Annotated in this window: 62 protein-coding genes, 9 tRNA genes, 5 rRNA genes, 1 pseudogene and 2 other annotated features (2 of these 79 cut by a window edge); all 77 genes and pseudogenes read left to right on the top strand. The window is 43.9% G+C overall.

The window, feature by feature from the left end:
* Positions 1-1950 (top strand): 23S ribosomal RNA (locus MHH79_RS00490); it begins 978 nt to the left of the window's first position.
* Between the two features lie 55 nt (positions 1951-2005).
* Positions 2006-2121, top strand: a 5S ribosomal RNA gene (rrf, locus tag MHH79_RS00495).
* 22 nt (positions 2122-2143) lie between these two features.
* Positions 2144-2219, top strand: a tRNA-Val gene (locus MHH79_RS00500).
* A 4-nt stretch (positions 2220-2223) separates the two neighbouring features.
* Positions 2224-2299: transfer RNA gene (locus MHH79_RS00505), tRNA-Thr, on the top strand.
* Between the two features lie 36 nt (positions 2300-2335).
* Positions 2336-2411 (top strand) — tRNA-Lys (locus MHH79_RS00510).
* Positions 2412-2417: 6 nt separating this feature from the next.
* A tRNA-Leu gene (locus tag MHH79_RS00515) sits at positions 2418-2500 on the top strand.
* Between the two features lie 40 nt (positions 2501-2540).
* A tRNA-Gly gene (locus MHH79_RS00520) sits at positions 2541-2615 on the top strand.
* A 14-nt stretch (positions 2616-2629) separates the two neighbouring features.
* Positions 2630-2715 (top strand) — tRNA-Leu (locus tag MHH79_RS00525).
* Between the two features lie 9 nt (positions 2716-2724).
* A tRNA-Arg gene (locus MHH79_RS00530) sits at positions 2725-2801 on the top strand.
* Between the two features lie 27 nt (positions 2802-2828).
* Positions 2829-2905 (top strand) — tRNA-Pro (locus MHH79_RS00535).
* Positions 2906-2913: 8 nt separating this feature from the next.
* Positions 2914-2989, top strand: a tRNA-Ala gene (locus tag MHH79_RS00540).
* Positions 2990-3170: 181 nt separating this feature from the next.
* Positions 3171-4720 (top strand): 16S ribosomal RNA (locus MHH79_RS00545).
* A gap of 170 nt (positions 4721-4890) precedes the next feature.
* Positions 4891-7818: ribosomal RNA gene (locus tag MHH79_RS00550) — 23S ribosomal RNA — on the top strand.
* 55 nt (positions 7819-7873) lie between these two features.
* Positions 7874-7989: ribosomal RNA gene (gene rrf / locus MHH79_RS00555) — 5S ribosomal RNA — on the top strand.
* Together the 16S, 23S and 5S rRNA genes with 9 tRNA genes alongside form the textbook arrangement of a ribosomal RNA operon.
* A gap of 240 nt (positions 7990-8229) precedes the next feature.
* Positions 8230-8694, top strand: a complete 465-nt coding sequence (gene ctsR / locus MHH79_RS00560) for a transcriptional regulator CtsR (protein ID WP_003225724.1) — start codon at positions 8230-8232, stop codon at positions 8692-8694.
* Positions 8695-8707: 13 nt separating this feature from the next.
* Positions 8708-9265: a protein-arginine kinase activator protein McsA gene (mcsA, locus tag MHH79_RS00565; protein WP_015252993.1), complete on the top strand. Its 558-nt coding sequence runs from the start codon at positions 8708-8710 to the stop codon at positions 9263-9265.
* The gene (locus tag MHH79_RS00570; protein WP_003235007.1) at positions 9265-10356 is read left to right on the top strand and encodes a protein arginine kinase; all 1092 of its coding nucleotides are present in this window, start codon (positions 9265-9267) and stop codon (positions 10354-10356) included. The genes mcsA and MHH79_RS00570 overlap by 1 nt, the downstream gene beginning before the upstream one ends.
* Positions 10353-12785, top strand: a complete 2433-nt coding sequence (clpC, locus tag MHH79_RS00575; RefSeq protein WP_014475592.1) for an ATP-dependent protease ATP-binding subunit ClpC — start codon at positions 10353-10355, stop codon at positions 12783-12785. The genes MHH79_RS00570 and clpC overlap by 4 nt, the downstream gene beginning before the upstream one ends.
* A gap of 91 nt (positions 12786-12876) precedes the next feature.
* Positions 12877-14253, top strand: coding sequence for a DNA repair protein RadA (radA, locus tag MHH79_RS00580; protein ID WP_014475593.1), 1377 nt, complete (start codon positions 12877-12879; stop codon positions 14251-14253).
* A gap of 3 nt (positions 14254-14256) precedes the next feature.
* Positions 14257-15339: a DNA integrity scanning diadenylate cyclase DisA gene (gene disA, locus MHH79_RS00585; RefSeq protein WP_003225736.1), complete on the top strand. Its 1083-nt coding sequence runs from the start codon at positions 14257-14259 to the stop codon at positions 15337-15339.
* 115 nt (positions 15340-15454) lie between these two features.
* Positions 15455-16555: a PIN/TRAM domain-containing protein gene (locus MHH79_RS00590; RefSeq protein ID WP_003235014.1), complete on the top strand. Its 1101-nt coding sequence runs from the start codon at positions 15455-15457 to the stop codon at positions 16553-16555.
* A gap of 14 nt (positions 16556-16569) precedes the next feature.
* Complete coding sequence (ispD, locus tag MHH79_RS00595; protein ID WP_015252991.1) at positions 16570-17268, top strand: 2-C-methyl-D-erythritol 4-phosphate cytidylyltransferase; 699 nt, start codon at positions 16570-16572, stop codon at positions 17266-17268.
* Complete coding sequence (ispF, locus tag MHH79_RS00600; protein ID WP_003225745.1) at positions 17261-17737, top strand: 2-C-methyl-D-erythritol 2,4-cyclodiphosphate synthase; 477 nt, start codon at positions 17261-17263, stop codon at positions 17735-17737. The genes ispD and ispF overlap by 8 nt, the downstream gene beginning before the upstream one ends.
* A 90-nt stretch (positions 17738-17827) precedes the next feature.
* Positions 17828-19279 (top strand): glutamate--tRNA ligase, encoded by a 1452-nt coding sequence (gene gltX, locus MHH79_RS00605; RefSeq protein WP_014478617.1) that lies wholly within the window; start codon positions 17828-17830, stop codon positions 19277-19279.
* Between the two features lie 2 nt (positions 19280-19281).
* Positions 19282-19512, top strand: a binding site (T-box leader).
* 68 nt (positions 19513-19580) lie between these two features.
* Entirely contained in the window at positions 19581-20234 is a 654-nt protein-coding gene (gene cysE, locus MHH79_RS00610) for a serine O-acetyltransferase (RefSeq protein WP_003225749.1), read from the top strand.
* Positions 20231-21631 (top strand): cysteine--tRNA ligase, encoded by a 1401-nt coding sequence (gene cysS / locus MHH79_RS00615; protein WP_015482703.1) that lies wholly within the window; start codon positions 20231-20233, stop codon positions 21629-21631. The genes cysE and cysS overlap by 4 nt, the downstream gene beginning before the upstream one ends.
* A gap of 3 nt (positions 21632-21634) precedes the next feature.
* Positions 21635-22066, top strand: coding sequence for a mini-ribonuclease 3 (locus tag MHH79_RS00620; protein ID WP_004399685.1), 432 nt, complete (start codon positions 21635-21637; stop codon positions 22064-22066).
* Positions 22050-22799 (top strand): 23S rRNA (guanosine(2251)-2'-O)-methyltransferase RlmB, encoded by a 750-nt coding sequence (gene rlmB / locus MHH79_RS00625; RefSeq protein WP_014475598.1) that lies wholly within the window; start codon positions 22050-22052, stop codon positions 22797-22799. The genes MHH79_RS00620 and rlmB overlap by 17 nt, the downstream gene beginning before the upstream one ends.
* Before the next feature lie 6 nt (positions 22800-22805).
* Positions 22806-23318: a ribosome-dependent mRNA decay endonuclease Rae1/YacP gene (rae1, locus tag MHH79_RS00630; RefSeq protein WP_003235032.1), complete on the top strand. Its 513-nt coding sequence runs from the start codon at positions 22806-22808 to the stop codon at positions 23316-23318.
* A gap of 62 nt (positions 23319-23380) precedes the next feature.
* On the top strand, positions 23381-24037 hold the full coding sequence (gene sigH, locus MHH79_RS00635; RefSeq protein ID WP_003225758.1) for an RNA polymerase sporulation sigma factor SigH: 657 nt from the start codon (positions 23381-23383) through the stop codon (positions 24035-24037).
* A gap of 92 nt (positions 24038-24129) precedes the next feature.
* Entirely contained in the window at positions 24130-24279 is a 150-nt protein-coding gene (gene rpmG, locus MHH79_RS00640) for a 50S ribosomal protein L33 (protein ID WP_003156421.1), read from the top strand.
* A gap of 33 nt (positions 24280-24312) precedes the next feature.
* Positions 24313-24492, top strand: coding sequence for a preprotein translocase subunit SecE (secE, locus tag MHH79_RS00645; protein WP_004399676.1), 180 nt, complete (start codon positions 24313-24315; stop codon positions 24490-24492).
* A gap of 178 nt (positions 24493-24670) precedes the next feature.
* Positions 24671-25204 carry a transcription termination/antitermination protein NusG gene (gene nusG / locus MHH79_RS00650; RefSeq protein ID WP_003225764.1) on the top strand — a complete coding sequence of 178 codons (534 nt, stop codon included), beginning with the start codon at positions 24671-24673 and terminating at the stop codon, positions 25202-25204.
* Positions 25205-25372: 168 nt separating this feature from the next.
* On the top strand, positions 25373-25798 hold the full coding sequence (rplK, locus tag MHH79_RS00655) for a 50S ribosomal protein L11 (protein WP_003156430.1): 426 nt from the start codon (positions 25373-25375) through the stop codon (positions 25796-25798).
* Between the two features lie 94 nt (positions 25799-25892).
* Positions 25893-26591 carry a 50S ribosomal protein L1 gene (gene rplA / locus MHH79_RS00660; RefSeq protein ID WP_003235040.1) on the top strand — a complete coding sequence of 233 codons (699 nt, stop codon included), beginning with the start codon at positions 25893-25895 and terminating at the stop codon, positions 26589-26591.
* A gap of 45 nt (positions 26592-26636) precedes the next feature.
* Positions 26637-26777, top strand: a sequence feature (ribosomal protein L10 leader region).
* Positions 26778-26842: 65 nt separating this feature from the next.
* Complete coding sequence (gene rplJ, locus MHH79_RS00665) at positions 26843-27343, top strand: 50S ribosomal protein L10 (protein WP_003235042.1); 501 nt, start codon at positions 26843-26845, stop codon at positions 27341-27343.
* 45 nt (positions 27344-27388) lie between these two features.
* On the top strand, positions 27389-27760 hold the full coding sequence (rplL, locus tag MHH79_RS00670; RefSeq protein WP_003156436.1) for a 50S ribosomal protein L7/L12: 372 nt from the start codon (positions 27389-27391) through the stop codon (positions 27758-27760).
* 89 nt (positions 27761-27849) lie between these two features.
* On the top strand, positions 27850-28455 hold the full coding sequence (locus MHH79_RS00675; protein ID WP_003235045.1) for a class I SAM-dependent methyltransferase: 606 nt from the start codon (positions 27850-27852) through the stop codon (positions 28453-28455).
* 245 nt (positions 28456-28700) lie between these two features.
* Positions 28701-32282: a DNA-directed RNA polymerase subunit beta gene (gene rpoB, locus MHH79_RS00680; protein WP_009966326.1), complete on the top strand. Its 3582-nt coding sequence runs from the start codon at positions 28701-28703 to the stop codon at positions 32280-32282.
* A gap of 61 nt (positions 32283-32343) precedes the next feature.
* Entirely contained in the window at positions 32344-35943 is a 3600-nt protein-coding gene (gene rpoC / locus MHH79_RS00685) for a DNA-directed RNA polymerase subunit beta' (protein WP_004399688.1), read from the top strand.
* A 178-nt stretch (positions 35944-36121) separates the two neighbouring features.
* Positions 36122-36370 (top strand): 50S ribosomal protein L7ae-like protein, encoded by a 249-nt coding sequence (locus MHH79_RS00690; protein ID WP_003225778.1) that lies wholly within the window; start codon positions 36122-36124, stop codon positions 36368-36370.
* Positions 36371-36483: 113 nt separating this feature from the next.
* A complete protein-coding gene (rpsL, locus tag MHH79_RS00695; protein WP_003225781.1) occupies positions 36484-36900 on the top strand; it encodes a 30S ribosomal protein S12 in 417 nt (138 codons plus the stop codon).
* A 41-nt stretch (positions 36901-36941) separates the two neighbouring features.
* Positions 36942-37412 carry a 30S ribosomal protein S7 gene (gene rpsG, locus MHH79_RS00700; RefSeq protein WP_003225784.1) on the top strand — a complete coding sequence of 157 codons (471 nt, stop codon included), beginning with the start codon at positions 36942-36944 and terminating at the stop codon, positions 37410-37412.
* A 53-nt stretch (positions 37413-37465) separates the two neighbouring features.
* Complete coding sequence (gene fusA / locus MHH79_RS00705) at positions 37466-39544, top strand: elongation factor G (RefSeq protein ID WP_003235056.1); 2079 nt, start codon at positions 37466-37468, stop codon at positions 39542-39544.
* A gap of 119 nt (positions 39545-39663) precedes the next feature.
* Positions 39664-40854: an elongation factor Tu gene (tuf, locus tag MHH79_RS00710; protein WP_003235058.1), complete on the top strand. Its 1191-nt coding sequence runs from the start codon at positions 39664-39666 to the stop codon at positions 40852-40854.
* A 98-nt stretch (positions 40855-40952) separates the two neighbouring features.
* Positions 40953-41909, top strand: coding sequence for an alpha/beta hydrolase (locus MHH79_RS00715; protein ID WP_063336200.1), 957 nt, complete (start codon positions 40953-40955; stop codon positions 41907-41909).
* 236 nt (positions 41910-42145) lie between these two features.
* Positions 42146-42454 carry a 30S ribosomal protein S10 gene (rpsJ, locus tag MHH79_RS00720; protein WP_003156464.1) on the top strand — a complete coding sequence of 103 codons (309 nt, stop codon included), beginning with the start codon at positions 42146-42148 and terminating at the stop codon, positions 42452-42454.
* 39 nt (positions 42455-42493) lie between these two features.
* Positions 42494-43123 (top strand): 50S ribosomal protein L3, encoded by a 630-nt coding sequence (gene rplC, locus MHH79_RS00725; RefSeq protein WP_004399671.1) that lies wholly within the window; start codon positions 42494-42496, stop codon positions 43121-43123.
* Between the two features lie 27 nt (positions 43124-43150).
* Positions 43151-43774 carry a 50S ribosomal protein L4 gene (gene rplD, locus MHH79_RS00730; protein ID WP_004399658.1) on the top strand — a complete coding sequence of 208 codons (624 nt, stop codon included), beginning with the start codon at positions 43151-43153 and terminating at the stop codon, positions 43772-43774.
* A complete protein-coding gene (gene rplW, locus MHH79_RS00735) occupies positions 43774-44061 on the top strand; it encodes a 50S ribosomal protein L23 (RefSeq protein ID WP_003156467.1) in 288 nt (95 codons plus the stop codon). Before rplD ends, rplW begins: the two co-directional genes overlap by 1 nt.
* 31 nt (positions 44062-44092) lie before the next feature.
* Positions 44093-44926, top strand: coding sequence for a 50S ribosomal protein L2 (rplB, locus tag MHH79_RS00740; protein ID WP_003225795.1), 834 nt, complete (start codon positions 44093-44095; stop codon positions 44924-44926).
* 57 nt (positions 44927-44983) lie between these two features.
* The gene (rpsS, locus tag MHH79_RS00745; protein ID WP_003156472.1) at positions 44984-45262 is read left to right on the top strand and encodes a 30S ribosomal protein S19; all 279 of its coding nucleotides are present in this window, start codon (positions 44984-44986) and stop codon (positions 45260-45262) included.
* A gap of 16 nt (positions 45263-45278) precedes the next feature.
* A complete protein-coding gene (gene rplV, locus MHH79_RS00750) occupies positions 45279-45620 on the top strand; it encodes a 50S ribosomal protein L22 (RefSeq protein ID WP_003156475.1) in 342 nt (113 codons plus the stop codon).
* Between the two features lie 3 nt (positions 45621-45623).
* Entirely contained in the window at positions 45624-46280 is a 657-nt protein-coding gene (gene rpsC / locus MHH79_RS00755) for a 30S ribosomal protein S3 (protein ID WP_003242001.1), read from the top strand.
* A 1-nt stretch (position 46281) separates the two neighbouring features.
* Positions 46282-46716 (top strand): 50S ribosomal protein L16, encoded by a 435-nt coding sequence (gene rplP, locus MHH79_RS00760; RefSeq protein WP_003225801.1) that lies wholly within the window; start codon positions 46282-46284, stop codon positions 46714-46716.
* Complete coding sequence (gene rpmC, locus MHH79_RS00765; protein WP_003156482.1) at positions 46706-46906, top strand: 50S ribosomal protein L29; 201 nt, start codon at positions 46706-46708, stop codon at positions 46904-46906. The genes rplP and rpmC overlap by 11 nt, the downstream gene beginning before the upstream one ends.
* A gap of 22 nt (positions 46907-46928) precedes the next feature.
* On the top strand, positions 46929-47192 hold the full coding sequence (gene rpsQ / locus MHH79_RS00770; protein ID WP_003225804.1) for a 30S ribosomal protein S17: 264 nt from the start codon (positions 46929-46931) through the stop codon (positions 47190-47192).
* Between the two features lie 40 nt (positions 47193-47232).
* A complete protein-coding gene (gene rplN / locus MHH79_RS00775) occupies positions 47233-47601 on the top strand; it encodes a 50S ribosomal protein L14 (protein ID WP_003225805.1) in 369 nt (122 codons plus the stop codon).
* A 36-nt stretch (positions 47602-47637) separates the two neighbouring features.
* On the top strand, positions 47638-47949 hold the full coding sequence (gene rplX / locus MHH79_RS00780; RefSeq protein ID WP_003156486.1) for a 50S ribosomal protein L24: 312 nt from the start codon (positions 47638-47640) through the stop codon (positions 47947-47949).
* A gap of 26 nt (positions 47950-47975) precedes the next feature.
* A complete protein-coding gene (rplE, locus tag MHH79_RS00785) occupies positions 47976-48515 on the top strand; it encodes a 50S ribosomal protein L5 (protein ID WP_003225809.1) in 540 nt (179 codons plus the stop codon).
* A 22-nt stretch (positions 48516-48537) separates the two neighbouring features.
* Positions 48538-48723: a 30S ribosomal protein S14 gene (gene rpsN, locus MHH79_RS00790; RefSeq protein WP_003156488.1), complete on the top strand. Its 186-nt coding sequence runs from the start codon at positions 48538-48540 to the stop codon at positions 48721-48723.
* A gap of 31 nt (positions 48724-48754) precedes the next feature.
* A complete protein-coding gene (gene rpsH / locus MHH79_RS00795; protein WP_003241998.1) occupies positions 48755-49153 on the top strand; it encodes a 30S ribosomal protein S8 in 399 nt (132 codons plus the stop codon).
* 29 nt (positions 49154-49182) lie between these two features.
* A complete protein-coding gene (gene rplF, locus MHH79_RS00800; protein WP_004399690.1) occupies positions 49183-49722 on the top strand; it encodes a 50S ribosomal protein L6 in 540 nt (179 codons plus the stop codon).
* Positions 49723-49754: 32 nt separating this feature from the next.
* Positions 49755-50117, top strand: coding sequence for a 50S ribosomal protein L18 (gene rplR / locus MHH79_RS00805; RefSeq protein ID WP_003225816.1), 363 nt, complete (start codon positions 49755-49757; stop codon positions 50115-50117).
* Between the two features lie 24 nt (positions 50118-50141).
* On the top strand, positions 50142-50642 hold the full coding sequence (gene rpsE, locus MHH79_RS00810; RefSeq protein WP_003328273.1) for a 30S ribosomal protein S5: 501 nt from the start codon (positions 50142-50144) through the stop codon (positions 50640-50642).
* A 13-nt stretch (positions 50643-50655) separates the two neighbouring features.
* Positions 50656-50835 carry a 50S ribosomal protein L30 gene (gene rpmD, locus MHH79_RS00815; RefSeq protein ID WP_003156497.1) on the top strand — a complete coding sequence of 60 codons (180 nt, stop codon included), beginning with the start codon at positions 50656-50658 and terminating at the stop codon, positions 50833-50835.
* A 30-nt stretch (positions 50836-50865) separates the two neighbouring features.
* Positions 50866-51306 carry a 50S ribosomal protein L15 gene (gene rplO / locus MHH79_RS00820; protein ID WP_003225819.1) on the top strand — a complete coding sequence of 147 codons (441 nt, stop codon included), beginning with the start codon at positions 50866-50868 and terminating at the stop codon, positions 51304-51306.
* Between the two features lies 1 nt (position 51307).
* Positions 51308-52603: a preprotein translocase subunit SecY gene (secY, locus tag MHH79_RS00825; RefSeq protein WP_024571501.1), complete on the top strand. Its 1296-nt coding sequence runs from the start codon at positions 51308-51310 to the stop codon at positions 52601-52603.
* 54 nt (positions 52604-52657) lie between these two features.
* Positions 52658-53311, top strand: a complete 654-nt coding sequence (locus tag MHH79_RS00830; RefSeq protein WP_003241987.1) for an adenylate kinase — start codon at positions 52658-52660, stop codon at positions 53309-53311.
* Positions 53308-54054, top strand: a complete 747-nt coding sequence (gene map, locus MHH79_RS00835; RefSeq protein ID WP_015482707.1) for a type I methionyl aminopeptidase — start codon at positions 53308-53310, stop codon at positions 54052-54054. Before MHH79_RS00830 ends, map begins: the two co-directional genes overlap by 4 nt.
* A 92-nt stretch (positions 54055-54146) precedes the next feature.
* A pseudogene (locus tag MHH79_RS00840) lies at positions 54147-54388 on the top strand (RNA-binding protein); the annotation flags it as partial.
* Positions 54366-54584: a translation initiation factor IF-1 gene (infA, locus tag MHH79_RS00845; protein ID WP_003156508.1), complete on the top strand. Its 219-nt coding sequence runs from the start codon at positions 54366-54368 to the stop codon at positions 54582-54584. The pseudogene MHH79_RS00840 and the gene infA, both read left to right, overlap by 23 nt.
* A gap of 33 nt (positions 54585-54617) precedes the next feature.
* Positions 54618-54731 (top strand): 50S ribosomal protein L36, encoded by a 114-nt coding sequence (rpmJ, locus tag MHH79_RS00850; protein WP_003156543.1) that lies wholly within the window; start codon positions 54618-54620, stop codon positions 54729-54731.
* Between the two features lie 22 nt (positions 54732-54753).
* A complete protein-coding gene (gene rpsM, locus MHH79_RS00855; protein WP_003235095.1) occupies positions 54754-55119 on the top strand; it encodes a 30S ribosomal protein S13 in 366 nt (121 codons plus the stop codon).
* A 20-nt stretch (positions 55120-55139) separates the two neighbouring features.
* A complete protein-coding gene (gene rpsK, locus MHH79_RS00860) occupies positions 55140-55535 on the top strand; it encodes a 30S ribosomal protein S11 (RefSeq protein ID WP_009966385.1) in 396 nt (131 codons plus the stop codon).
* Positions 55536-55711: 176 nt separating this feature from the next.
* Positions 55712-56656 (top strand): DNA-directed RNA polymerase subunit alpha, encoded by a 945-nt coding sequence (locus MHH79_RS00865; RefSeq protein ID WP_003225835.1) that lies wholly within the window; start codon positions 55712-55714, stop codon positions 56654-56656.
* Between the two features lie 77 nt (positions 56657-56733).
* Positions 56734-57070, top strand: the 5' portion of a protein-coding gene (rplQ, locus tag MHH79_RS00870) for a 50S ribosomal protein L17 (RefSeq protein WP_003225836.1). It continues 26 nt past the right edge of the window; 337 of the gene's 363 nt are visible here — the first part of the coding sequence; its start codon is at positions 56734-56736; its stop codon lies off the right edge, out of view.

Genomic DNA, 57070 nt, shown 5'->3' on the forward strand with positions numbered 1-57070 from the left:
TCCTTGGGAGTCAGACTGCGAGTGATAAGATCCGTAGTCGAAAGGGAAACAGCCCAGACCGCCAGCTAAGGTCCCAAAGTATACGTTAAGTGGAAAAGGATGTGGAGTTGCTTAGACAACCAGGATGTTGGCTTAGAAGCAGCCACCATTTAAAGAGTGCGTAATAGCTCACTGGTCGAGTGACTCTGCGCCGAAAATGTACCGGGGCTAAACGTATCACCGAAGCTGCGGACTGTTCTTCGAACAGTGGTAGGAGAGCGTTCTAAGGGCTGTGAAGCCAGACCGGAAGGACTGGTGGAGCGCTTAGAAGTGAGAATGCCGGTATGAGTAGCGAAAGAGGGGTGAGAATCCCCTCCACCGAATGCCTAAGGTTTCCTGAGGAAGGCTCGTCCGCTCAGGGTTAGTCGGGACCTAAGCCGAGGCCGAAAGGCGTAGGCGATGGACAACAGGTTGATATTCCTGTACCACCTCCTCACCATTTGAGCAATGGGGGGACGCAGGAGGATAGGGTAAGCGCGGTATTGGATATCCGCGTCCAAGCAGTTAGGCTGGGAAATAGGCAAATCCGTTTCCCATAAGGCTGAGCTGTGATGGCGAGCGAAATATAGTAGCGAAGTTCCTGATTCCACACTGCCAAGAAAAGCCTCTAGCGAGGTGAGAGGTGCCCGTACCGCAAACCGACACAGGTAGGCGAGGAGAGAATCCTAAGGTGATCGAGAGAACTCTCGTTAAGGAACTCGGCAAAATGACCCCGTAACTTCGGGAGAAGGGGTGCTCTGTTAGGGTGCAAGCCCGAGAGAGCCGCAGTGAATAGGCCCAGGCGACTGTTTAGCAAAAACACAGGTCTCTGCGAAGCCGTAAGGCGAAGTATAGGGGCTGACGCCTGCCCGGTGCTGGAAGGTTAAGAGGAGCGCTTAGCGTAAGCGAAGGTGCGAATTGAAGCCCCAGTAAACGGCGGCCGTAACTATAACGGTCCTAAGGTAGCGAAATTCCTTGTCGGGTAAGTTCCGACCCGCACGAAAGGCGCAACGATCTGGGCACTGTCTCAACGAGAGACTCGGTGAAATTATAGTACCTGTGAAGATGCAGGTTACCCGCGACAGGACGGAAAGACCCCGTGGAGCTTTACTGCAGCCTGATATTGAATGTTGGTACAGCTTGTACAGGATAGGTAGGAGCCTTGGAAACCGGAGCGCCAGCTTCGGTGGAGGCATCGGTGGGATACTACCCTGGCTGTATTGACCTTCTAACCCGCCGCCCTTATCGGGCGGGGAGACAGTGTCAGGTGGGCAGTTTGACTGGGGCGGTCGCCTCCTAAAAGGTAACGGAGGCGCCCAAAGGTTCCCTCAGAATGGTTGGAAATCATTCGCAGAGTGTAAAGGCACAAGGGAGCTTGACTGCGAGACCTACAAGTCGAGCAGGGACGAAAGTCGGGCTTAGTGATCCGGTGGTTCCGCATGGAAGGGCCATCGCTCAACGGATAAAAGCTACCCCGGGGATAACAGGCTTATCTCCCCCAAGAGTCCACATCGACGGGGAGGTTTGGCACCTCGATGTCGGCTCATCGCATCCTGGGGCTGTAGTCGGTCCCAAGGGTTGGGCTGTTCGCCCATTAAAGCGGTACGCGAGCTGGGTTCAGAACGTCGTGAGACAGTTCGGTCCCTATCCGTCGCGGGCGCAGGAAATTTGAGAGGAGCTGTCCTTAGTACGAGAGGACCGGGATGGACGCACCGCTGGTGTACCAGTTGTTCTGCCAAGGGCATCGCTGGGTAGCTATGTGCGGACGGGATAAGTGCTGAAAGCATCTAAGCATGAAGCCCCCCTCAAGATGAGATTTCCCATTCCGCAAGGAAGTAAGATCCCTGAAAGATGATCAGGTTGATAGGTCTGAGGTGGAAGTGTGGCGACACATGGAGCTGACAGATACTAATCGATCGAGGACTTAACCATATTTTTGAATGATGTCACACCTGTTATCTAGTTTTGAGAGAACACTCTCAATTTGTTTGGTGGCGATAGCGAAGAGGTCACACCCGTTCCCATGCCGAACACGGAAGTTAAGCTCTTCAGCGCCGATGGTAGTCGGGGGGTTCCCCCTGTGAGAGTAGGACGCCGCCAAGCAATTGCACGTTAGTGCAATTATGGAGGATTAGCTCAGCTGGGAGAGCATCTGCCTTACAAGCAGAGGGTCGGCGGTTCGAGCCCGTCATCCTCCACCATTATGCCGGTGTAGCTCAATTGGTAGAGCAACTGACTTGTAATCAGTAGGTTGGGGGTTCAAGTCCTCTTGCCGGCACCACTTTTATATGATATAATACTCAAGTCTCTTGTAGAAGAGCCATTAGCTCAGTTGGTAGAGCATCTGACTTTTAATCAGAGGGTCGAAGGTTCGAGTCCTTCATGGCTCACCATTTTACGCGGGTGTGGCGGAATTGGCAGACGCGCTAGACTTAGGATCTAGTGTCTTTATGACGTGGGGGTTCAAGTCCCTTCACCCGCATTATATAGGATAACAGTTAGAAAAACTGGACATCCTGTCTGCGGAAGTAGTTCAGTGGTAGAACACCACCTTGCCAAGGTGGGGGTCGCGGGTTCGAATCCCGTCTTCCGCTCCAACTATACCATCCACGCCGGGGTGGTGGAATTGGCAGACACACAGGACTTAAAATCCTGCGGTAGGTGACTACCGTGCCGGTTCAAGTCCGGCCCTCGGCATTATGCTTTGCGCCCGTAGCTCAATTGGATAGAGCGTTTGACTACGGATCAAAAGGTTAGGGGTTCGACTCCTCTCGGGCGCGCCATATCTTTTAATAGAATAGATAGGAAATCGGGAAGTAGCTCAGCTTGGTAGAGCACATGGTTTGGGACCATGGGGTCGCAGGTTCGAATCCTGTCTTCCCGACCATTTTTTATGGGGCCTTAGCTCAGCTGGGAGAGCGCCTGCTTTGCACGCAGGAGGTCAGCGGTTCGATCCCGCTAGGCTCCACCAAAAGTTTTTTAAAAAATGTTGTTGACTTTGAAGAAGTGACGTTGTATAATAATAAAGCTGCTTTAACAAAGCAAGCAAACAAACAAACAAAATGATCTTTGAAAACTAAACAAGACAAAACGTACCTGTTAATTCAGTTTTTAAAAATCGCACAGCGATGTGCGTAGTCAGTCAAACTACTTTATCGGAGAGTTTGATCCTGGCTCAGGACGAACGCTGGCGGCGTGCCTAATACATGCAAGTCGAGCGGACAGATGGGAGCTTGCTCCCTGATGTTAGCGGCGGACGGGTGAGTAACACGTGGGTAACCTGCCTGTAAGACTGGGATAACTCCGGGAAACCGGGGCTAATACCGGATGGTTGTTTGAACCGCATGGTTCAAACATAAAAGGTGGCTTCGGCTACCACTTACAGATGGACCCGCGGCGCATTAGCTAGTTGGTGAGGTAATGGCTCACCAAGGCAACGATGCGTAGCCGACCTGAGAGGGTGATCGGCCACACTGGGACTGAGACACGGCCCAGACTCCTACGGGAGGCAGCAGTAGGGAATCTTCCGCAATGGACGAAAGTCTGACGGAGCAACGCCGCGTGAGTGATGAAGGTTTTCGGATCGTAAAGCTCTGTTGTTAGGGAAGAACAAGTACCGTTCGAATAGGGCGGTACCTTGACGGTACCTAACCAGAAAGCCACGGCTAACTACGTGCCAGCAGCCGCGGTAATACGTAGGTGGCAAGCGTTGTCCGGAATTATTGGGCGTAAAGGGCTCGCAGGCGGTTTCTTAAGTCTGATGTGAAAGCCCCCGGCTCAACCGGGGAGGGTCATTGGAAACTGGGGAACTTGAGTGCAGAAGAGGAGAGTGGAATTCCACGTGTAGCGGTGAAATGCGTAGAGATGTGGAGGAACACCAGTGGCGAAGGCGACTCTCTGGTCTGTAACTGACGCTGAGGAGCGAAAGCGTGGGGAGCGAACAGGATTAGATACCCTGGTAGTCCACGCCGTAAACGATGAGTGCTAAGTGTTAGGGGGTTTCCGCCCCTTAGTGCTGCAGCTAACGCATTAAGCACTCCGCCTGGGGAGTACGGTCGCAAGACTGAAACTCAAAGGAATTGACGGGGGCCCGCACAAGCGGTGGAGCATGTGGTTTAATTCGAAGCAACGCGAAGAACCTTACCAGGTCTTGACATCCTCTGACAATCCTAGAGATAGGACGTCCCCTTCGGGGGCAGAGTGACAGGTGGTGCATGGTTGTCGTCAGCTCGTGTCGTGAGATGTTGGGTTAAGTCCCGCAACGAGCGCAACCCTTGATCTTAGTTGCCAGCATTCAGTTGGGCACTCTAAGGTGACTGCCGGTGACAAACCGGAGGAAGGTGGGGATGACGTCAAATCATCATGCCCCTTATGACCTGGGCTACACACGTGCTACAATGGACAGAACAAAGGGCAGCGAAACCGCGAGGTTAAGCCAATCCCACAAATCTGTTCTCAGTTCGGATCGCAGTCTGCAACTCGACTGCGTGAAGCTGGAATCGCTAGTAATCGCGGATCAGCATGCCGCGGTGAATACGTTCCCGGGCCTTGTACACACCGCCCGTCACACCACGAGAGTTTGTAACACCCGAAGTCGGTGAGGTAACCTTTTAGGAGCCAGCCGCCGAAGGTGGGACAGATGATTGGGGTGAAGTCGTAACAAGGTAGCCGTATCGGAAGGTGCGGCTGGATCACCTCCTTTCTAAGGATATTATACGGAATATAAGACCTTGGGTCTTATAAACAGAACGTTCCCTGTCTTGTTTAGTTTTGAAGGATCATTCCTTCGAAACGTGTTCTTTGAAAACTAGATAACAGTAGACATCACATTCAATTAGTAACACAAGATATCACATAGTGATTCTTTTTAACGGTTAAGTTAGAAAGGGCGCACGGTGGATGCCTTGGCACTAGGAGCCGATGAAGGACGGGACGAACACCGATATGCTTCGGGGAGCTGTAAGCAAGCTTTGATCCGGAGATTTCCGAATGGGGAAACCCACCACTCGTAATGGAGTGGTATCCATATCTGAATTCATAGGATATGAGAAGGCAGACCCGGGGAACTGAAACATCTAAGTACCCGGAGGAAGAGAAAGCAAATGCGATTCCCTGAGTAGCGGCGAGCGAAACGGGATTAGCCCAAACCAAGAGGCTTGCCTCTTGGGGTTGTAGGACACTCTGTACGGAGTTACAAAAGAACGAGGTAGATGAAGAGGTCTGGAAAGGCCCGCCATAGGAGGTAACAGCCCTGTAGTCAAAACTTCGTTCTCTCCTGAGTGGATCCTGAGTACGGCGGAACACGTGAAATTCCGTCGGAATCCGGGAGGACCATCTCCCAAGGCTAAATACTCCCTAGTGACCGATAGTGAACCAGTACCGTGAGGGAAAGGTGAAAAGCACCCCGGAAGGGGAGTGAAAGAGATCCTGAAACCGTGTGCCTACAAGTAGTCAGAGCCCGTTAACGGGTGATGGCGTGCCTTTTGTAGAATGAACCGGCGAGTTACGATCCCGTGCAAGGTTAAGCAGAAGATGCGGAGCCGCAGCGAAAGCGAGTCTGAATAGGGCGCATGAGTACGTGGTCGTAGACCCGAAACCAGGTGATCTACCCATGTCCAGGGTGAAGTTCAGGTAACACTGAATGGAGGCCCGAACCCACGCACGTTGAAAAGTGCGGGGATGAGGTGTGGGTAGGGGTGAAATGCCAATCGAACCTGGAGATAGCTGGTTCTCTCCGAAATAGCTTTAGGGCTAGCCTCAAGGTAAGAGTCTTGGAGGTAGAGCACTGATTGGACTAGGGGCCCCTACCGGGTTACCGAATTCAGTCAAACTCCGAATGCCAATGACTTATCCTTGGGAGTCAGACTGCGAGTGATAAGATCCGTAGTCGAAAGGGAAACAGCCCAGACCGCCAGCTAAGGTCCCAAAGTATACGTTAAGTGGAAAAGGATGTGGAGTTGCTTAGACAACCAGGATGTTGGCTTAGAAGCAGCCACCATTTAAAGAGTGCGTAATAGCTCACTGGTCGAGTGACTCTGCGCCGAAAATGTACCGGGGCTAAACGTATCACCGAAGCTGCGGACTGTTCTTCGAACAGTGGTAGGAGAGCGTTCTAAGGGCTGTGAAGCCAGACCGGAAGGACTGGTGGAGCGCTTAGAAGTGAGAATGCCGGTATGAGTAGCGAAAGAGGGGTGAGAATCCCCTCCACCGAATGCCTAAGGTTTCCTGAGGAAGGCTCGTCCGCTCAGGGTTAGTCGGGACCTAAGCCGAGGCCGAAAGGCGTAGGCGATGGACAACAGGTTGATATTCCTGTACCACCTCCTCACCATTTGAGCAATGGGGGGACGCAGGAGGATAGGGTAAGCGCGGTATTGGATATCCGCGTCCAAGCAGTTAGGCTGGGAAATAGGCAAATCCGTTTCCCATAAGGCTGAGCTGTGATGGCGAGCGAAATATAGTAGCGAAGTTCCTGATTCCACACTGCCAAGAAAAGCCTCTAGCGAGGTGAGAGGTGCCCGTACCGCAAACCGACACAGGTAGGCGAGGAGAGAATCCTAAGGTGATCGAGAGAACTCTCGTTAAGGAACTCGGCAAAATGACCCCGTAACTTCGGGAGAAGGGGTGCTCTGTTAGGGTGCAAGCCCGAGAGAGCCGCAGTGAATAGGCCCAGGCGACTGTTTAGCAAAAACACAGGTCTCTGCGAAGCCGTAAGGCGAAGTATAGGGGCTGACGCCTGCCCGGTGCTGGAAGGTTAAGAGGAGCGCTTAGCGTAAGCGAAGGTGCGAATTGAAGCCCCAGTAAACGGCGGCCGTAACTATAACGGTCCTAAGGTAGCGAAATTCCTTGTCGGGTAAGTTCCGACCCGCACGAAAGGCGCAACGATCTGGGCACTGTCTCAACGAGAGACTCGGTGAAATTATAGTACCTGTGAAGATGCAGGTTACCCGCGACAGGACGGAAAGACCCCGTGGAGCTTTACTGCAGCCTGATATTGAATGTTGGTACAGCTTGTACAGGATAGGTAGGAGCCTTGGAAACCGGAGCGCCAGCTTCGGTGGAGGCATCGGTGGGATACTACCCTGGCTGTATTGACCTTCTAACCCGCCGCCCTTATCGGGCGGGGAGACAGTGTCAGGTGGGCAGTTTGACTGGGGCGGTCGCCTCCTAAAAGGTAACGGAGGCGCCCAAAGGTTCCCTCAGAATGGTTGGAAATCATTCGCAGAGTGTAAAGGCACAAGGGAGCTTGACTGCGAGACCTACAAGTCGAGCAGGGACGAAAGTCGGGCTTAGTGATCCGGTGGTTCCGCATGGAAGGGCCATCGCTCAACGGATAAAAGCTACCCCGGGGATAACAGGCTTATCTCCCCCAAGAGTCCACATCGACGGGGAGGTTTGGCACCTCGATGTCGGCTCATCGCATCCTGGGGCTGTAGTCGGTCCCAAGGGTTGGGCTGTTCGCCCATTAAAGCGGTACGCGAGCTGGGTTCAGAACGTCGTGAGACAGTTCGGTCCCTATCCGTCGCGGGCGCAGGAAATTTGAGAGGAGCTGTCCTTAGTACGAGAGGACCGGGATGGACGCACCGCTGGTGTACCAGTTGTTCTGCCAAGGGCATCGCTGGGTAGCTATGTGCGGACGGGATAAGTGCTGAAAGCATCTAAGCATGAAGCCCCCCTCAAGATGAGATTTCCCATTCCGCAAGGAAGTAAGATCCCTGAAAGATGATCAGGTTGATAGGTCTGAGGTGGAAGTGTGGCGACACATGGAGCTGACAGATACTAATCGATCGAGGACTTAACCATATTTTTGAATGATGTCACACCTGTTATCTAGTTTTGAGAGAACACTCTCAATTTGTTTGGTGGCGATAGCGAAGAGGTCACACCCGTTCCCATGCCGAACACGGAAGTTAAGCTCTTCAGCGCCGATGGTAGTCGGGGGTTTCCCCCTGTGAGAGTAGGACGCCGCCAAGCAAGCTTAAACCCAGCTCATTGAGCTGGGTTTTTTGTATTTTGGTTTATTGGTATCATAAAATTCCACTTAACTGTATAATATAATAACTTTATACCGAATTTTAAATCAGCAATCAGGTTTTGTGGACCGGGAAAATGGAAATAATAAAGGATAGAGCGAGAAAGTTGAAAATTCTCGAGAAACGGCTTATAGTAAGATTAAAGTCAAATATAGTCAAAGTCAGTAAAGGAGGGGGTTGAGTGGGACATAATATTTCTGACATCATTGAACAATATTTAAAACGAGTGTTAGATCAAAATGGCAAGGAAATTTTAGAGATTAAACGAAGTGAAATTGCAGATAAATTTCAATGCGTTCCTTCCCAAATAAATTATGTCATCAACACCAGATTTACAAGCGAAAGAGGATATATTGTTGAGAGCAAACGCGGGGGCGGCGGTTACATCAGAATCATTAAAATTAAAATGAACAATGAAGTTGTCCTGATCAATAATATTATTTCTCAAATTAATACCCATTTGTCTCAAGCAGCCTCTGATGACATTATTTTAAGGCTATTAGAAGACAAGGTAATTTCAGAAAGAGAAGCAAAAATGATGGTCAGCGTAATGGACCGCTCAGTTTTACACATTGACTTGCCTGAACGTGATGAATTAAGAGCGAGAATGATGAAGGCAATGCTGACTTCTTTAAAATTAAAATAAGCGGGTGAAAAGATTGATTTGTCAAGAGTGCCACGAGAGACCAGCCACTTTTCACTTTACAAAGGTTGTTAACGGAGAAAAAATAGAAGTTCATATTTGTGAACAATGTGCCAAAGAAAATAGTGATTCATATGGTATAAGTGCAAATCAGGGTTTCTCTATTCATAATTTACTTTCGGGTTTACTGAACATGGATTCTTCATTTCAAAATGCAGGAACTCAAATGTTCAGTCACTCGGAGCAAATATCTGCTTGTCCGAAATGCGGAATGACTTTTCAGCAATTCAGAAAAATTGGCCGTTTTGGATGTTCTGAATGTTACAAAACATTTCATAGCAACATTACACCAATCCTACGTAAAGTGCACAGCGGAAACACTGTGCATGCAGGTAAGATACCTAAACGAATAGGCGGCAATCTTCATGTCAGACGGCAGATTGATATGCTAAAAAAGGAATTAGAATCCTTAATCCATCAAGAAGAATTTGAAAATGCAGCTCATGTAAGAGATCAAATTCGTTCATTAGAACAATCACTCAAAAGTACAGATAGTGAGGAGGAACAGGAGTAATGTCGCTAAAGCATTTTATTCAGGACGCACTAAGCAGTTGGATGAAGCAGAAAGGACCTGAAAGTGACATTGTACTCAGCAGCCGCATACGTTTAGCAAGGAACTTTGAGCATATTCGGTTCCCTACGCGGTATTCCAATGAAGAAGCCTCATCCATCATACAGCAATTTGAAGATCAGTTTTCAGAGCAAGAAATTCCCGGAATCGGCAAATTTGTTTTGATTAGAATGAATGATGCACAGCCTTTAGAGAAGCGTGTACTTGTTGAAAAACATCTAATCAGCCCGAATCTGACAGAGTCTCCTTTTGGCGGCTGTTTGCTTTCTGAAAATGAGGAAGTAAGCGTCATGCTAAATGAAGAGGACCATATTAGAATTCAATGTCTTTTCCCTGGATTTCAGCTTTTAGAAGCAATGAAAGCCGCAAACCAGGTCGACGACTGGATTGAAGAAAAAGTTGATTATGCATTCAATGAGCAAAGAGGATACTTAACTAGCTGTCCTACAAACGTAGGTACAGGTTTAAGGGCTTCGGTCATGATGCATCTGCCGGCACTGGTTTTAACTAGGCAAATAAATCGAATTATACCGGCAATTAATCAATTAGGCTTAGTTGTTAGAGGAATTTATGGGGAAGGCAGCGAAGCAGTAGGGAATATCTTTCAAATTTCAAATCAGATCACGCTTGGTAAGTCGGAGCAGGATATTGTAGAGGATCTTAACAGTGTTGCTGCTCAGTTGATTGAACAAGAACGATCCGCCCGAGAAGCGATTTATCAAACTTCTAAAATCGAACTTGAGGATCGGGTATATCGGTCTTATGGGGTCTTGTCTAATTGCCGGATGATAGAATCGAAAGAAACTGCAAAGTGCCTTTCAGATGTTCGGTTAGGCATAGACCTAGGCATTATAAAAGGACTTTCAAGCAACATACTTAACGAACTTATGATTTTGACGCAGCCAGGGTTTTTACAGCAATACTCGGGAGGCGCTTTGCGTCCGAACGAAAGGGACATTCGAAGAGCGGCTCTCATCAGAGAACGGCTTCACTTAGAAATGAATGGGAAAAGACAGGAGGATGAATCGATATGATGTTTGGAAGATTTACAGAACGAGCTCAAAAAGTACTGGCGCTAGCACAGGAAGAAGCACTTCGGTTAGGTCATAATAACATTGGCACTGAGCATATTTTATTAGGACTGGTAAGAGAAGGAGAGGGCATTGCTGCTAAAGCTCTTCAAGCGCTTGGACTCGGTTCAGATAAAATTCAGAAAGAAGTAGAAAGTTTGATCGGGCGCGGGCAGGAAATGTCTCAAACGATTCATTATACTCCTAGAGCTAAAAAAGTCATTGAGCTTTCAATGGATGAGGCAAGAAAACTCGGTCATTCTTATGTTGGAACAGAACATATTCTTCTTGGCCTGATTCGTGAAGGAGAAGGCGTTGCTGCGAGAGTTCTGAATAATCTCGGTGTCAGCTTAAATAAAGCAAGACAGCAGGTGCTCCAGCTTCTAGGAAGTAATGAAACAGGATCATCAGCGGCAGGAACAAACAGCAATGCGAATACGCCTACGCTTGACAGCTTGGCAAGAGACTTAACTGCTATTGCTAAGGAAGACAGCCTTGACCCTGTAATCGGCAGAAGCAAGGAGATCCAGCGTGTCATTGAAGTGTTAAGCCGCAGAACGAAAAACAACCCTGTTCTCATTGGGGAACCAGGTGTAGGTAAAACGGCTATCGCAGAAGGTTTGGCACAGCAAATTATCAATAATGAAGTACCCGAAATTTTGCGTGATAAACGTGTGATGACATTAGACATGGGAACAGTTGTTGCCGGCACAAAATACCGCGGAGAATTTGAGGATCGCCTGAAGAAGGTCATGGATGAAATTCGCCAGGCAGGAAATATCATTCTATTCATCGATGAGCTCCATACACTAATCGGGGCAGGCGGAGCAGAAGGTGCTATTGATGCATCTAATATTTTAAAACCTTCACTTGCTCGCGGCGAACTCCAATGTATTGGTGCAACGACTCTTGATGAGTACCGTAAATATATTGAAAAAGATGCAGCACTGGAACGCCGTTTTCAGCCGATTCAGGTTGATCAGCCATCTGTAGATGAAAGTATTCAAATTTTACAAGGTCTGCGTGACAGATACGAAGCCCACCACCGCGTTTCTATCACTGATGATGCCATTGAAGCTGCGGTTAAGCTTTCTGACAGATATATTTCTGACCGCTTCCTTCCGGATAAAGCAATTGACTTGATCGATGAAGCAGGTTCAAAGGTGAGACTGCGCTCATTTACAACGCCTCCTAACTTAAAAGAGCTTGAGCAGAAGCTTGATGAGGTTCGTAAAGAGAAGGATGCGGCAGTGCAAAGCCAAGAGTTTGAAAAAGCTGCTTCCTTGCGTGATACTGAACAACGCCTGCGCGAGCAAGTAGAGGATACGAAGAAATCATGGAAAGAGAAGCAAGGGCAGGAAAACTCAGAGGTTACTGTGGATGATATTGCGATGGTTGTATCCAGCTGGACCGGTGTGCCTGTATCTAAAATCGCCCAAACTGAAACTGATAAGCTTCTCAATATGGAAAACATTCTTCACTCCCGTGTCATTGGCCAGGATGAAGCGGTTGTAGCTGTTGCAAAAGCCGTCAGACGTGCGAGAGCAGGATTGAAAGATCCTAAACGCCCAATTGGCTCATTCATTTTCTTAGGCCCTACAGGTGTAGGTAAAACAGAGCTTGCACGAGCACTCGCTGAATCCATTTTTGGCGATGAAGAATCCATGATCAGAATTGATATGTCTGAATACATGGAAAAACACTCAACTTCAAGACTTGTTGGTTCACCTCCGGGATATGTGGGATATGATGAAGGCGGTCAATTGACAGAGAAAGTCAGAAGAAAACCTTACTCTGTCGTGCTTCTTGATGAGATCGAGAAAGCGCACCCTGATGTCTTCAATATCCTTCTGCAAGTTCTTGAAGACGGACGATTGACTGATTCTAAAGGACGCACAGTCGATTTCCGCAATACCATTCTGATCATGACATCAAACGTCGGAGCAAGTGAGCTGAAACGCAATAAATATGTCGGCTTTAACGTTCAGGATGAAACTCAAAATCATAAAGACATGAAAGATAAAGTGATGGGTGAATTGAAACGAGCGTTCAGACCTGAGTTCATCAACCGTATTGATGAAATCATTGTCTTCCATTCACTTGAGAAAAAACATCTTACTGAAATTGTGTCATTAATGTCTGATCAATTAACGAAACGCTTGAAAGAACAAGATCTTTCTATCGAATTGACAGATGCTGCAAAAGCGAAAGTCGCGGAAGAGGGCGTTGACCTGGAATACGGTGCCCGTCCGTTAAGAAGAGCGATCCAAAAACATGTCGAGGATCGTTTATCTGAAGAACTCCTCAGAGGAAATATTCATAAAGGACAGCATATTGTTCTTGATGTAGAAGATGGCGAATTTGTCGTAAAAACGACTGCTAAAACGAATTAATATAGAAGACGGAAATGAGGCATACAGCATGTAAGTGTATGCCTCACTTTCATATCAAGAAATAGAACAAGGGAGAGGTCTTACACTATATATGGCTAAAACAAAATCGAAATTCATCTGCCAATCCTGCGGCTACGAGTCTCCAAAATGGATGGGGAAATGTCCGGGCTGCGGTGCTTGGAATACAATGGTGGAAGAAATGATTAAAAAAGCACCGGCCAATCGGAGAGCGGCTTTTTCTCATTCTGTTCAAACTGTACAGAAACCTTCACCTATTACATCAATCGAAACATCAGAAGAACCCCGCGTCAAAACACAGCTTGGCGAGTTTAACAGAGTACTCGGCGGAGGTGTCGTTAAAGGCTCCCTCGTTTTAATCGGCGGTGATCCTGGTATCGGAAAGTCAACGCTATTACTGCAGGTTTCCGCTCAATTATCAGGTTCATCAAACAGTGTGCTGTATATTTCGGGAGAAGAATCTGTAAAGCAAACGAAGCTGCGAGCAGACCGGCTCGGCATTAATAATCCGTCACTGCATGTTTTATCTGAAACCGATATGGAGTATATTTCGTCTGCTATACAAGAGATGAATCCAGCGTTTGTCGTTGTTGACTCTATTCAGACGGTTTACCAAAGCGATATTACATCGGCTCCAGGCAGTGTGTCACAGGTCAGAGAATGTACCGCTGAGCTGATGAAAATTGCAAAAACAAAAGGTATTCCGATTTTTATCGTAGGGCACGTGACGAAAGAAGGGTCTATTGCAGGTCCGAGACTGTTGGAGCATATGGTTGACACTGTTTTATATTTTGAGGGAGAACGCCACCATACTTTCCGTATTTTGCGGGCTGTAAAAAACCGTTTCGGATCTACAAACGAAATGGGCATTTTCGAAATGCGGGAAGAGGGGCTCACTGAGGTTTTGAATCCTTCAGAAATTTTCTTAGAAGAACGCTCTGCTGGTTCCGCAGGCTCGAGTATCACTGCCTCTATGGAGGGCACTAGACCGATTCTTGTTGAAATTCAGGCGCTTATCTCGCCAACAAGCTTTGGCAACCCAAGGCGTATGGCAACGGGAATAGACCATAACAGGGTTTCTCTGTTAATGGCTGTGTTAGAAAAAAGAGTAGGGCTGCTGCTGCAAAATCAGGATGCTTATTTGAAAGTGGCTGGCGGCGTTAAGCTTGATGAACCGGCAATTGATCTTGCCATTGTGATTAGTATCGCATCAAGCTTTAGAGACACACCTCCAAATCCTGCAGATTGTTTTATTGGAGAAGTGGGATTAACCGGAGAAGTCCGGCGGGTTTCAAGAATTGAACAGCGTGTGAAAGAAGCGGCAAAGCTTGGTTTTAAACGCATGATCATACCCGCGGCAAATCTGGATGGATGGACAAAACCAAAAGGGATTGAGGTTATCGGAGTAGCAAATGTTGCAGAAGCGCTTCGTACTTCATTAGGAGGATAATAGATGGAAAAAGAGAAAAAAGGGGCGAAACACGAGTTAGACCTGTCATCTATATTGCAGTTTGTTGCTCCGGGTACACCGCTCAGAGCGGGGATGGAAAACGTCTTGAGAGCAAATACAGGCGGTCTGATTGTTGTTGGATATAATGATAAAGTAAAAGAAGTGGTGGACGGCGGCTTTCACATAAACACGGCTTTTTCTCCGGCGCATTTATATGAGCTGGCTAAAATGGATGGAGCGATCATTTTAAGTGATTCGGGTCAAAAAATCCTCTACGCGAATACTCAGCTGATGCCGGATGCCACAATTTCTTCATCAGAAACAGGAATGCGGCACAGAACTGCCGAAAGAGTAGCTAAGCAAACTGGCTGTCTTGTAATCGCTATTTCTGAAAGAAGAAATGTCATAACGTTATATCAGGAAAACATGAAGTATACACTAAAAGACATAGGATTTATTTTAACCAAGGCGAACCAAGCCATTCAAACACTTGAAAAATATAAGACAATCCTCGATAAAACGATTAATGCACTGAACGCGTTAGAGTTTGAGGAACTTGTTACCTTCAGTGATGTCTTGTCTGTCATGCATCGTTATGAAATGGTACTGAGAATCAAAAACGAAATTAATATGTATATCAAAGAGCTGGGGACAGAAGGACATCTGATCAAACTGCAAGTCATTGAATTGATTACGGATATGGAAGAAGAGGCCGCTTTATTTATTAAGGACTATGTAAAAGAAAAGATTAAAGATCCGTTTGTTCTCTTGAAGGAGCTGCAGGATATGTCCAGTTATGATCTGCTGGATGATTCCATTGTGTATAAGCTTCTCGGTTACCCTGCTTCTACTAATCTTGATGATTATGTATTGCCGAGAGGATACAGGCTGTTAAATAAGATACCGCGTCTTCCGATGCCGATTGTTGAAAATGTTGTAGAAGCATTTGGAGTCCTACCAAGGATTATTGAGGCGAGTGCAGAAGAATTAGATGAAGTAGAGGGAATCGGTGAAGTACGAGCCCAAAAAATCAAAAAAGGATTAAAACGCCTGCAAGAGAAGCATTATTTAGACAGACAACTGTGATTTCGGTTAAAACCTTATGAATACGGGTATATTAATGTTGGTTTTTGTTTATTCTGATATTCGTAGGATGCATAAGACTTTGTGAAATTAAAATGTTAAAAAAGGAGGTGGGGGTATGTTAAAACGAATAGTTCAGGCGTTCTTCATTATTTTTGGCGGCGTTGTTGGTATATTTTTGATACCTGAATTGTTTGTACTGTTAAATATACAGGACATACCTTTAATAACAAACGCATATACGTCTGCGGCAATAGGAGCAATTATCTTTTTTCTCATCAGTATATGGGGTACAGAATACGTTGTGAACTGGGTGAAGTGGATAGAGGATTCATTGTTAAAAGCGCCGGTTCCAGATTTGTTATTTGGAAGTCTTGGCTTAGTTTTTGGACTTATAATTGCTTATCTTATCGTAAATGTTATTCCTTTAGACAATATACCTTACCGCATATTCAGCACAATAATTCCTGTATTTTTGGCTTTCTTCCTCGGTTATCTCGGCTTCCAGGTGGGCTTTAAGAAAAAGGATGAATTGATCAGCCTGTTTTCCATTTCCGCCAGAATGCAAAAGAAAAAAGGAACAGCTGATGAAGAACATGAGGTTCAAGACAAGAAGCTGAAAATTTTGGACACTAGTGTTATTATTGATGGGAGAATAGCAGATATTTGTCAGACTGGTTTTTTAGAGGGAGTTATCGTGATTCCGCAGTTTGTTCTTGAGGAATTGCAGCATATTGCAGACTCTTCAGATGTTTTAAAACGAAACAGAGGACGCCGCGGTCTTGATATCCTGAACCGCATTCAGAAAGAATTAGACATTGAAGTTGAAATTTACGAAGGCGACTTTGAAGATATTCAGGAGGTTGACAGCAAGCTCGTCAAACTTGCTAAGCTGACATCCGGGGTCGTCGTGACGAATGATTTTAATTTAAATAAAGTGTGCGAGCTTCAGAAGGTAGCAGTATTAAACATTAATGACCTTGCCAATGCGGTCAAGCCTGTTGTGCTTCCTGGCGAGGAAATGAATGTTCAGGTCATTAAGGACGGGAAAGAGCATAATCAGGGAGTTGCCTACTTGGATGACGGTACGATGATTGTCGTTGAAGAAGGACGGAATTATATCGGCAAGCATATTGATGTACTCGTCACAAGTGTGCTGCAGACAGCAGCGGGACGAATGATTTTTGCGAAGCCTAAGCTGTTGGAGAAGGCGCTGTAAAGGGAGAAGAAACAATGAGTTATGATGTGGTGATTCCTGCAGCCGGACAGGGAAAGCGGATGAAGGCAGGGAGAAATAAACTGTTCATTGAGCTGAAAGGAGACCCGGTGATCATACACACGTTAAGAGTGTTTGACAGCCACCGGCAGTGCGATAAAATCATTTTGGTGATTAACGAGCAGGAGCGGGAGCACTTTCAGCAATTGCTGTCCGATTACCCGTTTCAAACTTCGATTGAGCTTGTTGCAGGCGGAGAAGAGCGTCAGCACAGTGTGTATAAGGGGCTGAAAGCCGTAAAGCAGGAAAAGATTGTCCTTGTACATGACGGTGCCCGCCCATTTATAAAACATGAACAAATTGACGAACTGATCGCAGAGGCGGAACAGACAGGAGCGGCCATCCTTGCTGTTCCGGTAAAAGATACGATTAAACGCGTTCAAGATTTACAAGTCAGTGAGACGATTGAACGTTCAAGCTTGTGGGCTGTCCAAACGCCACAAGCTTTTCGTCTTTCTTTATTGATGAAGGCTCACGCTGAGGCCGAGCGCAAGGGATTTTTAGGGACGGATGACGCCAGCCTCGTTGAACAGATGGAGGGCGGTTCGGTCCGTGTTGTAGAAGGCAGCTATACAAATATTAAGCTGACGACGCCAGACGATTTGACGTCAGCTGAAGCTATCATGGAATCAGAAAGTGGGAATAAACATGTTTAGAATTGGACAAGGATTTGATGTGCATCAATTAGTGGAGGGCCGTCCTCTCATTATTGGCGGAATTGAAATCCCGTACGAAAAAGGGCTGCTTGGCCATTCTGATGCAGACGTATTGCTGCATACCGTCGCTGACGCCTGCCTGGGAGCTGTGGGTGAAGGAGACATCGGCAAGCATTTTCCTGACACAGATCCCGAGTTCAAGGACGCAGATTCTTTCAAATTACTTCAGCATGTCTGGGGAATCGTGAAACAGAAGGGGTATGTCCTTGGGAACATTGATTGCACCATCATAGCGCAAAAGCCGAAGATGCTGCCGTACATAGAAGATATGAGAAAAAGAATTGCTGAAGGCCTTGAGGCAGATGTTTCACAAGTAAATGTAAAAGCAACAACGACAGAAAAGCTTGGATTTACAGGCCGGGCGGAAGGAATAGCGGCTCAGGCGACAGTACTGATACAAAAAGGCTAACTTGTTTTGATGCCGGGTCTATTTGGTGGTAGAATAGATTCATACATTTTTGCCTGAGGCCATACATGACATGAAAGGAAGTATTTGAAAATGGGAAACGAAGTACGCGTCCGTTATGCACCGAGTCCAACCGGACATTTGCATATTGGAAATGCCAGAACGGCGCTTTTTAATTATTTATTTGCCCGCAATCAAGGCGGTAAGTTTATCATTCGAGTTGAGGATACTGATAAAAAGCGCAATATTGAGGGCGGAGAACAAAGCCAGCTGAATTATCTGAAGTGGCTAGGTATTGACTGGGATGAGAGTGTGGATGTCGGAGGAGAGTACGGCCCATACCGTCAGTCAGAGCGTAACGATATCTATAAAGTGTACTATGAAGAGCTTCTTGAAAAAGGGCTTGCTTATAAATGTTACTGTACGGAAGAAGAGCTTGAAAAAGAGCGTGAAGAACAGATTGCCCGCGGAGAAATGCCTCGTTATTCCGGAAAACACAGAGACCTGACTCAGGAAGAACAGGAGAAATTTATCGCTGAAGGCAGAAAACCGAGTATTCGTTTCCGAGTGCCGGAAGGGAAAATCATCGCCTTCAATGATATCGTAAAAGGTGAAATTTCTTTTGAATCAGATGGCATCGGCGACTTTGTTATTGTGAAAAAGGACGGAACGCCGACTTACAACTTCGCGGTAGCGATTGATGACTACTTAATGAAAATGACACACGTGCTGCGCGGTGAGGATCATATTTCTAACACACCGAAACAGATTATGATTTATCAAGCATTCGGATGGGATATTCCTCAGTTCGGACACATGACGCTGATCGTAAACGAAAGCCGTAAAAAGCTCAGCAAACGTGATGAATCCATTATTCAATTCATCGAGCAGTACAAAGAGCTTGGCTACCTGCCAGAAGCACTGTTCAACTTTATCGGCCTGTTAGGCTGGTCACCGGTTGGAGAAGAAGAGCTTTTCACAAAAGAGCAGTTTATTGAAATTTTTGATGTAAATCGTTTATCTAAATCACCAGCTTTGTTTGATATGCATAAGCTAAAATGGGTTAACAACCAATATGTGAAGAAGCTGGATCTTGATCAGGTTGTTGAATTGACGCTTCCGCATTTGCAAAAAGCCGGCAAAGTTGGCACTGAGCTTTCTGCTGAAGAGCAAGAATGGGTTCGTAAACTGATTTCCCTGTATCATGAGCAATTAAGCTACGGTGCGGAAATTGTTGAGCTGACTGATTTGTTCTTTACGGATGAGATCGAGTATAATCAAGAAGCGAAAGCTGTTCTGGAAGAAGAACAGGTTCCTGAAGTGCTCAGCACATTCGCAGCGAAGCTTGAAGAGCTTGAGGAGTTCACTCCGGATAACATCAAAGCATCGATCAAAGCAGTGCAGAAAGAAACTGGCCATAAAGGAAAAAAACTATTTATGCCGATTCGTGTTGCTGTAACAGGGCAAACTCACGGTCCGGAACTGCCGCAATCAATTGAATTGATCGGTAAAGAGACTGCAATTCAGCGTTTGAAAAATATCTAAATAAATGATTGTTGACAGGGAAGAGTATAAAGCTTTAGGCCATTACAGAAAGGATCTCCATTGGCTGAGAGAGATCCATGAGCCGGGTTTTAGAAGTGCGCCCTTAAGACCTTTGAAGAACGTTTTTTGAAATCAGTATTCAAAGGCGGCCGCCGCCGTTACAGGCTGAAGTTGGGAGAGCAGAAGTCTGCTTTTCAAACAGAGTGGAACCGCGCGGTAAAAGCGTCTCTGTCATGTTTACATGCAGAGACGCTTTTTTTATTGGGTAGAGGAAATCAGATAGAGAAACGGGGGGAAGCATGTGTTTTTTAGAATGCTCAAAGAAGACATTGATACTGTGTTCGATCAAGATCCCGCAGCAAGAAGCTATTTTGAAGTGATTTTAACTTATTCCGGTTTACATGCTATATGGGCGCATCGGATTGCACATGCTTTATATAAACGAAAATTTTATTTCCTTGCACGCCTTATATCTCAAGTAAGCCGATTTTTTACCGGGATAGAAATCCACCCCGGCGCTACAATCGGGAGAAGATTTTTCATAGACCACGGCATGGGGGTTGTCATTGGGGAGACATGTGAAATCGGCAATAACGTAACCGTTTTTCAGGGGGTTACCCTCGGGGGAACGGGGAAAGAAAAGGGAAAAAGGCACCCAACGATTAAAGATGACGCATTGATAGCCACAGGTGCTAAAGTGCTCGGTTCTATTACGGTCGGTGAAGGCTCAAAGATTGGCGCTGGTTCAGTAGTGCTGCATGATGTTCCTGATTTTTCAACAGTTGTCGGTATCCCTGGGCGGGTCGTTGTACAAAATGGCAAGAAAGTAAGACGCGATTTAAACCACCAGGATTTGCCCGATCCAGTTGCTGACCGCTTTAAGTCTTTGGAACAGCAGATTTTAGAGCTGAAGGCAGAACTTGAAGACAGAAAAGAAAGGATCAATCAAAAATGACAATCACACTTTATAATACATTGACTAGACAGAAGGAAACATTCGTTCCTCTTGAAGAGGGAAAAGTGAAAATGTATGTATGCGGACCCACGGTTTACAATTACATTCATATCGGGAACGCGCGTCCGGCAATCGTTTACGATACGGTTCGAAACTATTTAGAGTATAAAGGCTATGATGTGCAGTATGTCTCTAACTTCACAGACGTAGACGATAAATTAATTAAAGCGGCAAATGAACTCGGTGAGGATGTACCCACCATTTCAGAGCGTTTTATTAAAGCATACTTTGAAGACGTAGGTGCGCTCGGCTGCCGAAAAGCCGACCTTCATCCGCGAGTAATGGAGAACATGGATGCCATTATCGAATTCGTAGATCAGCTCGTGAAAAAGGGCTACGCATATGAATCAGAAGGTGACGTATATTTCAAAACCAGAGCGTTTGAAGGGTACGGAAAGCTTTCTCAGCAATCAATTGATGAACTTAGATCAGGTGCACGCATCCGAGTCGGCGAGAAAAAAGAAGATGCTCTTGATTTCGCACTGTGGAAAGCGGCAAAAGAAGGAGAAATCTCTTGGGATAGCCCTTGGGGGAAAGGACGTCCGGGCTGGCACATTGAATGCTCAGCAATGGTGAAAAAGTATCTCGGTGACCAGATTGATATTCATGCGGGCGGACAGGATTTAACATTCCCTCATCATGAAAACGAAATCGCGCAATCTGAGGCGCTGACAGGCAAAACGTTTGCGAAGTACTGGCTTCATAATGGTTATATCAATATTGATAATGAAAAAATGTCAAAATCACTAGGCAACTTTGTGCTTGTGCATGACATCATTAAACAGCATGATCCGCAGCTTTTGAGATTCTTTATGCTATCTGTTCATTATCGCCATCCGATTAACTATTCAGAAGAGCTTCTGGAGAATACGAAAAGCGCGTTCAACCGTTTAAAAACAGCGTACAGCAATCTTCAGCACCGTCTGAACAGCAGTACGAATTTAACCGAAGATGACGATCAATGGATTGAAAAAGTTGAAGAACACCGCAAAGCATTCGAAGAAGCGATGGACGATGATTTTAATACGGCGAATGCCATTTCAGTCTTGTTTGACTTAGCGAAACACGCCAATTATTATCTTCAGAAAGATCATACGGCTGATCATGTGATTACGGCGTTTATTGAGATGTTTGACCGCATTGTTTCTGTCCTCGGTTTTTCGTTGGGTGAGCAGGAACTTCTCGATCAAGAGATTGAAGACTTAATCGAAAAGCGAAATGAAGCGCGCCGGAATCGCGATTTTGCATTGTCAGACCAGATCCGCGACCAGCTGAAAAGCATGAATATCATTCTTGAAGATACGGCTCAAGGCACTCGCTGGAAACGGGGAGAATAACAGATGCTTGAATTTGATACGATAAAAGATTCTAAGCAGCTTAACGGTCTTGCGCTTGCTTATATAGGTGATGCCATTTTTGAAGTGTATGTCAGGCATCACCTGCTTAAGCAGGGCTTTACCAAACCAAATGATCTTCATAAGAAATCAAGCCGGATTGTTTCAGCAAAGTCACAGGCTGAGATCCTATTTTTTCTGCAGAATCAATCATTTTTTACGGAAGAAGAGGAAGCGGTGCTGAAAAGAGGCAGAAATGCCAAGTCAGGGACAACACCTAAAAATACAGATGTTCAGACGTACCGCTACAGTACAGCATTTGAAGCGCTTCTGGGCTACCTTTTTCTAGAGAAAAAAGAGGAACGACTTAGTCAGCTCGTAGCCGAAGCTATACAATTCGGGACGTCAGGGAGGAAAACAAATGAGTCAGCAACATGATTACGTCATAGGGAAAAATGCAGTGATCGAGACGTTAAAATCTGATCGGAAGCTGTATAAGCTATGGATGGCGGAAAACACCGTAAAGGGACAAGCACAGCAAGTGATTGAGCTTGCCAAAAAGCAGGGAATCACGATTCAATACGTCCCGAGAAAAAAACTCGATCAAATGGTGACAGGACAGCATCAGGGCGTAGTGGCACAGGTTGCAGCGTATGAATATGCAGAACTGGACGATTTATATAAAGCAGCTGAAGAAAAAAATGAACAGCCTTTCTTCCTCATTCTGGACGAGCTTGAAGACCCTCATAATCTGGGTTCCATTATGAGGACAGCAGATGCGGTCGGCGCTCATGGCATCGTTATTCCAAAACGGAGAGCTGTCGGGCTGACAACAACAGTGGCAAAAGCTTCAACAGGAGCAATTGAGCACATTCCTGTAGCAAGAGTCACCAATTTGGCACGGACGTTAGAAGAGATGAAAGAGCGGGGAATCTGGGTTGTCGGAACGGATGCGTCCGCGCGTGAGGATTACCGCAATATGGACGGCAATATGCCTTTGGCTCTAGTCATCGGAAGTGAAGGAAAAGGGATGGGCCGCCTTGTGAAGGAAAAGTGCGATTTTCTCATTAAACTCCCGATGGCCGGAAAGGTAACTTCACTAAATGCATCTGTCGCGGCTGGTCTTTTGATGTATGAAGTCTACCGGAAACGAAACCCTCTGGGAGAATAAAGACCCATGGATATCCTGTTAGTAGACGGGTACAACATGATTGGAGCCTGGCCGCAGCTGAAGGATTTAAAAGCGAACAGTTTTGAAGAGGCGAGAGACGTACTGATTCAGAAAATGGCGGAATATCAATCGTATACAGGAAACAGGGTTATTGTTGTTTTTGACGCGCATCTCGTAAAAGGGCTTGAGAAAAAACAGACCAACCATCGAGTTGAAGTAATTTTCACAAAAGAAAATGAGACGGCTGATGAGCGGATAGAAAAGCTCGCTCAGGCTTTGAATAATATTGCGACTCAAATTCACGTTGCGACCTCTGACTATACTGAGCAGTGGGCGATTTTCGGACAGGGGGCATTGCGGAAATCGGCCCGGGAGCTTTTGAGAGAGGTAGAAACGATTGAAAGGCGAATAGAGAGACGGGTAAGAAAAATCACTTCCGAAAAGCCGGCGGGTAAAATTGCTTTATCGGAAGAGGTTTTGAAAACGTTTGAAAAGTGGAGGCGGGGAGACTTAGATTAAGTTGACGCTTTTTTGTCCAATACTGTATAATATTTCTATCTACGTGCGCCGGGGGGATCGGAGTGAATCTACAGAACAACAAGGGAAAATTCAACAAAGAGCAGTTTTGCCAGTTGGAGGACGAGCAGGTCATTGAAAAGGTTCATGTTGGGGACAGTGATGCGTTAGATTACTTGATTACGAAGTACCGAAACTTTGTTCGGGCAAAAGCAAGATCCTATTTCTTAATAGGGGCGGACAGAGAGGATATTGTTCAGGAAGGCATGATAGGCCTCTATAAGTCTATTCGTGACTTCAAAGAGGACAAGCTTACCTCATTCAAAGCTTTCGCAGAATTATGTATTACCCGCCAAATTATTACCGCAATAAAGACAGCTACTCGCCAGAAACACATTCCTTTGAATTCCTACGTCTCATTAGATAAACCGATTTTTGATGAAGAATCAGACCGAACGCTGCTGGATGTCATTTCAGGAGCGAAAACCTTAAATCCTGAGGAAATGATCATTAATCAGGAAGAATTTGATGATATTGAAATGAAAATGGGAGAACTATTAAGTGATTTAGAGAGAAAAGTACTCGTCTTATATCTCGACGGGAGAAGTTACCAAGAGATTTCTGATGAACTGAACCGACATGTGAAATCGATCGACAATGCCCTTCAGCGTGTGAAACGCAAGCTGGAGAAGTACTTGGAAATTCGCGAAATCAGTTTGTAATAGGAATTTATGCTATATTGACAGTATTTTTCTGACTATGATATGTTACTAAAGATAAGAACTAATGTCTATTTAGAAAAAGGTGTAATGACATGAGAAAAAAGATTACGTTAGCATGCAAGACATGCGGAAACCGTAATTATACGACAATGAAGAGCTCTGCATCAGCGGCTGAGCGATTAGAAGTAAAGAAATACTGCAGTACTTGCAATTCACATACAGCTCATCTTGAAACAAAATAGTTTTTGCGCTTTTAAATTGTGGAGGTCTTTTACATGCGTATTATGAAATTCTTTAAAGATGTTGGGAAAGAAATGAAAAAGGTAAGCTGGCCTAAAGGAAAAGAGTTAACGCGTTATACCATTACGGTAATTTCAACAGTTATCTTTTTTGTTATCTTTTTTGCCCTCCTTGACACAGGAATTTCTCAATTAATTCGTTTAATAGTTGAATAATGATCAGCAATACGTGCTATAATAGATCATAATATTACTTGCCAAAACCCGTTCAGCGGGTTTTTTATTGTGGCTTAAAATGATAGTTATCATAGGCTTGCCGCCTATTTTTTGAAGCGTTATGGTAATTCACTAAAACCAAATGCGGGGAGGGAAGGACTGGACAGTCCTGAATAGAATGGAAAAGAATTGGTATGTTGTTCACACGTACTCTGGTTATGAGAATAAAGTAAAAGCCAACTTGGAAAAGCGTGTTGAATCAATGGGGATGCAGGATAAAATTTTCCGTGTAGTCGTACCCGAAGAAGAAGAAACGGATATCAAAAACGGCAAGAAAAAAGTCGTGAAAAAGAAAGTATTCCCTGGTTATGTGCTTGTTGAAATTGTAATGACAGACGACTCTTGGTATGTTGTCCGCAACACGCCGGGCGTTACTGGATTCGTAGGATCTGCCGGGTCAGGTTCAAAACCGACGCCGCTTCTTCCGGGCGAAGCAGAAACCATTCTGAAGAGAATGGGCATGGATGAACGAAAAACTGATATTGACTTTGAACTGAAAGAGACAGTGAAAGTAATAGACGGACCTTTTGCTAACTTTACAGGATCAATTGAAGAGATTGATTATGATAAAAGCAAGGTCAAAGTTTTCGTTAATATGTTCGGCCGTGAAACGCCGGTTGAGCTGGAATTTACTCAAATCGATAAATTGTAATGTGAAAAAACTTGAAATTGCTATATATAAATGATAATATAGCAAAGGTACGTCTTGGACTTATCCAAGGCAACTAGCATGATATTTCGTCATTCATATAAAGAATGAAACCTTGAGTGGGAGGGTTTACCCTATTTACCACATCACGGACTTAAGGAGGTGTGTCTCGTGGCTAAAAAAGTAGTTAAAGTTGTAAAATTGCAAATTCCTGCTGGAAAAGCTAACCCAGCACCACCAGTTGGACCTGCACTTGGTCAAGCCGGTGTTAACATCATGGGATTCTGTAAGGAGTTTAACGCTCGTACAGCTGACCAAGCTGGTTTAATCATTCCTGTTGAAATTTCGGTTTACGAAGACCGTTCATTTACATTTATTACAAAAACTCCACCTGCTGCAGTATTGCTTAAAAAAGCAGCTGGAATTGAGTCTGGTTCTGGTGAACCAAACCGTAATAAAGTGGCAACCGTTAAGCGCGATAAAGTACGCGAAATCGCTGAAACGAAAATGCCTGACTTAAACGCAGCAGACGTTGAAGCGGCAATGCGCATGGTTGAAGGTACTGCCCGCAGTATGGGTATTGTAATCGAGGATTAATTTGTTTCTTGTCGGGTTGCGAGTTTTAACAAGTTCGCAACCCTTATTCGTGGGAGGTTATTCCGCTATAACCACATAAGGAGGAAATTTTAAAATGGCTAAAAAAGGTAAAAAGTACGTTGAAGCTGCTAAGCTTGTAGACCGTTCTAAAGCTTACGACGTCTCTGAAGCAGTAGCTCTCGTTAAAAAAACAAACACAGCTAAATTCGACGCTACAGTTGAAGTGGCTTTCCGTTTAGGGGTTGACCCTCGTAAAAACGACCAGCAAATCCGTGGAGCAGTTGTGCTTCCAAACGGAACTGGTAAAACTCAGCGCGTTCTCGTTTTCGCAAAAGGCGAAAAAGCGAAAGAAGCTGAAGCTGCTGGTGCAGATTTCGTAGGCGATACTGACTACATCAACAAAATTCAACAAGGCTGGTTCGATTTCGATGTTATCGTAGCTACACCTGACATGATGGGTGAAGTTGGTAAAATCGGTCGTGTACTTGGACCAAAAGGTTTAATGCCAAACCCTAAAACTGGTACAGTTACTTTCGAAGTTGAAAAAGCTATCGGCGAAATCAAAGCTGGTAAAGTTGAATACCGCGTTGATAAAGCTGGAAACATTCATGTTCCTATCGGTAAAGTTTCTTTCGAGGATGAAAAACTTGTTGAGAACTTCACAACAATGTACGATACAATCCTTAAAGCTAAACCTGCTGCAGCTAAAGGCGTTTACGTGAAAAACGTTGCTGTAACTTCTACTATGGGACCTGGTGTCAAAGTAGACTCTTCAACTTTTAACGTAAAATAATATTGACATGACATCAACATTCTGATATTATTCAAAATGTTGTAAAATAGAATATCATTTATACCGTAGACAGTAGGGGCCTAACCGCTTAATTATCCTACCGAGGTGTATATTATCACAGCTATTACGTTACGTATGCTTGTATATACAGCCTCCATGTCTCATGGAGGCTTTTTATATGGAATCCGTCGTCTCAGTCGTGATCACCTAACGGTATAAGTGTTACACAAGAATCTACAGGAGGTGTAACCATGAGCAGCGCAATTGAAACAAAAAAAGTTGTTGTTGAAGAAATTGCTTCTAAACTGAAAGAAAGTAAATCAACGATCATCGTTGACTATCGCGGACTTAACGTTTCTGAAGTAACTGAACTTCGTAAACAGCTTCGCGAAGCTAACGTTGAGTTCAAAGTTTACAAAAATACGATGACTCGCCGTGCGGTTGAACAAGCTGAGCTTAATGGTTTGAATGATTTCTTAACTGGACCGAACGCGATCGCATTCAGCACTGAAGATGTTGTCGCTCCGGCTAAAGTTCTTAATGACTTCGCTAAAAATCACGAAGCTCTTGAAATCAAAGCTGGCGTTATCGAAGGTAAAGTTTCTACTGTTGAAGAAGTGAAAGCTCTTGCTGAACTTCCATCACGCGAAGGCTTGCTTTCTATGTTGCTTAGCGTACTTCAAGCTCCAGTTCGCAACCTTGCTCTTGCTGCAAAAGCTGTGGCAGAACAAAAGGAAGAACAAGGCGCTTAATCTAATCAGTTTTTCATAAATTAAAACAAAATGGAGGAATTACAAATGGCTTTAAATATCGAAGAAATCATTGCTTCCGTTAAAGAAGCAACTGTACTTGAATTGAACGACCTAGTAAAAGCAATCGAAGAAGAATTTGGCGTAACTGCTGCTGCTCCTGTAGCTGTAGCTGGCGGAGCTGCTGCAGGCGGAGCTGCTGAAGAGCAAAGCGAATTCGATCTTATCCTTGCTGGTGCAGGATCTCAAAAAATCAAAGTTATCAAAGTTGTACGTGAAATCACTGGTCTTGGCTTGAAAGAAGCTAAAGAACTTGTTGACAACACTCCAAAACCACTTAAAGAAGGTATTGCTAAAGAAGAAGCTGAAGAGCTTAAAGCTAAACTTGAAGAAGTTGGCGCTTCTGTAGAAGTTAAGTAATCTTCACTTACCTGTAGGGGAAGCTCGCTTTTATGAGGCGAGCTTTTTCTTTGCCATTCTTTAAGCCATGAAAAAAGGAGGTTCTAATAATGAGTGAGCACTATTATTCAGAAAAACCTTCAGTGAAAAGCAACAAGCAAACCTGGTCTTTTAGGCTTCGGAATAAAGATTTCACGTTTACCAGCGACAGCGGGGTTTTTTCTAAAAAAGAAGTTGATTTCGGCTCCCGCCTGCTGATTGATTCTTTTGAAGAGCCTGAGGTTGAGGGCGGCATTTTGGATGTAGGCTGCGGATACGGCCCGATTGGTTTATCGCTCGCCAGCGACTTTAAAGACCGGACTATCCACATGATTGACGTTAATGAGAGAGCCGTAGAACTATCAAATGAAAATGCGGAACAGAACGGAATAACAAACGTTAAGATTTATCAAAGCGATTTGTTTTCAAACGTTGATTCTGCTCAAACATTTGCTTCTATTCTTACAAATCCCCCAATCCGAGCCGGAAAAAAAGTTGTCCATGCTATCTTTGAGAAAAGCGCTGAACACTTAAAAGCTTCAGGTGAATTGTGGATCGTCATACAGAAAAAGCAAGGCGCGCCTTCTGCCATTGAAAAGCTCGAGGAACTGTTCGATGAAGTTTCTGTCGTTCAAAAAAAGAAAGGCTATTATATCATAAAAGCAAAAAAAGTTTGACTCGGTATTTTAACTATGTTAATATTGTAAAATGCCAATGTATATATTTTGCTTGATATGATGAATTGTCAATATCTATGTATAAATTATACAAGTATGGAAATGCTAATAAAATCGGTATTTGTTTTTGGATGTGGTTTTCTTAATTAGAAACCCTTTTTTCTTTTGTCTTGTAAAAGTATTTTCTTTCTTTGGAAGAAATGCTTATTACACATATAATACGCATGATTTGAGGGGTGAATCAGTTGACAGGTCAACTAGTTCAGTATGGACGACACCGCCAGCGCAGAAGCTATGCTCGCATTAGCGAAGTGTTAGAATTACCAAATCTCATTGAAATTCAAACCTCTTCTTATCAGTGGTTTCTTGATGAGGGTCTTAGAGAGATGTTTCAAGACATATCACCAATTGAGGATTTCACTGGTAACCTCTCTCTTGAGTTCATTGATTATAGTTTAGGTGAGCCTAAATATCCTGTAGAGGAATCAAAAGAACGTGATGTGACTTACTCAGCTCCGCTAAGAGTGAAGGTTCGTTTAATTAACAAAGAAACTGGAGAGGTAAAAGACCAAGATGTCTTCATGGGTGATTTCCCTATTATGACAGATACAGGTACTTTTATCATTAACGGTGCGGAACGTGTTATCGTTTCCCAGCTTGTTCGGTCTCCAAGTGTATATTTCAGTGGTAAAGTAGACAAAAACGGTAAAAAAGGTTTTACCGCAACTGTCATTCCAAACCGTGGCGCATGGTTAGAATACGAAACTGATGCGAAAGATGTTGTTTATGTCCGCATTGATCGCACACGTAAGTTGCCGGTTACGGTTCTTTTGCGTGCTCTCGGCTTCGGCTCCGATCAAGAGATTCTTGATCTCATAGGAGAAAACGAATACTTGCGAAATACGCTTGATAAAGATAACACAGAAAACAGCGACAAAGCGTTGCTGGAAATTTACGAGCGTCTCCGTCCTGGAGAGCCGCCTACAGTAGAAAATGCGAAAAGCTTGCTTGATTCTCGTTTCTTTGATCCGAAACGATACGATCTTGCCAATGTAGGACGCTATAAAATTAATAAAAAACTTCATATTAAGAATCGCCTCTTCAATCAGAGACTTGCTGAAACGCTTGTTGATCCTGAAACAGGAGAAATCCTTGCTGAAAAAGGCCAGATTCTTGATAGAAGAACACTTGATAAAGTACTGCCATACTTAGAAAACGGAATCGGTTTCAGAAAGCTGTATCCGAATGGCGGCGTTGTTGAAGATGAAGTGACTCTTCAATCAATTAAAATCTTTGCTCCGACTGATCAAGAAGGAGAACAGGTTATTAATGTAATCGGCAATGCTTACATCGAAGAAGAGATTAAAAACATCACGCCTGCTGATATTATTTCTTCAATCAGCTACTTCTTCAACCTGCTGCACGGAGTAGGCGACACAGATGATATCGATCATCTTGGAAACCGCCGTTTACGTTCTGTAGGCGAGCTTCTCCAGAACCAATTCCGTATCGGTTTAAGCCGTATGGAGCGTGTGGTTCGTGAGAGAATGTCAATTCAAGATACGAATACAATTACGCCTCAGCAACTGATCAATATTCGTCCTGTTATTGCGTCCATTAAAGAGTTCTTTGGAAGCTCACAGCTTTCTCAATTCATGGATCAGACGAACCCGCTTGCTGAATTAACGCACAAGCGTCGTCTGTCAGCATTAGGACCGGGCGGATTGACACGTGAGCGTGCCGGAATGGAAGTGCGTGACGTTCACTACTCCCACTATGGCCGTATGTGTCCGATTGAAACGCCTGAGGGCCCGAACATCGGTTTGATCAACTCACTATCATCTTATGCAAAAGTAAACCGTTTTGGCTTTATTGAAACGCCATATCGCCGCGTTGACCCTGAAACAGGGAAGGTAACGGGCAGAATCGATTACTTAACTGCTGATGAAGAGGATAACTATGTTGTCGCTCAAGCGAATGCTCGTCTTGATGACGAAGGCGCCTTTATTGATGACAGCATCGTAGCTCGTTTCCGCGGGGAGAACACTGTTGTTTCCAGAAATCGTGTAGACTACATGGATGTATCGCCTAAGCAGGTTGTATCTGCTGCGACAGCATGTATCCCGTTCTTAGAAAACGATGACTCCAACCGTGCCCTCATGGGAGCGAACATGCAGCGTCAGGCTGTGCCTTTGATGCAGCCGGAAGCGCCATTTGTTGGAACTGGTATGGAATACGTATCAGGAAAAGACTCTGGTGCCGCTGTTATTTGTAAACACCCTGGTATCGTTGAACGCGTAGAAGCGAAAAACGTTTGGGTTCGCCGTTATGAAGAAGTAGACGGTCAAAAAGTAAAAGGAAACCTGGATAAATACAGCCTGCTGAAATTTGTCCGCTCTAACCAAGGTACGTGCTACAACCAGCGTCCGATCGTAAGTGTCGGCGATGAAGTGGTAAAAGGAGAAATCCTTGCTGACGGTCCTTCTATGGAGCTTGGTGAACTTGCACTTGGCCGTAACGTAATGGTTGGCTTCATGACATGGGATGGCTACAACTATGAGGATGCCATCATCATGAGTGAACGCCTAGTGAAGGATGATGTTTATACATCTATCCACATTGAAGAATACGAATCAGAAGCACGTGATACGAAACTTGGACCTGAAGAAATCACTCGCGATATTCCAAACGTCGGTGAAGATGCGCTTCGCAATCTTGATGACCGCGGAATCATCCGTATTGGGGCAGAAGTAAAAGACGGAGATCTTCTTGTTGGTAAAGTAACGCCTAAAGGCGTAACTGAACTGACTGCAGAAGAACGCCTTCTTCACGCCATCTTTGGCGAGAAAGCCCGCGAGGTTCGTGATACTTCTCTTCGTGTGCCTCATGGCGGCGGCGGAATTATCCATGACGTTAAAGTCTTCAACCGTGAAGACGGAGACGAACTTCCTCCAGGTGTTAACCAGTTAGTACGCGTATATATCGTTCAGAAACGTAAGATTTCTGAAGGGGATAAAATGGCCGGTCGTCACGGTAACAAAGGTGTTATCTCTAAGATTCTTCCTGAAGAAGATATGCCTTACCTTCCTGACGGCACACCAATTGATATCATGCTTAACCCGCTGGGCGTACCATCACGTATGAACATCGGGCAGGTATTGGAACTTCACATGGGTATGGCCGCTCGTTACCTTGGCATTCACATTGCATCTCCTGTATTTGACGGAGCGCGAGAAGAGGATGTCTGGGAAACACTTGAAGAAGCCGGCATGTCTCGTGACGCCAAAACAGTGCTTTACGACGGACGTACTGGAGAGCCGTTTGATAACCGTGTATCTGTCGGTATCATGTACATGATCAAACTAGCTCACATGGTTGACGATAAACTTCATGCACGCTCTACAGGCCCTTACTCACTTGTTACGCAGCAGCCTCTTGGCGGTAAAGCGCAATTTGGCGGACAGCGTTTTGGTGAGATGGAGGTTTGGGCACTTGAAGCTTACGGTGCGGCTTACACTCTTCAAGAAATTCTGACTGTTAAGTCTGATGACGTGGTTGGACGTGTGAAAACATACGAAGCCATCGTTAAAGGCGACAATGTTCCTGAACCAGGTGTTCCGGAATCATTCAAAGTATTAATCAAAGAACTTCAAAGCTTAGGTATGGATGTCAAAATCCTTTCTGGTGATGAAGAAGAAATAGAAATGAGAGATTTAGAAGACGAAGAAGATGCGAAACAAGCTGACGGCCTGGCATTATCAGGTGATGAAGAGCCGGAAGAAACAGCATCTGCAGACGTTGAACGCGATGTAGTAACAAAAGAATAATCTCTAGTTATAAAGGCAAGTGACATCGGTTAATCCGAAGATAAAAAGGGAGGTAGGCCCCTTGCTAGATGTGAACAATTTTGAGTATATGAACATCGGTCTTGCTTCACCAGATAAAATCCGTTCATGGTCTTTTGGTGAAGTGAAAAAGCCTGAAACGATAAACTATCGTACGTTAAAACCTGAAAAGGACGGTCTATTCTGCGAACGCATTTTCGGACCGACTAAGGACTGGGAATGTCATTGCGGGAAGTACAAGCGAGTTCGTTATAAAGGCGTAGTTTGTGACCGCTGCGGAGTCGAAGTAACACGGGCTAAAGTCCGTCGTGAGAGAATGGGGCACATTGAACTGGCTGCCCCAGTTTCCCACATTTGGTATTTCAAAGGTATTCCAAGCCGTATGGGTCTTGTGCTGGATATGTCACCTCGTGCTTTAGAAGAAGTCATTTACTTTGCTTCTTACGTTGTAACTGATCCGGCGAATACACCGCTTGAAAAGAAACAGCTTCTGTCTGAGAAAGAATATCGTGCTTATCTTGATAAATACGGTAATAAATTCCAAGCATCTATGGGTGCTGAAGCAATTCATAAACTTCTTCAAGATATCGATCTTGTAAAAGAAGTTGATATGTTAAAAGAAGAGCTGAAAACTTCACAAGGACAACGCCGTACTCGTGCGATCAAACGTCTTGAAGTTTTAGAAGCCTTCCGTAACTCAGGAAACAAGCCTTCTTGGATGATCCTTGATGTGCTTCCTGTTATTCCTCCGGAGCTTAGACCGATGGTTCAGCTAGATGGCGGACGTTTTGCGACTTCTGATTTGAATGACCTTTATCGTCGTGTCATCAACCGTAACAATCGTTTGAAACGCCTTTTAGACCTTGGTGCGCCTAGCATCATCGTTCAAAACGAAAAGCGTATGCTTCAAGAGGCTGTCGATGCCCTAATTGACAACGGCCGCCGCGGACGCCCTGTAACAGGTCCTGGTAACAGACCGTTAAAATCTCTTTCTCACATGCTGAAAGGGAAGCAAGGCCGTTTCCGTCAAAACCTTCTTGGTAAACGTGTCGATTACTCCGGACGTTCTGTAATCGTTGTTGGTCCTCATTTGAAAATGTACCAATGCGGATTACCGAAGGAAATGGCGCTTGAACTTTTCAAACCTTTCGTTATGAAAGAACTTGTTGAAAAAGGTCTTGCTCACAACATTAAGAGTGCGAAACGCAAAATTGAGCGCGTACAGCCTGAAGTTTGGGATGTACTAGAATCAGTTATTAAGGAGCACCCGGTACTGCTGAACCGTGCCCCTACACTTCACAGATTAGGTATCCAGGCGTTTGAACCAACGCTTGTTGAAGGACGCGCAATCCGTCTTCACCCGCTCGTATGTACAGCTTACAACGCTGACTTTGACGGTGACCAAATGGCGGTTCACGTACCATTATCTGCTGAAGCACAAGCTGAAGCACGCATCTTGATGCTTGCTGCTCAAAACATCTTGAACCCTAAAGATGGTAAACCGGTTGTAACACCGTCTCAGGATATGGTACTAGGTAACTATTACCTGACACTTGAGCGTGCCGGTGCTGTCGGTGAAGGTATGGTCTTCAAGAATACAGACGAAGCGCTTCTTGCTTATCAAAACGGATATGTTCACCTTCATACGAGAGTAGCTGTTGCAGCTAACTCACTTAAGAATGTGACATTTACCGAAGAACAGCGCTCAAAATTGTTAATTACAACTGTCGGTAAGCTTGTCTTCAATGAAATTCTTCCGGAATCATTCCCTTACATGAATGAACCAACGAAGAGCAACATTGAAGAGAAAACACCTGATCGTTTCTTCTTAGAAAAAGGTGCTGACGTTAAAGCTGTTATCGCACAGCAGCCAATCAATGCGCCGTTTAAAAAAGGCATTCTGGGTAAAATCATCGCGGAAATCTTTAAACGATTCCATATTACGGAAACGTCTAAAATGCTTGACCGCATGAAAAACCTAGGTTTCAAATATTCAACAAAAGCTGGTATTACAGTTGGGGTTTCTGACATCGTCGTACTCGATGATAAACAAGAAATTCTTGAAGAAGCGCAAAGCAAAGTTGACAACGTTATGAAGCAGTTCCGCCGCGGTCTTATCACTGAAGAAGAACGCTATGAGAGAGTCATCTCTATCTGGAGTGCTGCAAAAGACGTTATCCAAGGCAAACTGATGAAATCACTTGATGAACTCAACCCGATCTACATGATGAGTGACTCTGGTGCCCGTGGTAACGCATCTAACTTTACGCAGCTTGCCGGAATGCGCGGCCTGATGGCTAACCCGGCTGGACGTATCATTGAGTTGCCGATCAAATCAAGTTTCCGTGAAGGTCTGACAGTATTGGAGTACTTTATCTCCACACACGGTGCGCGTAAAGGTCTTGCCGATACCGCTCTTAAAACTGCTGACTCAGGTTACCTTACACGCCGTCTCGTTGACGTTGCGCAGGATGTTATCATCCGTGAAACTGATTGCGGAACTGACCGAGGCATTCTTGCTAAGCCTCTTAAAGAAGGAACCGAAACAATTGAGCGCTTAGAAGAACGCTTAATCGGACGTTTTGCAAGAAAACAAGTGAAGCACCCTGAAACAGGTGAAGTGCTTGTGAATGAAAACGAACTGATTGATGAAGATAAAGCACTGGAGATTGTCGAAGCCGGCATTGAAGAAGTGTGGATCCGTTCTGCCTTCACATGTAATACGCCTCATGGTGTATGTAAACGATGCTATGGCCGAAATCTTGCAACTGGCTCCGATGTTGAAGTCGGTGAAGCTGTCGGAATCATTGCTGCCCAATCAATCGGTGAGCCTGGTACACAGTTAACAATGCGTACATTCCATACAGGCGGGGTTGCCGGAGACGATATCACACAGGGTCTTCCGCGTATCCAAGAGCTTTTCGAAGCGCGTAATCCGAAAGGTCAGGCAACAATTACAGAAATCGACGGTACAGTCGTTGAGATCAATGAAGTTCGTGATAAGCAACAGGAAATTGTGGTTCAAGGCGCAGTGGAAACACGTTCTTATACGGCACCTTACAACTCCCGCCTGAAAGTAGCGGAAGGGGATAAAATTACTCGAGGCCAAGTACTGACAGAAGGTTCAATCGATCCGAAAGAACTTCTTAAAGTAACTGACCTGACGACTGTTCAAGAGTATCTTCTCCATGAGGTTCAAAAGGTTTACCGTATGCAGGGTGTTGAAATCGGTGATAAACACGTAGAAGTAATGGTGCGCCAGATGCTTCGCAAAGTACGCGTGATTGATGCCGGTGACACTGATGTGCTTCCAGGTACATTGCTTGATATTCACCAATTTACTGAAGCGAACAAAAAGGTATTGCTTGAAGGCAATCGACCTGCTACAGGCCGTCCTGTCTTACTCGGTATTACAAAAGCATCTCTTGAAACTGATTCATTCTTATCTGCTGCTTCCTTCCAGGAAACAACACGTGTCCTTACAGATGCAGCGATCAAAGGTAAGCGTGACGAGCTTCTCGGCTTGAAAGAGAATGTTATCATCGGTAAGCTTGTTCCAGCTGGTACAGGAATGATGAAATACCGTAAAGTAAAACCAGTATCAAATGTTCAGCCGACTGACGATATGGTTCCGGTTGAATAACTGATTTCATTCTGCTGAAAGACTGTTTTTGCGGTCTTTCGGCAGATATATTTATGAAAAAGTCACTCTATGAGAAGATAGAAACTAAAAAATGTCATACCTTGTTGACATTCGTCTCCTAGAATGATAATATAACCAAGGTGCTCGAAATAAACCTGTTACTTTGGAGGATATGTTTATGTCTTATGATAAAGTATCACAGGCCAAATCAATTATTATTGGTACGAAGCAAACAGTGAAAGCTCTAAAGCGAGGTTCAGTAAAGGAAGTAGTCGTTGCAAAAGACGCAGATCCGATACTCACGTCAAGTGTTGTTTCACTTGCTGAAGATCAAGGTATCTCTGTCTCAATGGTTGAATCCATGAAAAAGCTCGGCAAAGCCTGCGGAATTGAGGTAGGAGCAGCCGCTGTTGCCATTATTTTATAACGTACTTTTGTTTTTGCGTAAGATTCCATCTTGTGTAAAGACATTGTTTTTTGCCTTTTGATGAACCACCTGGGTATGTGGGTTATAAAACGTAATGAAGGGAGGAAAAATTCATGCCTACAATTAATCAGCTAATTCGCAAAGGACGCGTGAGTAAAGTAGAAAACTCAAAGTCTCCTGCACTTAACAAAGGATACAACAGCTTTAAAAAAGAGCACACTAACGTATCTTCTCCACAAAAACGCGGGGTATGTACTCGTGTTGGTACAATGACACCGAAAAAACCGAACTCAGCACTTCGTAAATATGCTCGTGTTCGTTTGACTAACGGAATCGAGGTTACTGCTTACATTCCTGGTATCGGTCACAACCTGCAAGAGCACAGTGTTGTACTTATCCGCGGCGGACGTGTAAAAGACTTACCAGGGGTACGTTACCACATCGTTCGTGGTGCGCTTGATACTGCTGGAGTTGAAAACCGTGCACAAGGCCGTTCTAAATACGGTACGAAAAAACCTAAAGCAAAATAATATACGAAAATACGCATAATTGATGAAGGGAGGATATTCAGATGCCACGTAAAGGTCCTGTAGCAAAAAGAGATGTTTTACCTGATCCGATTTACAACTCTAAGCTTGTATCTCGTCTAATCAACAAAATGATGATCGATGGTAAAAAAGGTAAGTCTCAAACAATCCTATACAAGTCATTCGATATCATTAAAGAACGTACTGGCAATGATGCAATGGAGGTTTTCGAACAAGCATTGAAAAACATCATGCCTGTACTTGAAGTAAAAGCACGCCGTGTAGGTGGTGCGAACTACCAAGTTCCTGTAGAAGTTCGTCCTGAACGTCGTACGACTCTTGGACTTCGCTGGTTAGTTAACTACGCTCGTCTTCGCGGAGAAAAAACGATGGAAGAGCGTTTAGCTAACGAAATCCTTGACGCAGCTAACAACACTGGTGCTGCTGTTAAGAAACGTGAAGACACTCATAAGATGGCTGAAGCAAACAAAGCATTTGCTCACTATCGCTGGTAGGATTTATAGATTAACAAAACACAATTTCCTAATAAGGAAGGAGAAATTACCCAATGGCAAGAGAGTTCTCCTTAGAAAAAACTCGTAATATCGGTATCATGGCTCACATCGATGCCGGTAAAACGACTACTACAGAACGTATCTTGTTCTATACTGGTCGTATCCACAAAATTGGTGAAACTCATGAAGGAGCTTCACAAATGGACTGGATGGAGCAGGAACAAGAACGTGGTATCACAATCACTTCCGCTGCGACAACTGCACAGTGGAAAGGATACCGCGTAAACATCATCGATACTCCAGGACACGTAGACTTCACAGTTGAAGTTGAACGTTCTCTTCGTGTACTTGATGGTGCTGTTGCTGTACTTGACGCGCAATCAGGCGTTGAGCCTCAAACAGAAACTGTTTGGCGTCAGGCAACAACTTATGGAGTACCGCGTATCGTTTTTGTTAACAAAATGGACAAAATCGGTGCAGACTTCCTTTACTCTGTAGGAACTTTAAGAGACCGTCTTCAAGCAAACGCTCATGCAATTCAATTGCCGATCGGTGCTGAAGATAACTTCGAAGGTATCATTGACCTTGTAGAAAACGTTGCGTATTTCTACGAAGATGACCTCGGAACTCGTTCTGATGCAAAAGAAATCCCTGAAGAGTACAAAGAGCAAGCTGAAGAGCTTCGCAACAGCCTTATTGAAGCTGTATGTGAGCTTGATGAAGAGCTTATGGATAAGTACCTTGAGGGTGAAGAAATCACAATTGACGAGTTAAAAGCAGGAATTCGTAAAGGTACATTAAATGTTGAATTCTACCCTGTTCTTGTTGGTTCTGCCTTCAAAAACAAAGGTGTTCAACTAGTACTTGATGCTGTTCTTGACTACCTTCCTGCACCAACTGACGTTGCTGCAATCAAAGGTACACGTCCTGATACAAATGAAGAGATTGAGCGTCATTCTTCTGACGAAGAGCCATTCTCTGCATTAGCATTTAAGGTTATGACTGACCCTTACGTTGGTAAGTTGACGTTCTTCCGTGTGTACTCTGGAACACTTGATTCTGGTTCATACGTGAAAAACTCTACTAAAGGCAAACGTGAGCGTGTTGGACGTATTCTTCAAATGCACGCTAACAGCCGTGAAGAAATCTCTACTGTATACGCAGGGGATATCGCAGCTGCTGTAGGTCTAAAAGATACAACTACTGGAGATACTCTATGTGATGAGAAGGATCTTGTTATCCTTGAGTCAATGGAATTCCCAGAACCAGTTATCGACGTTGCTATTGAGCCTAAATCAAAAGCTGACCAAGATAAAATGGGTATCGCTTTAGCGAAACTTGCTGAAGAAGATCCTACATTCCGTACTCAAACAAACCCAGAAACTGGCCAAACGATCATCTCTGGTATGGGTGAACTTCACCTTGATATCATTGTTGACCGTATGAAACGCGAATTTAAAGTAGAAGCCAATGTTGGTGCTCCTCAAGTTGCGTACCGTGAAACATTCCGTACCGGTGCAAAAGTTGAAGGTAAATTCGTACGTCAGTCTGGTGGACGCGGTCAGTTCGGACACGTTTGGATCGAATTCGAACCAAACGAGGAAGGCGCTGGCTTTGAATTTGAAAATGCGATTGTCGGTGGGGTCGTTCCTCGTGAATATATCCCAGCTGTTCAAGCAGGTCTGGAAGATGCACTTGAAAATGGTGTACTAGCAGGCTTCCCGCTTATCGACATTAAAGCTAAACTTTTCGACGGTTCTTACCATGATGTTGACTCAAACGAAATGGCATTTAAAGTTGCTGCTTCTATGGCATTGAAAAATGCAGTCAGCAAATGTAACCCAGTTCTTCTTGAACCAATCATGAAAGTGGAAGTGGTTATTCCAGAAGAATACATGGGAGATATCATGGGTGATATCACTTCACGTCGCGGACGCGTAGAAGGTATGGAAGCACGCGGTAACGCTCAAGTTGTTCGCGCTATGGTTCCTCTTGCTGAAATGTTCGGTTACGCTACTGCACTTCGTTCTAATACGCAAGGTCGCGGTACGTTCACTATGCACATGGATCACTACGAAGAAGTGCCGAAGAGCGTCGCAGAAGAAATTATCAAAAAAAATAAAGGCGAATAATTGATTTTGCCGCTTAACTCAAGTATAACTACTATTGTAAGATGAGGAAGTGAAAGCTTTCTTTCACTTCCTATCACTCTATACATTACTAATTAAAAGCTCTTAAGGAGGATTTTAGAATGGCTAAAGAAAAATTCGACCGTTCCAAATCACATGCCAATATTGGTACAATTGGACACGTTGACCATGGTAAAACAACTTTAACTGCTGCTATCACAACAGTACTTCATAAGAAATCTGGTAAAGGTACAGCTATGGCGTACGATCAAATTGATGGTGCTCCAGAAGAACGCGAGCGCGGTATCACAATCTCTACTGCACACGTTGAGTACGAAACTGAAACTCGTCACTATGCACACGTTGACTGCCCAGGACACGCTGACTATGTTAAAAACATGATCACTGGTGCTGCGCAAATGGACGGAGCTATCCTTGTAGTATCTGCTGCTGATGGCCCAATGCCACAAACTCGTGAGCACATCCTTCTTTCTAAAAACGTTGGTGTACCATACATCGTTGTATTCTTAAACAAATGCGACATGGTAGACGACGAAGAGCTTCTTGAACTAGTTGAAATGGAAGTTCGCGATCTTCTTAGCGAATACGACTTCCCTGGCGATGATGTACCAGTTGTTAAAGGTTCTGCTCTTAAAGCTCTTGAAGGAGACGCTGAGTGGGAAGCTAAAATCTTCGAACTTATGGATGCGGTTGATGAGTACATCCCAACTCCAGAACGCGACACTGAAAAACCATTCATGATGCCAGTTGAGGACGTATTCTCAATCACTGGTCGTGGTACAGTTGCTACTGGCCGTGTAGAACGCGGACAAGTTAAAGTCGGTGACGAAGTTGAAATCATCGGTCTTCAAGAAGAGAACAAGAAAACAACTGTTACAGGTGTTGAAATGTTCCGTAAGCTTCTTGATTACGCTGAAGCTGGTGACAACATTGGTGCCCTTCTTCGCGGTGTATCTCGTGAAGAAATCCAACGTGGTCAAGTACTTGCTAAACCAGGTACAATCACTCCACACAGCAAATTCAAAGCTGAAGTTTACGTTCTTTCTAAAGAAGAGGGTGGACGTCATACTCCATTCTTCTCTAACTACCGTCCTCAGTTCTACTTCCGTACAACTGACGTAACTGGTATCATCCATCTTCCAGAAGGCGTAGAAATGGTTATGCCTGGAGATAACACTGAAATGAACGTTGAACTTATCTCTACAATCGCTATCGAAGAAGGAACTCGTTTCTCTATTCGTGAAGGCGGACGTACTGTTGGTTCAGGCGTTGTTTCTACAATCACTGAGTAATAGTATGATTTTAAACGAGACCCCTGCGGGTCTCGTTTTTTGTTTGCTTATCTTTTTCTTGTATAATAGGATCTATCATATTCGAGGGGTTAATATTTATGATTCCTGAAAAGAAATCAATCGCAATCATGAAAGAATTAAGCATTGGAAATACAAAGCAAATGCTGATGATTAATGGAGTTGACGAGAAAAATCCATTGCTGCTTTTTTTACATGGCGGGCCGGGAACGCCGCAAATCGGATATGTTAGACATTATCAAAAAGAGCTGGAACAGTATTTTACAGTAGTTCATTGGGATCAGAGAGGATCGGGGCTTTCTTATTCTAAGCGAATTTCGCATCACTCTATGACAATAAATCACTTCATTAAAGATACAATCCAAGTCACTCAATGGCTTTTAGCTCATTTTTCAAAATCAAAACTTTACCTAGCCGGTCATTCTTGGGGGTCAATATTGGCGCTTCATGTGCTGCAGCAGTGTCCTGATTTATTTTACGCGTATTATGGAATCAGCCAGGTTGTTAACCCTCACGATGAGGAATCAACTGCTTATCAACATATTCGTGAAATTTCTGAATCAAAAAAAGCCAGCATATTATCTTTCCTCACACGTTTCATTGGTGCTCCGCCTTGGAAGCAGGATATCCAGCACCTTATCTATCGGTTTTGTGTCGAGCTAAGCAGGGGAGGATTCACTCGCCGTCATCGTCAATCTCTAGCTGTATTATTTCAAATGCTTACTGGCAATGAGTATGGAGTGCGGAACATGCACAGCTTCCTCAATGGATTGCGCTTCAGTAAAAAACATTTAACTGATGAGTTGTACCGGTTTAATGCTTTTACATCAGTTCCTTCTATTAAAGTACCGTGTGTTTTCATTTCAGGGAAACATGACTTAATTGTTCCTGCTGAAATATCGAAACAGTATTATCAAGAACTTGAGGCACCGGAAAAGCGCTGGTTTCAATTTGAGAACTCAGCTCACACCCCGCATATTGAGGAGCCGTCATTATTCGCGAACACATTAAGTCGACATGCACGACACCATTTATGATAGATCCTTGATAAATAAGAAAAACCCCTGTATAATAAAAAAAGTGTGCAAACCATGCATATTTTAAATAAGTCTTGCAACATGCGCCTATTTTCTGTATAATGGTGTATGTTGGTCTTTGACTGCGATGAAGTGAGAGGTTGCTGACACACCCGGCCGCTTTGCCATGGCAAGGTGTTCAGGTTTTTCTCACGGAGAACTGTCTAACGTGATGTAGGCGAAAAGGAGGGAAAATAATGGCAAAACAAAAAATTCGTATTCGTTTGAAAGCATATGATCATAGAATCCTTGATCAATCTGCAGAGAAGATTGTTGAAACGGCAAAACGTTCTGGTGCCAGCGTATCTGGTCCGATTCCGTTGCCAACTGAAAAATCAGTTTACACAATCCTTCGTGCGGTGCACAAATACAAAGATTCTCGTGAGCAATTTGAAATGCGTACACATAAACGTTTAATCGACATTGTGAACCCAACACCACAAACTGTTGATGCTCTTATGCGATTAGACTTACCATCTGGTGTCGATATCGAAATTAAACTTTAATTCTAAAATATAGAATGATCTTAATAGGAGGTGTGACGAATGACCAAAGGAATCTTAGGAAGAAAAATTGGTATGACGCAAGTATTCGCTGAGAATGGTGATCTTATTCCGGTAACTGTTATCGAGGCTGCTCCAAACGTTGTTCTTCAAAAGAAAACAGCTGAAAACGACGGTTACGAAGCAATCCAGCTTGGTTTTGACGACAAGCGTGAAAAGCTTTCTAACAAACCTGAAAAAGGACACGTTGCAAAAGCGGAAACTGCTCCTAAGCGCTTCGTTAAAGAATTACGCGGAGTGGAAATGGATGCGTATGAAGTTGGTCAGGAAGTCAAGGTTGAAATTTTCTCTGCTGGAGAAATCGTAGATGTAACAGGAGTATCTAAAGGTAAAGGTTTCCAAGGTGCGATCAAGCGCCACGGACAATCTCGCGGACCTATGTCTCACGGTTCACGCTACCACCGTCGTCCTGGTTCAATGGGACCTGTAGATCCTAACCGTGTATTCAAAGGTAAATTATTACCTGGACGTATGGGCGGAGAGCAAATCACTGTTCAAAACCTTGAAATCGTAAAAGTTGATGCAGAACGCAATCTTCTTTTGATCAAAGGTAACGTACCTGGTGCGAAGAAATCTTTAATCACTGTTAAAAGTGCTGTTAAATCTAAATAATTCTCTTAGGAAAGGAGGAAATTGATTATGCCAAAAGTAGCATTATACAACCAAAACGGTTCTACTGCTGGTGACATCGAATTAAACGCTTCTGTATTTGGTATCGAACCAAATGAGAGTGTTGTATTCGACGCTATTCTTATGCAAAGAGCTTCCTTACGTCAAGGAACTCACAAAGTAAAAAATCGTTCTGAAGTACGCGGCGGAGGTCGTAAACCATGGCGTCAAAAAGGTACTGGACGTGCCCGTCAAGGTTCAATCCGTTCACCGCAATGGCGCGGAGGTGGTGTCGTATTCGGCCCAACACCACGCAGCTATTCTTATAAATTACCTAAAAAAGTTCGCCGCTTGGCAATCAAATCAGTATTGTCTTCTAAAGTGATCGACAACAACATCATCGTTCTTGAAGATCTTACTCTTGATACGGCTAAAACAAAAGAAATGGCAGCTATCCTTAAAGGATTATCTGTTGAGAAAAAAGCTTTAATCGTAACTGCGGATGCAAACGAAGCAGTAGCATTATCTGCTCGTAACATTCCTGGAGTTACTGTTGTTGAAGCTAACGGAATCAACGTTTTAGACGTTGTCAACCACGAGAAGCTTCTGATTACAAAAGCAGCGGTTGAAAAAGTAGAGGAGGTGCTTGCATAATGAAAGATCCTCGTGATGTTCTAAAGCGCCCCGTCATTACTGAACGTTCTGCTGATTTAATGACTGAAAAAAAATATACTTTTGAAGTTGATGTAAGAGCTAACAAAACAGAAGTGAAAGACGCGGTTGAAAGCATCTTTGGAGTGAAAGTTGACAAAGTCAACATCATGAACTACAAAGGCAAATCAAAACGTGTTGGACGCTACACTGGTATGACTAGCCGTCGCAGAAAAGCGATCGTAAAACTTACTGCAGACAGCAAAGAAATCGAAATTTTTGAAGCTTAATTATCTGTAAAAAGAAGGAGGGAAATTCAAAATGGCGATTAAAAAGTATAAACCGACCTCTAATGGACGTCGTGGCATGACAACTTCAGATTTTGCTGAAATCACGACTGACAAGCCGGAAAAATCCTTGCTTGCTCCCCTTCACAAAAAAGGCGGACGTAACAACCAAGGTAAATTGACTGTACGTCACCAAGGTGGCGGACATAAACGCCAATACCGTGTTATCGACTTCAAACGCGATAAAGATGGTATACCTGGACGCGTTGCTACAGTTGAATACGATCCAAACCGTTCAGCTAACATCGCTCTAATCAACTATGCAGACGGAGAAAAACGTTACATTCTTGCTCCTAAAGGAATTCAAGTAGGTACTGAAATCATGTCAGGTCCTGAAGCTGACATTAAAGTAGGTAATGCACTTCCACTTATCAACATCCCTGTTGGTACAGTTGTGCATAACATTGAATTAAAACCTGGTAAAGGTGGACAGCTTGTACGTTCAGCTGGTACATCTGCTCAGGTTCTTGGTAAAGAAGGTAAATACGTTCTTGTACGTCTTAACTCTGGTGAAGTTCGCATGATCCTTTCTGCTTGCCGTGCTTCTATCGGTCAAGTAGGTAACGAACAGCACGAACTTATCAACATTGGTAAAGCTGGACGTTCTCGCTGGAAAGGCATCCGTCCTACAGTTCGTGGTTCTGTAATGAACCCTAACGATCACCCACACGGTGGTGGTGAAGGACGTGCGCCAATCGGACGTAAATCACCAATGTCTCCATGGGGCAAACCAACTCTTGGATTCAAGACTCGTAAGAAAAAGAACAAATCCGATAAATTTATCGTACGTCGTCGTAAAAATAAATAACGGGGTTGTCTACGGTTCTTTTCGGACCGTAGTGCAATCACGAAGGGAGGTTCCAAAATGGCTCGCAGCTTAAAAAAAGGACCATTTGTCGATGGACACTTGATGACTAAAATCGAGAAATTAAATGAAACAGACAAGAAACAAGTCGTAAAAACTTGGTCTCGTCGTTCTACTATTTTCCCACAGTTTATTGGTCACACAATCGCAGTCTATGACGGACGTAAACACGTGCCTGTATTCATCTCTGAAGATATGGTAGGGCACAAGTTGGGTGAATTCGCTCCAACTCGTACGTACAAAGGTCATGCTAGTGATGACAAAAAAACAAGACGCTAAGAGAGGAGGCTTTTAAATGCAAGCTAAAGCTGTTGCAAGAACAGTCCGTATTGCTCCTCGTAAAGCACGTCTAGTAATGGACCTGATTCGAGGCAAGCAAGTAGGTGAGGCAGTATCAATCTTGAACCTTACACCAAGAGCTGCTTCTCCAATTATCGAGAAAGTATTAAAATCCGCTATTGCAAATGCTGAGCATAACTATGAAATGGACGCTAACAACCTGGTTATTTCTCAAGCATTCGTTGACGAAGGCCCTACGTTAAAAAGATTCCGCCCACGTGCTATGGGACGTGCGAGCCAAATCAACAAACGTACGAGCCACATTACAATCGTTGTATCAGAAAAGAAGGAGGGATAAGTAGTGGGTCAAAAGGTAAATCCAGTCGGTCTTCGTATCGGAGTCATTCGTGATTGGGAATCTAAGTGGTACGCTGGTAAAGATTACGCTGACTTCCTGCACGAAGATTTAAAAATTCGTGAATACATTAGCAAACGCCTTTCTGACGCTTCTGTTTCTAAAGTAGAAATCGAGCGTGCAGCAAACCGCGTTAACATTACGATCCACACAGCTAAGCCTGGTATGGTTATCGGTAAAGGCGGTTCTGAAGTCGAAGCACTTCGCAAAGCCCTTAACAGCCTTACTGGCAAGCGTGTACACATTAACATTCTTGAAATCAAAAGAGCAGATCTTGATGCACAGTTAGTTGCTGACAACATCGCTCGTCAATTAGAAAACCGTGTTTCTTTCCGCCGTGCGCAGAAACAACAAATCCAACGTACTATGCGTGCTGGAGCACAAGGTGTGAAAACAATGGTTTCTGGTCGTCTTGGCGGTGCAGATATCGCTCGTTCTGAATACTACAGTGAAGGAACTGTTCCATTGCACACATTACGTGCGGACATTGACTATGCAACATCTGAAGCTGACACTACTTACGGTAAGCTTGGTGTGAAAGTCTGGATCTATCGTGGAGAGGTTCTTCCTACTAAGAAGAAAACTGAGGAAGGAGGAAAATAATATGTTATTACCAAAACGCGTTAAATATCGCAGAGAGCATCGCGGAAAAATGCGTGGCCGTGCGAAAGGCGGTACTGAAGTACATTTCGGTGAATTCGGTATCCAAGCTCTTGAAGCTTCTTGGATTACTAACCGTCAAATCGAAGCTGCACGTATTGCGATGACTCGTTACATGAAACGTGGCGGTAAAGTTTGGATCAAAATTTTCCCTTCTAAACCTTACACTGCTAAACCACTTGAGGTACGTATGGGATCCGGTAAAGGGGCTCCTGAAGGTTGGGTAGCTGTTGTAAAACCGGGCAAAGTTTTATTTGAAATTTCTGGTGTGTCTGAAGAGGTTGCTCGTGAAGCGCTTCGCCTTGCATCTCACAAATTGCCAATTAAAACGAAGTTCGTAAAACGTGAAGAAATTGGTGGTGAATCAAATGAAAGCTAATGAAATTCGTGACCTTACCACTGCTGAAATTGAACAAAAAGTAAAGTCTCTTAAAGAAGAACTTTTCAATCTTCGCTTTCAATTAGCGACAGGACAACTTGAAAATACTGCTCGCATTCGTGAAGTGCGCAAAGCTATCGCGCGCATGAAAACTGTGATTCGTGAAAGAGAAATTGCTGCTAATAAATAATCACTGAGGGGAGGTCGTGAGCATGAGCGAACGTAACCAACGCAAAGTTTACCAAGGCCGTGTTGTTTCTGACAAAATGGATAAAACCATTACTGTTGTTGTTGAGACATACAAAAAACATACACTTTACGGTAAACGCGTAAAATACTCAAAAAAATTCAAAGCACATGATGAAAATAATCAAGCTAAAATCGGTGACATCGTTAAGATCATGGAAACTCGTCCATTGTCTGCAACTAAGCGTTTCCGTCTAGTTGAAGTTGTCGAAGAAGCTGTTATTATCTAATAAAGTTCGGAATTCTTTTTCCGAAGGGAGGTAACAAATAATGATTCAACAAGAGACTCGTTTAAAAGTAGCTGACAACTCTGGCGCACGTGAAGTACTTACTATTAAAGTTCTTGGTGGTTCTGGACGTAAAACAGCTAACATTGGTGATGTAATTGTTTGCACGGTTAAACAAGCAACACCAGGAGGCGTTGTCAAAAAAGGTGAAGTCGTAAAAGCTGTTATCGTTCGCACTAAAAGCGGAGCGCGCAGAAGTGACGGTTCATACATCAGCTTCGATGAGAATGCATGTGTTATCATCCGTGACGACAAGAGCCCACGCGGAACTCGTATCTTCGGACCAGTTGCTCGTGAATTGCGTGAAAACAACTTTATGAAAATTGTTTCTCTAGCTCCAGAAGTTATCTAATGAAATAAATGCCTTACTCAAGGAGGTGCGATCAGGATGCATGTAAAAAAAGGCGATAAAGTTATGGTTATCTCTGGTAAAGATAAAGGCAAACAAGGAACAATCCTTGCTGCTTTCCCTAAAAAGGACCGCGTTTTAGTTGAAGGTGTTAACATGGTAAAGAAACACTCTAAACCAACTCAAGCTAACCCTCAAGGCGGTATTTCTAATCAAGAGGCGCCAATTCATGTATCAAACGTTATGCCGCTCGATCCTAAAACAGGTGAAGTGACTCGCGTAGGATACAAAGTGGAAGATGGCAAAAAAGTTCGTGTAGCAAAAAAATCTGGGCAAGTTCTAGATAAATAGTATTAAAAGGAAGGGAGGTCTATCTCATGAACCGCCTTAAAGAAAAGTACAATAAAGAAATTGCACCTGCTTTAATGACTAAGTTCAACTATGATTCAGTCATGCAAGTGCCTAAAATCGAAAAAATCGTAATCAACATGGGTGTTGGTGACGCTGTTCAAAACGCCAAAGCAATCGACAGTGCTGTTGAAGAATTAACGTTTATCGCAGGTCAAAAACCTGTCGTTACTCGTGCGAAGAAATCAATTGCTGGATTCCGTCTTCGTGAGGGAATGCCTATCGGTGCGAAAGTAACTCTTCGCGGAGAGCGCATGTATGATTTCCTTGATAAACTTATTTCTGTATCTTTACCGCGTGTACGTGACTTCCGCGGGGTTTCTAAAAAATCTTTCGACGGTCGCGGTAACTACACACTTGGTATCAAAGAACAGTTAATCTTCCCTGAAATTGACTACGATAAAGTAACAAAGGTTCGCGGAATGGACATCGTTATCGTAACAACTGCTAATACTGACGAAGAAGCTCGTGAGCTATTAACTCAAGTAGGTATGCCGTTCCAGAAATAATCAATGAAAGGGAGGCGAAATCGTGGCTAAAAAGTCTATGATTGCGAAACAACAACGTACACCAAAGTTTAAAGTACAAGAGTACACACGCTGTGAACGCTGCGGACGTCCGCATTCAGTCATTCGTAAATTTAAACTTTGCCGTATTTGTTTCCGTGAGCTTGCATATAAAGGACAAATTCCTGGCGTGAAAAAAGCCAGCTGGTAATCCCCAAGAAAGGGAAGGAGGTAATTATATAATGGTTATGACAGATCCAATTGCAGATATGCTAACTCGTATTCGCAATGCAAACATGGTACGTCATGAGAAGCTTGAAATTCCTGCTTCTAAATTGAAAAGAGAAATTGCTGAAATTTTAAAGCGTGAAGGTTTCATTCGTGACGTTGAGTTCGTAGAAGACAGCAAACAAGGTATCATCCGCGTTTTCTTGAAATACGGACAAAACAACGAGCGCGTTATCACTGGTCTTAAAAGAATCAGCAAGCCTGGTTTGCGTGTTTATGCTAAATCTAATGAAGTACCTCGCGTACTTAACGGTCTTGGAATCGCGATTATTTCTACATCACAAGGTGTTTTAACGGACAAAGAAGCCCGTGCAAAACAAGCTGGTGGAGAAGTTCTAGCATACGTTTGGTAAGAAGTTTAACATGAATGGAGGTGTTTGGTATGTCTCGTGTAGGTAAGAAGCTACTTGAGATTCCTTCTGATGTTACAGTAACGTTAAATGATAACAACACTGTAGCTGTGAAAGGACCAAAAGGAGAATTAACTCGTACGTTTCACCCTGATATGGAGATTAAAGTAGAGGACAATGTGCTTACAGTCGCTCGTCCTTCTGATCAAAAAGAGCACCGTGCCCTGCATGGTACGACTCGCAGTCTGCTTGGCAACATGGTTGAAGGTGTATCTAAAGGATTTGAAAGAGGTTTGGAATTAGTCGGTGTCGGTTACCGTGCTTCTAAATCCGGAAATAAACTTGTTTTAAACGTTGGATACTCTCATCCTGTTGAGATCGTTCCTGAAGAAGGCATCGAAATCGAAGTTCCTTCTCAAACAAAAGTAGTTGTAAAAGGTACAGACAAAGAACGCGTAGGAGCTATTGCTGCTAACATCCGCGCTGTACGTTCTCCAGAGCCTTACAAAGGTAAAGGAATCCGCTACGAAGGTGAAGTTGTTCGCCGTAAAGAAGGTAAATCTGCTAAGTAAGATCGCTTAAAGTGAAGAAAGGAGTGACCTAGATGATTACGAAAACTAGCAAAAATGCTGCTCGTCTTAAAAGACACGCTCGTGTTCGCGCTAAACTTTCCGGTACTGCTGAAAGACCGCGCCTGAACGTTTTCCGTTCTAACAAGCACATTTACGCTCAAATCATCGATGATGTAAATGGTGTAACACTTGCTAGTGCATCTACTCTCGATAAAGACTTGAACGTTGAAAGCACTGGAGATACTTCTGCTGCTACTAAAGTTGGAGAATTAGTTGCAAAACGCGCTGCTGAAAAAGGCATTTCTGACGTAGTATTTGACCGTGGCGGATACTTATACCATGGACGTGTAAAAGCTTTGGCTGATGCCGCTCGTGAAGCTGGACTTAAATTTTAATAAAAGAAGGAGGGACACATGATTATGCGTCGTATTGACCCAAGCAAATTAGAGTTAGAAGAACGCTTAGTTACGGTTAACCGCGTAGCGAAAGTTGTTAAAGGTGGTCGTCGTTTCCGCTTCGCAGCTCTAGTCGTTGTCGGTGACAAAAACGGACACGTAGGATTCGGTACTGGTAAAGCACAAGAAGTACCAGAAGCGATCCGCAAAGCTGTTGAAGATGCGAAAAAGAATTTGATTGAAGTACCAATGGTTGGAACTACAATTCCACACGAAATCATCGGACGTTTCGGTGCAGGTAACATCTTGTTAAAACCTGCTTCTGAAGGTACTGGAGTTATCGCTGGAGGCCCTGTACGTGCGGTACTTGAGCTAGCTGGTGTAGCTGATATCCTTTCTAAGTCTTTAGGTTCTAACACACCGATCAACATGATTCGTGCAACACTTCAAGGTTTAAGTGAACTTAAACGTGCTGAAGACGTTGCGAAGCTTCGTGGAAAATCTGTAGAAGAACTGTTAGGATAAGGAGGGAACATTAATGGCTAAATTAGAAATTACCCTCAAACGAAGTGTAATCGGTCGCCCGGAAGACCAACGCGTTACTGTAAGAACACTTGGTTTAAAGAAAACTAACCAAACTGTTGTTCATGAAGACAACGCTGCGATCCGTGGTATGATTAATAAAGTATCTCATTTAGTTTCTGTTAAAGAACAATAAAAATATTTGATCGGATAAGGAGGTGTCCTAATGAAACTTCATGAATTAAAACCTTCAGAAGGTTCACGCAAAACGCGTAATCGCGTAGGTCGTGGTATTGGTTCTGGCAACGGTAAAACAGCTGGTAAAGGTCACAAAGGTCAAAACGCTCGTTCTGGCGGCGGTGTACGCCCTGGATTCGAGGGGGGACAAATGCCTTTATTCCAACGTCTTCCTAAACGCGGTTTCACTAACATCAACCGCAAGGAATACGCTGTAGTCAACCTAGACAAATTGAACGGTTTTGCAGAAGGAACGGAAGTCACTCCTGAACTTCTTCTAGAGACTGGTGTTATTAGCAAACTTAATGCAGGAGTAAAGATTCTTGGCAACGGTAAATTAGAGAAAAAATTAACTGTAAAAGCCAATAAATTCTCTGCTTCTGCGAAAGAAGCTGTTGAAGCTGCTGGCGGTACAGCTGAGGTGATCTAACTTGTTTAAAACAATCTCCAACTTTATGCGTGTGAGTGATATCAGGAATAAAATCATATTCACTTTACTCATGCTTATCGTCTTTCGCATAGGTGCGTTTATTCCTGTGCCTTATGTTAACGCTGAAGCGTTACAGGCGCAGTCTCAAATGGGTGTTTTTGATCTCCTTAATACATTTGGCGGCGGTGCGCTTTACCAATTTTCCATTTTCGCAATGGGAATTACTCCTTATATCACGGCTTCGATCATCATTCAGCTGCTTCAGATGGATGTTGTACCGAAGTTTACCGAGTGGTCTAAGCAAGGTGAAGTTGGCCGCCGTAAATTAGCTCAGTTCACAAGGTACTTTACGATTGTGCTTGGTTTCATCCAAGCGTTAGGTATGTCATATGGATTCAACAATCTGGCAAACGGTATGCTGATCGAAAAATCCGGTGTATCGACATATCTTATCATTGCTTTAGTGCTCACTGGCGGAACTGCCTTTTTAATGTGGCTTGGGGAACAAATTACTTCTCATGGAGTAGGCAACGGAATATCGATCATTATCTTCGCGGGGATTGTGTCTAGTATTCCAAAAACAATTGGGCAAATATATGAGACTCAATTTGTCGGTAGCAACGATCAGTTGTTTATTCATATTGTGAAAATCGCACTTCTTGTGATTGCGATTTTAGCAGTTATTGTTGGAGTTATTTTCATTCAGCAAGCCGTACGGAAAATTGCGATTCAATATGCTAAAGGCACAGGTCGTTCACCTGCTGGCGGAGGTCAGTCTACACACCTTCCATTGAAAGTGAATCCTGCAGGGGTTATTCCGGTAATCTTTGCGGTTGCGTTTTTGATAACGCCGCGGACGATCGCGTCATTCTTTGGAACAAACGATGTGACAAAGTGGATTCAAAACAACTTTGATAATACGCATCCGGTGGGTATGGCGATATATGTTGCGTTGATTATTGCCTTTACGTACTTTTATGCTTTTGTACAGGTAAACCCTGAACAAATGGCTGATAACCTTAAAAAACAGGGTGGCTATATCCCGGGGGTTCGTCCAGGGAAAATGACTCAAGATAGAATTACGAGCATTTTGTATCGACTTACGTTTGTGGGTTCTATATTCTTAGCCGTGATTTCCATTCTTCCTATCTTTTTCATTCAATTCGCTGGATTGCCTCAAAGTGCACAAATTGGCGGAACATCTTTGTTAATTGTTGTCGGGGTAGCCTTGGAGACAATGAAACAACTAGAAAGCCAGTTGGTGAAACGAAACTACCGTGGATTTATGAAAAACTAGAGGAAATGGATTTATCCATTCCCTCTTAATAAAGAGAGGACGGGGGAAATCCGAATGAACTTAGTCTTAATGGGGCTTCCTGGTGCCGGTAAAGGCACACAGGGCGAACGAATTGTTGAGGATTATGGGATTCCTCATATCTCAACAGGAGATATGTTCCGTGCTGCTATGAAAGAAGAAACACCACTCGGACTCGAAGCAAAATCTTATATTGATAAGGGAGAGCTCGTACCTGACGAAGTCACAATCGGAATTGTAAAAGAGAGACTTGGCAAAGATGATTGTGAAAGAGGTTTTCTTCTGGACGGATTTCCGCGAACAGTCGCTCAAGCCGAAGCTCTTGAAGAAATTCTTGAGGAATACGGCAAGCCGATTGATTATGTCATTAACATTGAAGTCGACAAAGACGCTCTTATGGAACGTCTGACTGGACGCAGAATTTGCAGTGTTTGCGGCACAACCTATCATTTAGTTTTTAATCCGCCGAAAACGCCGGGTATTTGTGATAAAGACGGAGGCGAACTCTATCAACGGGCAGATGATAATGAGGAAACCGTCTCTAAACGGCTTGAGGTAAACATGAAGCAAACTCAGCCTTTACTCGATTTCTATTCAGAGAAAGGTTATCTTGCAAACGTGAATGGCCAACAGGACATTCAAGACGTTTATGCAGATGTGAAGGATCTTCTTGGAGGATTAAAAAAATGATTATCTGTAAAACCCCACGTGAACTTGGTATCATGCGGGAAGCAGGGCGAATCGTGGCTTTAACTCATGAAGAGTTAAAAAGGCACATTAAACCAGGAATCTCGACAAAAGAATTGGATCAAATTGCCGAACGTTTTATTAAGAAGCAGGGTGCAATCCCATCTTTTAAGGGGTATAATGGGTTTCGCGGGAGCATTTGCGTATCAGTTAATGAAGAACTCGTTCACGGCATACCTGGCAGCAGGGTGCTGAAGGACGGTGACATCATCAGTATTGATATCGGTGCTAAATTAAATGGTTATCATGGTGACTCTGCATGGACATATCCGGTAGGAAACATCAGCGATGATGACAAAAAACTTCTGGAAGTGACAGAGGAGTCTTTATATAAAGGCTTGCAGGAAGCAAAACCAGGTGAACGTTTGTCGAATATTTCCCACGCAATACAAACGTATGTCGAAAATGAGCAGTTTTCAGTTGTTAGGGAGTATGTCGGACATGGTGTTGGTCAAGACTTGCATGAGGACCCGCAAATTCCTCATTACGGTCCGCCCAACAAAGGACCACGGCTTAAACCTGGCATGGTTCTCGCTATTGAACCTATGGTGAACGCTGGCAGCCGCTACGTGAAAACATTGGCTGATAACTGGACGGTTGTAACGGTAGATGGGAAAAAGTGTGCTCATTTTGAACATACGATTGCGATTACGGAAACGGGTTTTGATATACTGACGAGAGTCTAGATGATGAAAATAATTCCGAAGACAGATGTTTTTCAAGCTTGATAGGGCAGAAAGCTTGGGAGAACATTGGCAAGACCGAATTCATCTTGCTGCTTGTCGTTGGAATTTTAACCATCATCAATGTACTAACAGCAGACGGAGAAAAGCGTACATTTCATTCTCCTAAGAAAAAGAATATCAATCATTTAACCCTTTATGATTGCGTATCTCCGGAAGTTCAGAACAGTATAAACGAAACAGGGCGTGTGACAAACTTCTTTTGAAATTTGTCAGAAAGCAAGTTACTGATTTGAAGAAGGGAGAACACTTGAATGGCGAAAGACGATGTAATTGAAGTGGAAGGTACTATAGTCGAAACACTGCCAAACGCGATGTTCAAAGTTGAACTTGAAAATGGCCACACTGTTTTGGCTCATGTATCTGGTAAAATCCGCATGCACTTCATTCGCATTTTACCTGGAGACAAAGTTACGGTAGAATTATCTCCATATGACTTAACTCGTGGCAGGATTACGTACCGTTACAAATAAAGCACTCCGGAAACTGAAGGAGGTTGGAAACACATGAAAGTGAGACCATCAGTTAAACCAATCTGCGAAAAATGTAAAGTTATTCGCAGAAAAGGAAAAGTAATGGTGATCTGTGAAAATCCAAAGCATAAACAAAAACAAGGATAATTTATAAGGAGGTGCCCAGAGAATGGCTCGTATTGCTGGTGTAGATATCCCACGTGACAAACGTGTTGTTATTTCTTTAACATACATCTTCGGAATTGGCCGCACAACGGCTCAGCAAGTTTTAAAAGAAGCTGGAGTTTCAGAAGATACTCGTGTGCGCGATCTTACTGAAGAAGAACTTGGTAAAATCCGTGATATTATTGACAAACTGAAAGTAGAAGGTGACCTTCGCCGTGAAGTTTCTCTTAATATCAAACGTCTGATCGAAATCGGAAGCTACCGCGGAATCCGTCATCGCAGAGGATTACCTGTTCGCGGACAAAACTCTAAAAACAACGCGCGTACTCGTAAAGGTCCGCGTCGTACTGTAGCTAACAAGAAAAAATAAGTAAGGGAGGTTCTTAAACAATGGCTGCTGCTCGTAAATCTAACACGCGTAAACGTCGCGTGAAAAAGAATATTGAGTCTGGAATTGCTCATATTCGTTCAACTTTCAATAACACGATCGTGACGATCACTGACACTCATGGTAATGCTATTTCTTGGTCTAGTGCCGGAGCTTTAGGATTCAGAGGTTCTCGTAAATCTACTCCTTTTGCTGCGCAAATGGCTGCAGAAACAGCTGCTAAAGGTTCAATCGAACATGGTCTTAAAACTCTAGAGGTTACTGTTAAAGGACCTGGTTCAGGCCGTGAAGCTGCAATCCGTGCACTTCAAGCTGCTGGACTAGAAGTCACTGCTATCAGAGACGTAACTCCTGTTCCTCATAACGGATGCCGTCCACCAAAACGTCGCCGCGTGTAATTTGTTTGTATAGATTTTGTGTCCCTGTCAATAATGGGTTATGATACAGTTATTTATGAAACGAATGCACCGACTCGTTGCCTGAGCACATACGGGACTAAACAATGGGGAATTTCGGATGGAATCTCATATGATTCTATTCGAGGTTTCGACGTTTTGAAGGAGGGTTTTAAGTAATGATCGAGATTGAAAAACCAAAAATCGAAACGGTTGAAATCAGCGACGATGCCAAATTTGGTAAGTTTGTCGTAGAGCCACTTGAGCGTGGATATGGTACAACTCTGGGTAACTCCTTACGTCGTATCCTCTTATCCTCACTCCCTGGTGCCGCTGTAACATCAATCCAGATAGATGGTGTACTGCACGAATTCTCGACAATTGAAGGCGTTGTGGAAGATGTTACAACGATTATCTTACACATTAAAAAGCTTGCATTGAAAATCTACTCTGATGAAGAGAAGACGCTAGAAATTGATGTACAGGGTGAAGGAACTGTAACGGCAGCTGATATTACACACGATAGTGATGTAGAGATCTTAAATCCTGATCTTCATATCGCGACTCTTGGTGAGAATGCGAGTTTCCGAGTTCGCCTTACTGCTCAAAGAGGACGTGGGTATACGCCTGCTGACGCAAACAAGAGAGACGATCAGCCAATCGGCGTGATTCCGATCGATTCTATCTATACGCCAGTTTCTCGTGTATCTTATCAGGTAGAGAACACTCGTGTAGGCCAAGTTGCAAACTATGATAAACTTACACTTGATGTTTGGACTGATGGAAGCACTGGACCGAAAGAAGCAATTGCGCTTGGTTCAAAGATTTTAACTGAACACCTTAATATATTCGTTGGTTTAACTGACGAAGCTCAACATGCTGAAATCATGGTTGAAAAAGAAGAAGATCAAAAAGAGAAAGTTCTTGAAATGACGATTGAAGAATTGGATCTTTCTGTTCGTTCTTACAACTGCTTAAAGCGTGCGGGTATTAACACGGTTCAAGAGCTTGCGAACAAGACGGAAGAAGATATGATGAAAGTTCGAAATCTAGGACGCAAATCACTTGAAGAAGTGAAAGCGAAACTAGAAGAACTTGGACTCGGACTTCGCAAAGACGATTGACTAGTTTCCCTTGTGAACTAGGATTTTCGTGTGTTTTTTATTCAGAAACAGCATTCCAATAAAGGAGGGGACATCACATGTCATACAGAAAACTAGGACGTACGAGTGCACAGCGTAAAGCTATGCTTCGTGATCTTACAACTGATTTGATCATCAACGAAAGAATCGAAACAACTGAAACACGTGCGAAAGAACTTCGCTCTGTAGTTGAAAAAATGATCACGCTTGGCAAACGCGGTGATCTTCACGCTCGCCGTCAAGCTGCTGCATACATCCGCAACGAGGTTGCAAACGAAGAAAATAACCAAGATGCACTTCAAAAATTATTCTCTGACATTGCAACTCGTTACGAGGAGCGCCAAGGCGGATACACACGTATTATGAAGCTTGGTCCTCGCCGTGGTGACGGAGCAC

The organism is Bacillus sp. FSL K6-0993, assembly GCF_037977205.1.
Taxonomy (GTDB): Bacteria; Bacillota; Bacilli; order Bacillales; family Bacillaceae; genus Bacillus; species Bacillus subtilis.

Coding starts and splice junctions, on each gene's coding strand:
- map (WP_015482707.1), top strand. CDS start 53,308: ATGATTATCTGTAAAACCCCACGTGAACTTGGTATCATGCGGGAAGCA.
- rae1 (WP_003235032.1), top strand. CDS start 22,806: ATGGATATCCTGTTAGTAGACGGGTACAACATGATTGGAGCCTGGCCG.
- rpmD (WP_003156497.1), top strand. CDS start 50,656: ATGGCTAAATTAGAAATTACCCTCAAACGAAGTGTAATCGGTCGCCCG.
- rplA (WP_003235040.1), top strand. CDS start 25,893: ATGGCTAAAAAAGGTAAAAAGTACGTTGAAGCTGCTAAGCTTGTAGAC.
- MHH79_RS00570 (WP_003235007.1), top strand. CDS start 9,265: ATGTCGCTAAAGCATTTTATTCAGGACGCACTAAGCAGTTGGATGAAG.
- rpsG (WP_003225784.1), top strand. CDS start 36,942: ATGCCACGTAAAGGTCCTGTAGCAAAAAGAGATGTTTTACCTGATCCG.
- MHH79_RS00865 (WP_003225835.1), top strand. CDS start 55,712: ATGATCGAGATTGAAAAACCAAAAATCGAAACGGTTGAAATCAGCGAC.
- rplJ (WP_003235042.1), top strand. CDS start 26,843: ATGAGCAGCGCAATTGAAACAAAAAAAGTTGTTGTTGAAGAAATTGCT.
- rlmB (WP_014475598.1), top strand. CDS start 22,050: ATGAGTCAGCAACATGATTACGTCATAGGGAAAAATGCAGTGATCGAG.
- rplO (WP_003225819.1), top strand. CDS start 50,866: ATGAAACTTCATGAATTAAAACCTTCAGAAGGTTCACGCAAAACGCGT.
- MHH79_RS00590 (WP_003235014.1), top strand. CDS start 15,455: ATGTTAAAACGAATAGTTCAGGCGTTCTTCATTATTTTTGGCGGCGTT.
- fusA (WP_003235056.1), top strand. CDS start 37,466: ATGGCAAGAGAGTTCTCCTTAGAAAAAACTCGTAATATCGGTATCATG.
- rplD (WP_004399658.1), top strand. CDS start 43,151: ATGCCAAAAGTAGCATTATACAACCAAAACGGTTCTACTGCTGGTGAC.
- rplB (WP_003225795.1), top strand. CDS start 44,093: ATGGCGATTAAAAAGTATAAACCGACCTCTAATGGACGTCGTGGCATG.
- infA (WP_003156508.1), top strand. CDS start 54,366: ATGGCGAAAGACGATGTAATTGAAGTGGAAGGTACTATAGTCGAAACA.
- rpsE (WP_003328273.1), top strand. CDS start 50,142: ATGCGTCGTATTGACCCAAGCAAATTAGAGTTAGAAGAACGCTTAGTT.
- disA (WP_003225736.1), top strand. CDS start 14,257: ATGGAAAAAGAGAAAAAAGGGGCGAAACACGAGTTAGACCTGTCATCT.
- rplF (WP_004399690.1), top strand. CDS start 49,183: ATGTCTCGTGTAGGTAAGAAGCTACTTGAGATTCCTTCTGATGTTACA.
- rpsK (WP_009966385.1), top strand. CDS start 55,140: ATGGCTGCTGCTCGTAAATCTAACACGCGTAAACGTCGCGTGAAAAAG.
- rpsH (WP_003241998.1), top strand. CDS start 48,755: ATGGTTATGACAGATCCAATTGCAGATATGCTAACTCGTATTCGCAAT.
- rpsQ (WP_003225804.1), top strand. CDS start 46,929: ATGAGCGAACGTAACCAACGCAAAGTTTACCAAGGCCGTGTTGTTTCT.
- radA (WP_014475593.1), top strand. CDS start 12,877: ATGGCTAAAACAAAATCGAAATTCATCTGCCAATCCTGCGGCTACGAG.
- rplW (WP_003156467.1), top strand. CDS start 43,774: ATGAAAGATCCTCGTGATGTTCTAAAGCGCCCCGTCATTACTGAACGT.
- ispD (WP_015252991.1), top strand. CDS start 16,570: ATGAGTTATGATGTGGTGATTCCTGCAGCCGGACAGGGAAAGCGGATG.
- tuf (WP_003235058.1), top strand. CDS start 39,664: ATGGCTAAAGAAAAATTCGACCGTTCCAAATCACATGCCAATATTGGT.
- rplL (WP_003156436.1), top strand. CDS start 27,389: ATGGCTTTAAATATCGAAGAAATCATTGCTTCCGTTAAAGAAGCAACT.
- MHH79_RS00830 (WP_003241987.1), top strand. CDS start 52,658: ATGAACTTAGTCTTAATGGGGCTTCCTGGTGCCGGTAAAGGCACACAG.
- rplN (WP_003225805.1), top strand. CDS start 47,233: ATGATTCAACAAGAGACTCGTTTAAAAGTAGCTGACAACTCTGGCGCA.
- rplC (WP_004399671.1), top strand. CDS start 42,494: ATGACCAAAGGAATCTTAGGAAGAAAAATTGGTATGACGCAAGTATTC.
- rplX (WP_003156486.1), top strand. CDS start 47,638: ATGCATGTAAAAAAAGGCGATAAAGTTATGGTTATCTCTGGTAAAGAT.
- rplP (WP_003225801.1), top strand. CDS start 46,282: ATGTTATTACCAAAACGCGTTAAATATCGCAGAGAGCATCGCGGAAAA.
- rpsS (WP_003156472.1), top strand. CDS start 44,984: ATGGCTCGCAGCTTAAAAAAAGGACCATTTGTCGATGGACACTTGATG.
- rplR (WP_003225816.1), top strand. CDS start 49,755: ATGATTACGAAAACTAGCAAAAATGCTGCTCGTCTTAAAAGACACGCT.
- rplV (WP_003156475.1), top strand. CDS start 45,279: ATGCAAGCTAAAGCTGTTGCAAGAACAGTCCGTATTGCTCCTCGTAAA.
- rplE (WP_003225809.1), top strand. CDS start 47,976: ATGAACCGCCTTAAAGAAAAGTACAATAAAGAAATTGCACCTGCTTTA.
- rpmJ (WP_003156543.1), top strand. CDS start 54,618: ATGAAAGTGAGACCATCAGTTAAACCAATCTGCGAAAAATGTAAAGTT.
- MHH79_RS00675 (WP_003235045.1), top strand. CDS start 27,850: ATGAGTGAGCACTATTATTCAGAAAAACCTTCAGTGAAAAGCAACAAG.
- MHH79_RS00620 (WP_004399685.1), top strand. CDS start 21,635: ATGCTTGAATTTGATACGATAAAAGATTCTAAGCAGCTTAACGGTCTT.
- rpmG (WP_003156421.1), top strand. CDS start 24,130: ATGAGAAAAAAGATTACGTTAGCATGCAAGACATGCGGAAACCGTAAT.
- rpsM (WP_003235095.1), top strand. CDS start 54,754: ATGGCTCGTATTGCTGGTGTAGATATCCCACGTGACAAACGTGTTGTT.
- ispF (WP_003225745.1), top strand. CDS start 17,261: ATGTTTAGAATTGGACAAGGATTTGATGTGCATCAATTAGTGGAGGGC.
- MHH79_RS00690 (WP_003225778.1), top strand. CDS start 36,122: ATGTCTTATGATAAAGTATCACAGGCCAAATCAATTATTATTGGTACG.
- clpC (WP_014475592.1), top strand. CDS start 10,353: ATGATGTTTGGAAGATTTACAGAACGAGCTCAAAAAGTACTGGCGCTA.
- nusG (WP_003225764.1), top strand. CDS start 24,671: ATGGAAAAGAATTGGTATGTTGTTCACACGTACTCTGGTTATGAGAAT.
- secE (WP_004399676.1), top strand. CDS start 24,313: ATGCGTATTATGAAATTCTTTAAAGATGTTGGGAAAGAAATGAAAAAG.
- rpmC (WP_003156482.1), top strand. CDS start 46,706: ATGAAAGCTAATGAAATTCGTGACCTTACCACTGCTGAAATTGAACAA.
- rpsL (WP_003225781.1), top strand. CDS start 36,484: ATGCCTACAATTAATCAGCTAATTCGCAAAGGACGCGTGAGTAAAGTA.
- gltX (WP_014478617.1), top strand. CDS start 17,828: ATGGGAAACGAAGTACGCGTCCGTTATGCACCGAGTCCAACCGGACAT.
- MHH79_RS00715 (WP_063336200.1), top strand. CDS start 40,953: ATGATTCCTGAAAAGAAATCAATCGCAATCATGAAAGAATTAAGCATT.
- cysS (WP_015482703.1), top strand. CDS start 20,231: ATGACAATCACACTTTATAATACATTGACTAGACAGAAGGAAACATTC.
- rpsJ (WP_003156464.1), top strand. CDS start 42,146: ATGGCAAAACAAAAAATTCGTATTCGTTTGAAAGCATATGATCATAGA.